Genomic DNA, 57,671 nt, shown 5'->3' with positions numbered 1-57,671 from the left:
CGTGGCGGAACACGGGGTCGGCGCCGCGCTCACGGCGCTCGTCCCCGACAGCCGATGGAACGAGGGCGTCTGGGAGATCGCGGCACCCGCCCCGCGGGAGATCGCCCTGCGCGGCCGCGGCCTGGTGTTGGCGCCCACCTTCCACTGGACGGCCCACCCCCTGCCGGCCGAGCCGCCCGACCGGCCGCCGCGTCTGACCTACCCGGCGGGCCCCGGGCTGCCGCCCACCCCCACCGGCCCGGCCGACACCGAGGAGGCGCTGGCCGCGGTGCTGGGCCGGACCCGCCTCGACATCCTGCTGCTCCTCGCCGACGGCCACACCACCAGCACCCTGGCCCGACGGCTGGGCGTCAGCAACGCCACCGCCTCCGCCCACGCCGCCGCGCTGCGCGGCGCCGGTCTCATCACCACGGTCCGCACCGGACGGTCGGTGCGGCACGAGCGGACGGCCCTCGGAAGCCTGCTGGTCCAGCGACCACCCGCCACTCCGTAGCGGCGTGACAGACCTCCGTCACCTCGGAGCCGAGCGCGGCGCCGCGCGTGCGCGTCGGAGGTGCATGACGGGGCGTCCACCCGTGACGTCGACGCGGGGCGTCCACCCGCGTGGCCGGAAACCGCGCTCCCGTGGCCTCGTTGAGCGGATGTGCGGCGACAGTTGGTGATCATCGAGGCTCCGTCGGTGCTGGGGCTGCGCCCCGGGGGCGTGGCGGAGCTGCCCGCCGCGTTGCTCGGCGCGGGCCTGCGGGAGCGGCTGGGCGCCGACATCGGGGCCCGGGTCGCGGCGCCCGCCTACGACCCCGTGCGCGACCCCGAGACCGGGGTGCTCAACCCGCACTCCATCGCCGCGTACTCCCTCGCGCTCGCCGACGCGGTCGGCGAGGTCCTCACCCTGGGCGGCTTCCCGGTCGTCCTCGGCGGGGACTGCTCCATCCTGCTCGGCAACCTGCTGGCGCTGCGCCGCACCGGCCGCTACGGGCTGCTCTTCCTCGACGGGCACACCGACTTCTACCAGCCCGAGGCCGAACCCGCGGGCGAGGCCGCGTCGATGGACCTGGCGCTGGCGACCGGCCACGGGCCGCTCGTGCTCACCGACCTGGAGGGCCGGCGGCCCCTGGTGCGCGAGGAGGACGTCGTCGCCCTCGGCTTCCGGGACGCCGAGGAGTCGGCCGCGGCCGGGATGCGGCCCCTGCCGCCCCGGCTGGGCGCGATGGACCTGGGGACGGTGCGGGCCGTGGGCGCGGCCGAAGCCGCGCGCCGGGCCGTGGACCGGTTGGGCGCCGCCGGCGCCGGGTTCTGGGTGCACCTGGACGCCGACGTCCTGGACGACGCCGTCATGCCGGCCGTCGACTACCGGCTGCCCGACGGGCTGAGCTGGCGCGAGCTGGAGACCGTGCTGCGCACGGCCCTGGTCGGCGACCGGGCCGTGGGGCTCGACGTCACCATCTTCAACCCGCGCCTGGACCCGGACGGCCGGATCGCGGCCCGCCTGGTCGACTGCCTGGCCCATGGGCTGGGTCACCCCTGACCACGAGGCGGGGCCTCGCGACCGGGGTCTCGGGCGGGGCCTCTCGACCGGGCTCTCGCGACCGGGGTCAGGGGGCCGGGGCCTCGCGACCGGGGTCACGGGGCCGGGGCCTCGGGACCGGGTCACGGCTCCTGGGCCGTGGGGCGCACCAGGATCTCGTTGACCGCGGCGCGCGCCGGCTGGGTGACCATGAAGGTGATCGAGCGTGCGATGTCTTCCGCGTGCAGCCAGAAGTCCCGCGCGAGGCCGCTGACCAGGCCGACCTCACGGTCGGCCGTCAGCTCGGTGGTGGTCAGCCCGGGCTCGATCACCCCCACGCGCACATGGCGTCCGGTCACCTCCTGGCGCAGACCCTCGCTGAAGGCGCCCACGGCGTGCTTGGTGGCCGCGTAGACGGTGTTGTTGCGCAGCACCCTGCGACCCGCGGCCGAGCTGACGTTCACGATGTCGGCGACCCGGCGGGGGCCGTCGGCCGCGGCCCGCAGCAGATAGGGCAACGCCGCCTGCGACGTGTGGAGCACGGCGGTGAAGTTGAGGCCGACCATGCGCGCCCAGTCCCGCGCGTCGGCCTCCTCGATCGCGCTCGGCGCGGCGTAGCCGGCGTTGTTCACCAGGATGTCCAGCCGTCCGAACCGCTCCGCCGCGTCCGCGACGGCCCGGCGCGCCCGTGCCGCGTCCTCCAGGTCGGCGGTGAGCACGAGGCAGCTGCCGCCGTCGTCGCGGATGGTGGCCGCCAGCTCCTCGAGCCGGCCGGTGCGGCGGGCGACCACCGCGACCGAGGCGCCCTCGGCGGCCAGGGAGAGGGCGGTGGCCGCCCCGATGCCGCTGGACGCGCCCGTCACCAGTGCGGCGCACCCCGACAGCGCTGACCCGTTCACCCTGCCCCCTCGTCAACGGCGGCACCGGCGGCCGCTCCCATCCCGTCGGATACCACGTCGGTCGCCGTCGCTCACCTGTCGTCCCTCCTTCGGCCCCATGCTGACGGAGCGTCACCTATAGCATCCCCGGCATGCGGAGAGACCTCATGACCCCGGCTGTCGCACGGCGCCGGTTCGCCGTCGTCACCTTCCTCTACTGGCTTCCGGTGGGCCTCTATCTACCGGCACAGGTCCTCCTGCTCACCGAGCGCGGAGTGGGCCTCACCTCCATAGCCGGGTTCTACGCCGTCTACTCCCTCACCGTCGCCTGTCTGGAGCTGCCCACCGGCGGACTGTCCGATGTCATCGGCCGCCGCGCCGTGCTGGTCGCCGCGGGCCTGCTCAGCCTGGTCGGCCTCACCCTCCTCGCGCTGGGCACGACCGCGGGGGTGCTGCTGTCGGCCATGGTGCTGCTGGGTGCCGGACGCGCCCTGTCCAGCGGGCCCGCCGAGGCGTGGTACGTCGACACCGTGCAGGCGCACTCCGGCCCCGACGCCGAACTGCGCACCGGCATCGCCCGCGGCTCCACCGCCACCGCGACCGCGCTGGCCGTCGGCACGCTGCTCGGCGGCGGCCTGCCCTGGCTGCTCGGCCTGGGCCCGGACCTCGGCGGCCGGTTGAGCGCGCACACCGACGGGCTGGTGCTGCCGCTGTCCGTGCCCGTGCTGCTCGGCGTGGCGGTCGTGCTGGGCCACGTGACGTACGTCCTGGCCGCCCTGACCGAGCCGCCCCGCGCCCCGGCCTCGCCGCGCGGGGTGCTGCGCGGGGTGCCGGCCACCATGCTGGACGGGGTACGGCTGGGCGCGCGGGACGCCCTGGTGCGGCGGGTGCTGCTGAGCGCCGGCGCGGTGGGAGCGGCGCTCTCCGTCGTCGAACTGCTCACCCCGCGCCGCGCCGCCGTGCTGACCGGAGGGGCCGAGTCGGGCGCCGTGCTCTTCGCGGCCCTCGCCTGCGCCGGATTCCTCTGCACCGCCCTCGGCGGCAACGGCGCGCCCCTCGCCGCCCGGCTGGCGCGCGGCGGCGAGCGCGCGGTGCTGCTGAGCCTGGGACTGGCCGGGGCCGGAGCGCTGCTGCTCGCCGCGACGGCCACCGCGCGCGGGCCGCTCGCCCTGACCCTCGCCGCCCTCGGCTACGGGCTGGTCTACCTCGGGCTCGGGGCGGCCGGCCCCAACCAGAACGAGGCGTTGCACCGCCGCGTCGGCACCACCGTCCGGGCCACCGCGCTGTCCGTGCAGTCCCTCGCCCTCCAACTTGCCGGCGCCCTCGCCACCCTGGCCGCCGGAGTGCTGCCGCCCGGCGCGGCCCCGTGGCTGCTCGCCGCCGTCGCCCTGCTGGCGGGCGCGGCGCTGTGGGCACGCCCCGCCGTGCCCGCCCCGCTCGACGTACCGGCGCCGCGTTCTGCGGCGGCGGAGCCCGCGGCACCCGTACGCGCCGCGGACGGAGCGGGGACCGGCCGCTGAGGCGGCAGGCGCTCAGCCCTCCTGCTCCCGGGCGTCCTTGGCGAACTCCTCGCCGAAGGCCGCACAGAACGGCTTCAGATCGCCGGGACGCCGGCTGGTGATCAGCGTGTTGGGTCCGTCCGTGCAGACCACGACCCGCTCGTCCACCCAGGTGCCGCCGGCGTTGCGGATGTCGGTGCGCACACTGGGCCAGGAGGTGAGCGTCCGGCCGCGCACCACATCGGCCTCGACCAGCAGCCAGGGGGCGTGGCAGATGGCGGCCACCGGCCTGCCCGCCGCGAAGAAGCCCTTGGCGAACTCCACCGCCCGGGTGTCGAGCCGCAGGAAGTCCGGGTTGGCCACGCCGCCGGGCAGGATCAGGGCGTCGAAGTCCTCGGCCCGCGCGTGGTCGAGGTCCTCGTCGACGACGAAGGTGTCGGCCTTGTCCAGGTGGTGGAACGCCTGGATGTGGCCCGGCTTGGTGGAGACCAGCTTCGGGGTGTGAGACGCGTCGAGCACCGCCTGCCAGGGGTCGGTCAACTCGATCTGCTCGACGCCCTGGGGCGCCACCAGGAACGCGATCCGCATGTCGCTCTCCGTCCTCGCACAGCGCGACTCCGGCGCGGGCCTCCAGTCTCACGCGGTGCGACCCACTCCGCAAACGGGCTGCTCGGCCCAGCGGCTGTGCCACTGCCCATGGCCGCCGGTCCCGGTGGCTGGGCCGCTGCCCGTGGCCGCCCGTCCCGGTGGCTGGGCCGCTGCCCATGGCCGCCCGTCGCGGCGCCTGTGCCGCTGCCCGTGGCCGCCCGGCAGGCGGCCGTCCCCGCCGCCGGCCGCGGGGCGACGGCGCCGCTCGTCCGGGCGCGGGACGCGAAGCGCCCCCGGGACCCGGGCGGCGCTCACAGCCCGGCGCCGCCGGTGGCGTCGACTGGCCATGCCGGACGCCATCGCTCCTCCCGCAGGGCCACGCCGGCGAGGCCGGGCGAGCGCGCCTGACGCGCTGACCCGTCTCGCCTTCGACCCCGTTCCGCTGTCGATCGCCTTCCGGGGCGTCCCGCCGTCCCGTCGTCCCGGCGGCGACGGGGGGGAAGGGGGCAACCCGCCACGGCGGGGCGGGCTACGGGCTCAGTCCTCGTCCCTGCCGCTGTCCACGAGGGTCCACTCTCCGTCCTCGACCCTGCTCACGGAGATGCGACGGTCGGTGGTGTCGCCGTAGGCGTCGAAGGCGACGTCCCCGGTGACCCCGAAGAAGGAGACGTCCTGGAGCGCCTTGACCACCTGCGGCCGGGGCTTGGCCGGCAGCCGGCCCCGGTGGTCCTCGGAGACCGCCTTGACGGCCTGGATGATCGCCCAGGTCGCGTCGTACGCGTACCCGCCGTAGGCGCCGTAGGGGACCTCGTAGTCGGCCGCCTGGTACATCCGGACGAACGAGCGGGCCGTGTCGAGCCGTTCAGCCGGGACGCCGACGATGGTGCCGAGGTCGCCGTCGGCGCCGGAGCCGGCGAGCCTGATGTAGCTGTCGTCGTAGATGCCGTCCCCGCCCACCAGCGGCTTGTCGAAGCCGGCCTTCTTGAGCTGCTGGGACAGCGGGCCCGCCTCGGGGTACTCGCCGCCGTAGTAGACGGCCTCGGCCCCGGACCCCTTCACCTTGGCCACCAGCTCGGCGAAGTCCCGGTCGCCCGGGGTGACCCGCCCCCGGCCCACGATGTCGCCGCCGAGCCGGGTGAACCGCTCTTCGAAGGTCTTCACCAGCCCGGCGCCGTACGTCATCCCGTTGTCGATCAGGAAGACCTTGGGTCGGTCGAGCTCCCGGTGCAGATACCGCGCCGCGTAGGAACCCTGGTGGTCGTCCGTGGTCACCGTGCGGAAGAACGAGGCGTACGGACGTTTCTTGGTGCCCTTGTCCCACCCCTCGCCCTGCGTCAGCACGGGGTTGGTGGTCGCCGGAGAGACCTGGGCCAGGTTCGCCTGGCCGAACACCGGCTGCGAGGACTGGGCCACGCTGGAGTTCAGGGGTCCGACGACCCCCACCACCCGCTCGTCGGCCACCAGCTCGGTGGCGTTCCGCTGTCCGGTCGACGGCTGCGCCTTGTCGTCGAGCGCCTTCACCGCGAAGGTGACGCCCGGGACCGACTTGGTCCTGTTGGCCTGCTTGACCGCCAGGTCCACGGAGTTCCTGATGCCCTGCCCCAGGGAGGCCAGATCCCCGGTCAGCGGCACGCTGACCCCGATGGTGACGGTCGTCGTCCGCTTCCCGGTGCCGGTGCCGGTACCGGTGCCGGCACCCTGGCTCGCCTCCTTGCCGGAGTCCCCGGTCTGCCGGGTCGGGGGAGTGGGCAGGCCCGAAGAGCCGGAACCCCCGCCGCGCCCGCTCCACACGATCGCCACCGAGATCGCCGCCACCGTGACGAGTGCGCCGAGCGGTGTCAGCACGCGCCTGGCGACCGTCCGGGGCCGCGCCGGCCCCGGACGGGACGGCTCGGGGAGGCTGATCACCGTGGGCCGCGGAGCCGACGACGGGATGCCCGGCGTGCCCGCCGGCAGCGGCACGGGCGGGCCGAACGCCGGGAACGGGGCGGCGTTCACGCCGGGCGGCGCAGCGGTGTCGGGTGGCGGAGGCGTGGCGTCCTCGGGTGGAGGTGTGGCGTCCTCGGGTGGAGGTGTGGCGTCCCCAGGCGGAAGCGTGGCGTCCCTGTGCGGAAGCGTGGCGTCCCTGCGCGGAGGCGGTGCGTCCCCGGGCGGAGGTGCGATGTCCTCGGCTGGAGGCGCGGCAGAAGGTGGAGGAGCGGCGTCCGGCTCCCGGGCCGGCGTCTCAAGCCGCTCGGCCGTCAGCGACGAGGGGGTCGGCGTACGGGTGAGAGTGTGCGCGACGGCCCGGGGGAGCCAGCCGCCGTCGGACAGCAGCTCCGCGACGTCGCGTCCGTCACCGACGCGCCGCGCGAACTCGTCCATCAGGGCGTCCACGCCGGGCCGGCCCGCCGGGTCCTTGGTCAGGCAGCGCCGTGTCACCTCGACCAACCCGGCCGGCAGCGCGGAGAGATCCGGCTCCTCGTAGACGGTGCGGAACAACACGCCGTGGGTCGAGCCGACCCCGAAGGGGCCCACGCCGGTGGCGGCGAACACCAGCACCGCGCCCAGCGAGAAGACGTCGCTGGGCGCGCCGACCGGTCGGCCCGTCAGCTGCTCCGGGGACATGAAGCCCGGGGTTCCCACCATCATTCCGGTTCGGGTCACCGAGGACACCTCGTTGACCACCGAGATTCCGAAGTCGATCACCCGGGGCCCGTCCGCGGCCAGCAGCACGTTGGAGGGCTTCAGATCCCGGTGGACCACTCCGACCGCGTGGATGGCCTCCAGCGCCTCGACGAGCCCCGCCCCCAGGGTGAGCACCGACGCCTCCGGGAAGGCCCCGTGCTCCGCGACCGCGGCGTCCAGCGACACGCCCCGTACATAGGCGGTGGCGAGCCAGGCGGGAGAGCCGTCGGGGTCGGCGTCGACGACGCCCGCGGTGAAGACGCCGTTGACCTGGCGCGCCGCCGCGACCTCCCGGGCGAACCGGCGCCGGAACTCCTCGTCCTCGGCCAGCTCCGGGCGCACGACCTTCACCGCCACCGGCCGTCCGCCGCGTGACCGCCCCAGGTAGACCCGGCCCATGCCACCCGAGCCGAGCCGCGCCACGATGCGGAACGGACCCACTCGCTGCGGGTCCTCCGGCGTCAGCTCTGCGAACCCCCCGGCCACGGCACCATCCCCTCGGCTGTCTCCGCCAACTGCCCCGTCGGACGCCCCACATGATCCCCCACCCCGGGCCGCCGCCGCAGCAATCCGGTGGGCATCGGGCCGCCGTCGCGCGGTCCCGGCGCCCGTCGCGGGAGTGCGCGGCGGATGCGCGCCGTGCCCACCTGACCGTATGCGCCGGGTGGCCGAGCGGCACCGTGTACGGGGGGAACGCGATCTGCCAGGGTGGGCGGGCGGATCCGGAACGGGACGAAAGGTGCGCTATGACGTGGAGCTCATGGACATCGCGGCGGTCGGGCCGGCGACGCGGGCCGTCGGAGCTGTCGACCGCGCAACGGACACCGCGCCTGCCCTACCCGGACGGCTGGTTCGCGCTGGCCGCCACCACCGAGGTGAGACCCGGCGGCGTGGTGACCCGGCGGCTGATGGGCGAGGACGTGGTGCTCTACCGCACGAGGAGCGGGCGGGTGCGCGCGGTCCGTCCCTTCTGCCCCCACCTGGGAGCGCATCTCGGCTACGGCGGGACGGTCCGCGGGGAGAATCTCGTCTGCCCCTTCCACCACTTCCAGTTCGACCCGGAAGGGAGCTGTGTCCGGACCGGCTACGGCACCGCCGCGCCCAAGGCCCGACTGTCGACGCTGGAGTGCCGGGAGGTCGACGGCCTGGTCTTCGTCTGGTGGCACGCCCTGGGCGCCGCGCCCACCTGGGAGATCGAGCCGGCGCCGCCCGCCGACTTTCCCCGGCCGTACCGCACCCGGCGCACGCTGGTGGAGCACCCGCAGGACGTGGTCGAGAACATCGTCGACTTCGGGCACTTCTCCCCCGTGCACGGCACGACCGCGGAGGTCGTGGAGGAGCCGCGGTTCGACGGCGCCCGCATGGAGACGACGTTCCGCATCCACGCGGGCGCCGGCCGCCGTTCGGCCCTGGTCTCCTCGACCGCGCCGCTGGTGCGGACGGTCGTCGAGGGGCTCGGTGCGATCTACTCGGAGGTCGAGAGCGAGCGGCCCGGCCTCCGGATGCGGGTCCGGCTGTGCCCCACCCCGATCGACCCGGTCCGCGTCGAGATGCGCATGAGCACCACCGCGCGGTTCACCACCGCCCGGGGCGGCCGGGCCGACCGTGCCCTGGCCGCGCTGGCCCTGCGCCCACTCGCCTGGGCGGCCTGGCACGACATGGGCGACGACTTCCCCATCTGGGAGCACAAGACCTATCTGGAGCGCCCGAGGCTCGCGGCGGGAGATGGGCCGATCATGAAGTACCGGCGCTGGGCGCGGCAGTTCTACAGCGTCCCCGGCGGTGGACCGGGCGGCGCCCCGATGGACGGCGTCGGCCCCGGCGCCGGCGCCGGGGCCGACGGTGCGCGCCTCGGCGTCACGGAGTGAGCGACCCGACCGCGGCCTCACGGCTCCCGGTCGTGGCCCGGTGGCCCGGTGGGACGGGCGCGGTGCGCGCGCCAGGCCGCCATGGCCTCGGCGCGGGAGCCGTCGGGGTGCCGCCCGTGCCAGTCGCGCAGGAAGCGGTTCAGCTCGAACTGCGGGCCGATCTCCTGCGGTCGGGCGGCCTCCTCGCGGGTGTCGTGCCAGTGCTGTACGGCCTCCGCGAGGGTGCGCCCGGGGTTCTCCGCGATGAACGCCCGCATATGGCGGTCGAAGTGGAAGCCGGGGCCGAGCTCGGCGCGGAAGTACGCGCGGAGCACCTGGCTGCACCGCTGCCCCTCCGGCAGTCGGGTGTCCCCGTCGACGGGCGCCGTGAGCTGGGCCGCGGACCGGCCGCCGCGGCGGCGCGCCGGGCGGGGCTCCGCGGGTGCGGGTGCCCCGTCTAGGGCGGCCGCCAGCCGCGCGGTCAGGGCCTGCTTTCCCCCGCTGGTGGGGACGCCCATGGTGCGGGCGAGCGTGGTGAGTTCGTGAAGGGTCCAGTACCAGCGCCGCAGCTCGGCGCCGCTGAGCCGCGCCGTGAGCGGCGGGCGCCGCTCGACCGGGGGCGGGGCGACGAGGTCGGGGTGTCCCGCCGGGTGGGCGGACGGTCCACCGGCCCGGGTCGGCACCGGTTCCGCCACGCTCGGATTCGCACTGGTGTTCACTCAGGCATCCTCCCTCACTTCGGCCCCCGCCGCCACGGTGGACCTCACGGGTTGTTGAACCTCACCTCCGGCTCCGTCGAGGTCGGCCCGTCCAGCAGCGGCTGGGGTCGGTGCCGCAGATGGAGGTCGAAGAAGGCCGCCACGTAGCGGCGGGTCAGCTCCATCGCCCGCCGGCCGGACAGCCGCGGTTGCGTCTCGGAACGGGCCGGCCGCGCGCCGGACAACGGCGGCTCCGCGCCGGACCGGCCGAGCTCCTCCTGGAGCACGGGGATGTCGGTGAAGCCGAAGTGGTCGGTCCCGGACACGGTCAGCCAGCGGCGCCAACCGTCCAGCCGGTCCCACGCCTCGTCCCAGCTCCGGTCCCGGCCGCCCGGACGGTGCGTCTCGTCGTCCGTGCCGAACATCATGAACGGCCTGCCGTCGAGGCCGTCGACGGGAACACCGTCGTGGAAGGCCCCGTCGGCGTTGACGCCCGCGCGGACCCGACGGTCGCCCGTCATCGTCGCCGCCGCGCTCGCCCCGCCGAGCGAGTGGCCGGCCATCCCGATCCGGTTGCGGTCGATCAGCCGGGCGTGCCGCCAGGTCGGGCGGGGGCCGGTGAGCCGGTCCAGGACGAAGGACACGTCCTCGCCCCGCCCGGCGGTGGCCGCCACCATGTCCTCCTCGGTCCGCGCCGCGTCGCAGGCGACGCAGGTCAGCGTCCGGCCGTCGGGGAAGGCGCTGCCCACGGACTCGTACGCGTGGTCCACCGCGGCGACCACATAGCCACGGCTGGCGAGGTCCTCGGCCAGGCCGGTGAGGGTGTAGGCGGAGGCTCCCCAACCGGGGGAGAGCACCACCAGCGGATGGCGGCCGCGGGCGGGTCGCGCGTCGAAGCGGCCGTGCGTGGCCGTGGCGCTGAGCGTCTCCGGTGGGAAGACGCCGTCCAGCCCGTACGCCTCGAGGAGCAGCCGGGCCTCGTCCACCGTGGCGTAACGCGCCGGTCGCCCGCCGCCGGGCAGCGCGGGGTAGAACATGCCGACCATCAGCTCGCGGGAGCCCGCCGTCGGCACCCACGGGTCCCGGCGGTCGCGGTCGACGAGGTGGAGGGTGTCGCGGCCGACGGCGTACGGCCCGGTCGGGCGCGGCAGTTGGAGGCGGACGTCGCGGTCCCCGCGGGTGTCCGCGCCGACCGAGGCCGTGGCTCCGACGGAAGGAGGGGACGCGTACGCCGGGGCCGCGGCGGGCAGCGCGAGGGCGAGGGAGAGCAGGGTGACGACTGGAGTCATGGAAGTCCTGGGCATGCCGACGACGCTAGGAGCCGACCGCTGCCCGGCACATCGGCCGTCGGTGGCGCGCGTGTCAGCTCTCGGCATGACCGCCCGTCCACCCCCGGTCGCACCCCCGCCGGCCCTCCTCCGGGCCGCCGCGTCGTCCTGGCCGACCCGGTCGCGTTGGCGGGTGGGTGGCGGCCGACGGTGCCCCGGGCGGCTGCGGTCGCCCGGTCGCGATGGACACCGGTTGCCGCGCGGGCCGGCCCGGTCGTGTTGTCGGGTGTGTGGCCGGGCGAGCTCCGGGCTGCGCCGCCGTCCCGTCGGGGGTGTAGCCGGGCGAGCTCCGGGCCGCGCCGCCGTCCTGTCGGGTGCGTCGCCAGCCGGATCCGCGCCGGCCTCGTGGCGTTGGCGGGTGATGGCCGGGCGTGCCCCGGGCTGGCCCGGCCGCGGGTGTCGCGTGGGGCGCCGGCCATACCGCGGGCCGATACCGCCGTCCCGGCGGGTACGGCTTCGGGTGGACGGCATCCACCTGGGGGTGCACTCCGGCCGCTCGGGAGTTCCGTCGAGCGGCGCATGTTCCGGGTCGATCAGGACCCCAGACTGGTCGTCATACGACAGTCCGCGGCGCCGGCAACGGGGTATCGGCCGACCCGCCGCCGGCCCGAGGAAGACACGTCATGACCGAAGCCCACGCGCCCGCCGTGCGGCGCCCGCCGTTCCGTCCGCCCTGGGCCCGCGCCCGGCTCCCGCCCATGGCGGTGGACGGGCTGCTGGTCGTCGCGCTCTACGTTCCCGCCGCCTTCCTCGCGCGCCATGACCCGGCCGACCAGGCGCGGCAACTCGCGCTCCAGGCGGCGCTGGTGCTGCCGCTGCTGATCCGGCGCCGTGCACCGCTGACGGCGTTCACCCTGATCGCCGCGGCGGCCTACGCGCAGTGGCTCGCCGATCTCCGACTGCCCGCCGACGTCGCGCTGCTCATCGCCCTGTACACGGTGGCCGCCCGCTGCGAACCCCGGCGCGCGCTGTTGGCCGGCGCCGTGCTCGAGACGGGGATCGTGTTGGCGTCCGTGCGCTGGTCCTCCGACGGGCGGTATCTCGGCTCGTTGGTCGGGCTGACCGCCCTGGCGCTGGCCGCCGGGCTGGCCGGGGCGCACACCCGCACCCGGCGCGCCTACCTCGCCACCCTGGAGGACCGGGCGGTCAGGCTGGAGCGGGAACGCGACCAGCGGGCCCGGCTCGCCGTGGCCGACGAACGTGCCCGCATCGCCCGCGAGCTGCACGACGTGGTGAGCCACAGTCTGTCGGTGATGGTCGCCCTCGCCGACGCCGTCGACGTCGCGCGGCCCCGCACCCCCGACCGGCCTACCCCCGACCGGGCCACCTCGGACCGGGCCACCCCCGATCCCGCCACCCCCGACCCCGCCACCCCCGACCGGGACACGGCCGTGGGCCTCGCGCGGTCGCACGCCCCCGACCGGGTCACCGTCGCCGTGCGGCAGATCGCCGACACCGGCCGGCGGGCGCTCACCGACATGCGTCGCTTCCTCGGTGTGCTGCGCGCCGACGAGCCGGAGGCGTCGCGCCACCCGGCACCCGGGCTCGCCCGACTCGACGACCTGCTGCGCCGGGTGCGGGCCGCCGGGCTGCCCACCCGGCTTCGGCTGACGGGCGACGCCGCCGCCGTCCCCGCCGCCGCGCAGCTCACCGTCTACCGCCTCGTCCAGGAGGCGCTCACCAACACCCTCGGCCACGCCCCCGCCGGCGCCCGCGCCGAGGTCCGGGTGTGCTGTTCCGCCGACGCCGTCACCGTGGAGGTCACCGACGACGGCAACGGTCGCCCCGTGCCCGCCGCCACCCCCACCCGCGCGGACGGGCACGGGCACGGGATCCCCGGGATGCGCGAGCGGGCGGCCGCGTACGGCGGCACCGTGGAGGCCGGGCCGCTGCCGACCGCCGGCTGGCGCGTCTTCGCCCGTCTGGACCTGCGCCCGGCCCCGCCCCCGGGTCCGGGCCGGGGCCCGCTACCGGCGCCGTCCGCCGTGCCGGGGCCGACCCCCTCCGTGCGGCCGGCCACCCCGCCGTACGAGACCCCGTCCTGGGAGGGGACGGCATGACGATCGGCGTCCTGCTCGTCGACGACGAGCCCCTGCTGCGCATGGCCTTCGGCATGGTCCTGGAGAACGAGCCGGACCTGCGCCCGGTCGGCGAGGCCGGGGACGGTGAGGAAGCCCTGCGGATGGCCCGGCTGCTCCAGCCCGACCTCGTCCTGATGGATGTGCGCATGCCCGGGACCGACGGCATCGAGGCGACCGGACGGATCGTCCGGGACTGCCCGCGCACCCGGGTGCTCATCCTCACCACCTTCGACCTCGACGCCTACGCCTTCGCCGCGCTCAGGGCCGGGGCCTCGGGCTTCCTTCTGAAGAACGCCCGGCCCGAGGAGCTGCTGGCCGCGATCCGGAGCGTCGCCGCGGGCGACGCGGTGGTCTCCCCGCGGATCACCCGCCGGCTGCTGGAGACCTTCGCCCACCACCTGCCCAGCGACTACGGGCCGGTCGAGGACGAACGGCTGCGGCGGCTGACGACGCGTGAGCGCCAGGTCCTCGTCGAGGTCGCCCGCGGACGGTCCAACTCCGAGATCGCCGCAGCGCTGCACCTCGCCGAGGCCACGGTGAAGACCCACCTCGGCCGGGTGCTGCTGAAACTGGAGCTCCGCGACCGCGTCCAGGCTGTGATCTTCGGCTATCAGACCCGGCTCGTCCGGCCGGAGTAGCGAACCGCGGCTCTTGACAGCCGCCGCGCCCGCTTGGTTTCTTGGCCGTGCCGCGCGTTGACCGAATGGTCGGTCGGCTTTCGGTGCGGTGGATGTCGTACGGAAGGAGCCGCGATGACCAGCGAACCCACCCTGCCGGCGGCCTCGGGGCCTCGGCTGGGCGAGCCGCTCCCGGAGGCGCTGCTGGACGAGGCCGAGCGGATGACGCGGGACGAGCTGAGGGAGCAGCAACTGGCTCGGCTGCGGACGACCCTGCGGCACGCGTACGACAACGTCGAGCTGTACCGGAAGAAGTTCGACGAGGCCGGGGTGGCGCCGGAGGACTGTCGCGCCCTGGAGGACCTGGCCCGCTTCCCCTTCACCACCAAGGCCGATCTGCGGGACACCTACCCCTACGGCATGTTCGCCGTCCCCATGGAGGACGTCCGCCGCGTGCACGCCTCCAGCGGCACCACCGGCCGGCCCACCGTCGTGGGCTACACCGACGGCGACCTGTCGAGATGGGCCGACGTCACCGCCCGCTCCATCCGCGCGGCCGGCGGCCGCCCCGGCCACAAGGTGCACATCGCCTACGGCTACGGCCTGTTCACCGGCGGCCTCGGCGCGCACTACGGGGCCGAGCGCGCGGGCTGCACGGTGATCCCCGCCTCGGGCGGCATGACGGAACGTCAGGTGCAGCTCATCCAGGACCTCAAGCCCGAGATCATCATGGTCACCCCGTCCTACATGCTCACGCTCCTCGACGAGTTCGAGCGGCAGGGGGTCGACCCGCGCTCCAGCTCGCTGCGCGTCGGCATCTTCGGCGCCGAGCCGTGGACCGAGGAGATGCGCCGCGAGATCGAGGAGCGCATGGACATCCACGCGGTCGACATCTACGGGCTGTCGGAGGTGATCGGCCCCGGGGTGGCGCAGGAGTGCGTGGAGACCAAGGACGGGCCGCACGTGTGGGAGGACCACTTCTACCCCGAGGTGGTCGACCCGATCGGCGGCGAGGTGCTGCCCGAGGGGGCGCGCGGGGAGCTGGTCTTCACCTCCCTCACCAAGGAGGCGCTGCCCGTGATCCGCTACCGCACCCGCGACCTCACCCGGCTGCTGCCCGGCACGGCCCGGCCCGCCTTCCGTCGTATCGACCGGATCACCGGCCGCAGCGACGACATGATCATCCTGCGCGGGGTGAACATCTTCCCCAGCCAGATAGAGGAGATCGTGCTCCGCACCCCGGGTGTGGCCCCGCACTTCCAGCTGCTGCTGACCCGCCGCGGCCGGATGGACCACATGACCGTCGTCGTGGAGGCCCGTCCGGACGCCGGGACGTCAGGGCGGGAGGCGGCCGCGGCGGAGATCGCCAAGGGGGTCAAGGACGGCGTGGGGGTGGCGGTCGAGGTGTCGGTCGTCGACCCCGAGACGCTGGAGCGCTCCGTCGGCAAGATCCGCCGGATCAAGGACCTGCGCCGCGGCTGAGCGCCATGGTGGGCGTCGCGTCGGTGAGCGCCCGCGTCGCGCCGGGTTTACGGTGCTTGCGTAAGGACCGTAGGGGCCGTAACAGCCGTGGGGACCGTAGCGGCCGACGGGCCCGGCGGACGCAGGAGGAGGACGTGCCCGAGCTGCCGGACGTCGAGGGCTTCCTGGCCGTCTTCCGCTCCTGCGGCCAAGGCCGGAGCGTCGAGCGGATCCAGGTGCGGGACGCCGGCGTGCTGCGCGGGGTGAGCGCGGCCCGGCTGCGCGACCGGCTGCGCGGCCGGCGCTTCGGCGAACCGTGGCGCCACGGCAAGCGCCTGGTCACCCCGACCGACGGCCCGGCCCTCGTCTGGCACTTCGGCATGACCGGCGAGCTGCTGTGCGCCTCGGCCGACGACCCGCCGGCCGCCCATGACCGCCTGCTGCTCACCCTCGATGACGGGCGTCAACTGCGCTACCGCGACCAGCGCAAACTCCAGGGGGTCCAGCTGGCCGCGGACGACGTGGCGGTCGAGCGGATCCTGGCGGGTCTCGGCCCCGACGCCCTCGACGTGGGGCGTGTGGAGTTCGCCGGTCTGCTGGCCGGGCGTCGTGGGGCGATCAAGACGACCCTCATGGACCAGTCCGTCATCGCGGGCCTGGGCAACCTGCTGTGCGACGAGATCCTGTGGCGGGCGCGGCTGGCCCCCACGCGGGCCGCGCGCGACCTGAGCGAGGAGGAGTGCCGCACGCTCCACGCCTCCCTGCGCCGTGTGCTGAAGTCCGCCGTGCCCACCGGCCGCGTACCGCCCCGGCGCACCTGGCTGACCGGCCGCCGTGACGACCCGGAACCCGAATGCCCGCGCTGCGACGCGCCGTTGCGGTCGCGTCGCCTCTCCGGCCGGCGCACCGTGTGGTGTGACCGGTGTCAGTCCTGAGAGGCCCTGGTTCGGGCGATCACCCATGGGTAGCGTGGTGATCCACGGCGGCGCCGGCCGCCGGGAGGTGGGGGAGACATGGGTGGGTCCGGGGCGTTCTTCGAGCGGATCGACGAGGGTCGGTACGCGCCGACCGAGTGCACCCGCGGTCCGTGGGACCCCGGGGCCCAGCACGCCGGGCCGCCCGCCGCCCTGCTCGGCAGGGCGGTGGAGGACCGGGCGGGGGCCCGCGCCGATATGCGCCTCGCCCGGATCACCTACGAGATCCTGCGCCCGGTGCCGATCCGTCCGCTGGCGGTCGCCGTCGACGTGCTGCGCGAGGGGCGGAACACGGAGTCGGTGGAGGCGTCGCTGACGCCGGAGGGTGCCTCCGCCCCGGTCATGGTCGCCCGGGCGCTGCGGATCAGGGAGGCCGGCGGGCCCGGGCCCGCGGTCCTGTCCGGTCCCCAGGTGCCGCCGCCGGGCGAGGGGGTGGACGGGTCGTTCTTCCCGGTCGCGTGGGAGGTCGGCTACCACACCGCCATGGAGGCCCGGTTCACCGAGGGCGCGTTCACCGAGCGGGGTCCGGGCACCTGTTGGATGCGGATGCGGGTGCCGCTCGTCGCGGGCGAGGAGCCTCGGCCGTTGGACCGGGTGCTGGCGGCCGCCGACTCGGGCAGCGGCATCGGCAATGTGCTGGACTTCACCCGACACGTCTTCCTCAACGCCGACCTGTCGGTCCATCTGCACCGCCATCCGGTGGGGGAGTGGGTGTGCGTGGAGGCCCGCACCAGCGTGGACCCGGCCGGTATCGGGCTGGCGGACACCCGGCTGCACGACGAGAAGGGGCCGATCGGGCGCGGCGTCCAGAGTCTGTTCGTCGACGAGCGCCACACCGAGGAGTAAACGAAACGTTTGCAATGAAGAGTTGACAATCAATCAGGCGCCAACGGATGCTGTCGGCATGGCATCGAATCCCGAGAGGTCCGCGCCCGAGGCGTCCGCCGACCCCTTCACGGCCCCGCACCCGGAGCAGGCGCGGGCCCACCGCGTCCACGCGTCGCTGTTCCGGATCGCCGAGCGCCATGCGGCCACCGACGAGCAGCGCCGTCGGCAGGTCCATCCGCATGTCCTCGGGCCGCACGAGGCGATCCGTCTGGTCTCGTTCCTGCTCAGCGGGGCGGCATTGGCGGAGGAGGGTGAGCCGGCGGTGGATCAGGCCGACATCACCGCCGCGCTGAGCCTGGTGCCGCTGGCGCGCGGTGAGATGGACGAGCTGGAGGCCGGGCTGATCCGGATGGCGCGGGGGCGGGGCATGACCTGGCCGGAGATCGCCTTCGGGCTCGGCCTCGGCACCCCGCAGGCCGCGCGGCAGCGCTATGAGCGGTTGGCCGGCCGGATCACCGCGGAGGAGCCGGCGCAGACCCCCGAATAGCGTGGTTCAGGCCCTGCCATGGGCCTTCTGGGAGCGCCGCGACAGCGAGTCGATCACCACGGCGGCCAGCAGCACCCCGCCGGTGATCATGAACTGCACGGCTGCCTGCACCCCGATGAGGGCCATGCCCGAGGCGATCGACTGGATGACCAGCACCCCCAGCAGCGCGGACCAGGTGGTGCCGTGCCCGCCGAAGAGGCTGGTGCCGCCGATCACCGCGGCGGCGATCGCGTTCATCAGCAGGATCCCGGATCCGGAGGTCTGACTCGCGGAGGTGATCCTCGAGGCCAGGATCAGCCCGCCGCAGGCGGCCATCGTCCCGGAGATCATGAACACCGAGATCCGCACCCCGACGACGCTGACGCCGGCGCGGCGGGCCGCCTCCACCCCGCCGCCCAGGGCGTAGACCGTGCGTCCGTAGAAGGTGCGGCGGAGCAGGAAGTCCAGGCCGGCGGTGGCGACCAGGAAGATCAGCAGGGCCAGGGGCAGCCCCTGGAAGCGGTTGAGGACATAGGCGGCGGCGAAGGCGACCACCGCCAGCACCCCCGTGCGCACCCAGATCTCGCCGAGCGGCGGATACGGCATCTCGTTGGCCTTGCGGCGCCGCCGGTCCTGGTAGGCGCTGAGGAAGTAGACCGCGGCGCCGAACGCGGCCAGCCCGTACGCCGCGGCCACGTCGCTGAAGTAGTAGCTGGTCAGATTGGCGACCAGGCCCTCGTCGTCCAGGTTGATGGTGCCGCTGGTGCCCAACACGTACAGCATCAGGCCGTTCCAGGCCAGCAGCCCGGCCAGGGTCACCACGAACGCGGGCACCCCGATCCTGGCGAAGAAGAACCCCTGGAAGGCGCCGGCGGCGGCGCCGCACAGCACCGCGACGATCAGGGCGAGCCACTCCGGCATGCCGTTCTCCACGTTCAGCACCGCGAACAGGGCCGCCGCGAGCCCGCTGACGGAGCCGATCGACAGGTCGATCTCCCCGATCAGCAGCACGAACACCACGCCCACGGCGATCAGACCGATGCCCACGATGTCCACGCTGAGGTTGGAGAGGTTGCGCGCCGAGAGGAAGTTGCCGTTCAGCGACTGGAAGGTGATCCAGATCAGTACGAGGCCGAAGACGACGGGGACCGAGCCGAGCTCTCCGCTGCCCAGCCGGAGCTGATAGGCGTCGACGGCGGCCTTCAGCCGTCGTCCGAGCGTGTGCCCGTGCCGCCCGCTCACCGTCCCGCCTCCCCGGACCCGGGGGAACGGCTGGTCACGGCGTCCCCGGTGGCTCCGGTGATGGAGGCGATGATCTGTTCCTGGGAGGCGGTGTTCACGTCGAACAGGCCGTTGTTGCGGCCCAGACGCAACACCGCCACCTCGTCCGCGACCGCCTTGACGTTGCCCATGTTGTGGGTGATGAGCAGCACCCCGATGCCGCGGTCGCGGAGCTGGTCGACGACGCCGAGCACCTGCGTGGTCTGCTGGACGCCCAGCGATGCGGTGGGCTCGTCCAGCAGCAGCACCTTGGGCCCGCTGAGGAGCGAGCGGGAGATCGCCACCGTCTGCCGCTGGCCGCCGGAGAGCGAGGCGACGGGGACGCGGAGGTCCTGGATGTGGATCGACAGCGAGTTCAGCAGCTCACGGGTGCGGCGTTCCATCTCGACCTCGTCCAGCACGCCGAAGCGGTGCAGCTCACGACCGAGGAAGAGGTTGCCGACCACATCGAGGTTGTCGCACAGCGCGAGGTCCTGGTACACGGTGGCGATGCCGAGCGCCTGGGCGTCGTGCGGGCGCTTGATCTGTACCGAGCGGCCCTCCCACTCCACGGCGCCGCGGTCCGCCGGGTCGACGCCCGCGATCACCTTGACCAGGGTGGACTTGCCGGCGCCGTTGTCGCCGACCAGCGCGACCACCGTGCCGGCGTGGATCTCCAGGTCGACGTCGCTGAGGGCCTGGACGGCGCCGAAGTGCTTGGAGACGCCACGCAACGCCAGCAAGGGCGGGGACGACATGTGACCCCACCTCCCTCCGCCTCTGATCAGGTGACGAGTCCGGCCTTCTCGCAGGCCGCCAGGAACTTCTCGGTGCAGATCTGATCGATCGTGTACATCCCGTCCTTCACGACGGTGTCCTTGATGTTGTCGACCGTGACGACCAGCGGCTTGAGCAGCACGGCCGGCACATCCTTGGCGGTGGGGGTGGAGATCCGGTCTCGGGTGATGTCGCCGGCCGACTCGCCGTGGCCCAGCGCGACGGCCATCGCGGCCGCGGCCTCGGCCTCCGGCTTGAACGGCTTGTAGACGGTCATCGGCTGCTCGCCCTCGACGATGCGCTGCACGGCGGTGAGTTCGGCGTCCTGGCCGGTGACCGGGGGCAGCCGCTTCACATTGCCGGCCTTGAGGGAGGAGATGATGCCGGAGGCGAGCGCGTCGTTGGCGGAGTACACGCCGTCGATGGCGTCGGGGCCCAGCGCGGCGATGGCGCCGTTCATGTTGAGATGCGCGTTCTCCGGGCTCCAGCGCGGCGTGTCGTACTCCTTTTCCACCTTCACCCTGTCCTTGAGGACGGAGAGCGCGCCGTCCCGGAACCAGGCGGCGTTCGGATCGCTCGGATCGCCGTTCATCATCACGATCCGTCCGCCGTCCGCCTTGTCCCCCATGGCCTTCAGCAGGGCCTCGCCCTGGAGCCGGCCGACGTCGTCGCCGTCGAAGGAGACGTAGGCGGAGATGGGGCCGTCGGCCAGTCGGTCGTAGGAGACGACCGGGATGCCCGCCTCGGCGGCATGCTTGACCGAGGAGCGGAGCGACTTGTGGTCGACGGGGTCGAGGATCATCACATCCACGCCCTTGGTGATCATGGTGTCCACCTGCTGCCGCTGGGTGGCCACATCCCCCTGGGCGTTGGCGTACTCCACCGAGCAGTCGTGGCAGAGCTCCGCGATCTTCTTCTCCATCAGCGGCCGGTCGAACGCCTCCCAGCGGGCGGTGTGGCTGTCGGGCAGCAGCAGACCGATCGTCACCCGATCGTCCTCCTCGGGCGGGGGCGCGTCGGCGGCGCCGCCGGACTGGGCGGCCTGCCCGCACCCCGCGAGGGCGAGCGCCAGGGCCGCGGCGGCCGCGAGGAGCCCGGGCCGCCGCACGGGGAACCGCACGCCGGTCGACCGCACGCCGATCACCTCCTCACTCCCGATCCGCCGACGTCCTCGGCCCGGTGTCGGCCCGCCGCGTCTCCCGCGGGGGCACCACGATCTCGCTCCACACCTGCTTGCCACCGCTGACCGGCACCGAGCCCCAGCCGGACGACATGGCCTCGACCAGCAGGATGCCCCGTCCGCCGGTGGACTCCCAGTCGACGATCACCGGTTTGGCGGGTGCTCGCGGCGAGGTGTCGCTGACCGCCACCCGCAGCCGGTCGGCCGACAGGGTGAGGTCCAGGCGCACCGATCCCTGGGTGTGCACCAGCGCGTTGGTGACCAGCTCCGAGACGACGAGCAGGGCCGCGTCCGCGGAGTCCTCGAGCGCCCACGAGCGCAGGGTGCGCGCGGCGAAGCGGCGCGCGTGCAGCACGGCGTCGGGCAGCCGCCATACGGTCCAGCCCGCCCGGATCGGCCGCACCTCCATCCCGTCGTAGCGCAGCACCAGCAGCGCCACGTCGTCCTCCCGGCGGCCCCCGTCGCCGACCACCCCGTCGGCCATCCGGCCGACGTCGCCGGGGTCGGCGGTGCCGAGCAGCTCGCGCATCCGCGCCACGCCGTCGTCGACGTCCAGCCGGGCGGACTCCACCAGGCCGTCCGTCAGCAGTGCCAGGACCGTGCCCGGGGCCAGCCCGACCGTGGTGATGGGGAACTCCGCCTCCGCGAGCACCCCCAGCGGCGGCCCGCCCTCGGTCGACACCTCCTCGCACTCGCCGTCCGGGTGCCGTATCAGGGGTTGCAGATGGCCCGCGCGGACGATCCAGGCGTTGCCCTCCTCCATGTCCAGCTCGACGTAGCAGCAGGTGGCGAAGAGATCCGTCTCCATGCCGACCAGGAGCCGGTTGGTGTGCGAGACCACCACGTCCGGCGGGTGGCCCTCCACCGCGTAGGCCCGGATGGCGGTCCGCATCTGGCCCATGATCGTGGCGGCCACGGCGCTGTGCCCCTGGACGTCCCCGATCACCAGCGCGACCCGGTTGTCCGACAGCGGGATGACGTCGTACCAGTCGCCGCCCACCTCCATCCCCACCGTGGCGGGGAGGTAGCGGGCGACGGCCACCCCGCCGGCGAGTTCGGGCAGCCGCCGCGGCAGCAGACTGCGCTGGAGCATCGTGGTGAGCTCGTGCTCGGCGTCCAGCACATGGGCGCGCTTGAGTGCCTGACCCACCAGGCCCGCGGTCGCGGTCAGCAGCGTCCGCTCCTCGGGGCTGAAGTCGTGCGGCTCGTCCCAGCCGACCAGACACGCGCCGACGACCCGCCCGTCCGCCGGGAGGGGCAGCACGGCGAGACCGCCTGGGCCCACCCCGGCCAGGCCCGGTTCGAGGGCGGCGCCCGCCGGCCACAGGCGTGTCCCGCCGTGGTGCAGCGCCTCCTCCAGTGTGGGCAGGGCACGGGTCGGCGCGTCGGGCCACTCGGAGTGCCACTCCGTCCGCCAGACGTCCGGCCAGTCGCCGGGCGTCGGCGGGTCCAGGACGGTGACCACCAGGCGATCGCCCACGAGTTCGGCCAGCGCCACCCGGTCCGCGCCCAGCGGAGCGCGCAGCGCCTCGACCACCACCCGGCTCACGTCCCGCACGGTCACCGTGTTGGCCAGCGCGGCGGAGAGCCGCTGCACCCGGGAGACCTTGTCCCCGCCAGGCCGCAGACACGAGGCGTCGGCGACCACGCCCAGCACCCGCTCCGGCCGCCCGGCGGCATCGGCCAGCACCCGGCAGTACAGCCGCAGCCAGCGCAGCTCCCCCTCGGGCAGGCGGACGCGGAACTCCAGCTCTCGGCTGCCGGACGCCAGTTGTCCCGGCTCGACCACGGACATCAGCGCGGGGAGGTCGTCGGGGACGGTGCGGGCGAGCAGCATCTCCGCCCGGTGATCGAACTCCCCCGTCGCGATCCCGACTAGGCGGAGCAGACCCGCGTCCGCGTCGATCCACCCGGTGCTCAGCGCCAGGGTGAAGGAGCCGATGGGGAGGCCGCCCGAGGCGGGGTCCGCGGAGGCGGGGGCGCACGGTCGCGTACGGGCCAGGGCCCGCACGGCGTCGGGGCCGCCGCTCGTCTCAAGCAGCATGGCGAACTGGTCGGCGAAGAGCTCGATCAGGTTGCGCCGTTCCGTGTCGACGCCCGCCGTGGCCTCGTCCACCACCACCAGGCAGCCGAGGCCGGGGTTGGTGGTGCCGAGCGGCAGCGCCCCCAGCGAGACGTCGGCCGGGAGGGTGTCCCGGGTCGGTTCCCGGTAGGCGGCGAGCTCCGCGGCGGTCAGCCACAGCGGCCGCCCCGCGCGGAAGGCGTCCGAGACGGGGGACCGTCCGGCGACGGCGTAGCGCGACGCGAGCCCGTACCGCTCCGCGGGGGCTCCGACGGTGCCCGCCAGCCGCAACTCACCGCCCTCCTCATCCGGGACGTAGACGGCGGCCAGGGCGGTGCCGGCGAAGACGGGACCCTGTTCGGTCACGGTCTCCTCCGGCGTCTCGGGGCGCGGGCCGGTCCGTGGGGGCGCCGCGTCGGCGGGGCCGACCGGGCCTACGGGATCCGCCGGGCCTACGGGATCCGCCCGTGACCTCGGGAGTCCAAGTCCGGCGGCGCCTTCGCTGGACATCTCATCACCCACCTGCCATCCATACTGTGCGCCCGGCCAGGACAAGGCCACCCAGCCTGGCCTTCGGCGCCTCTCCTCGGCGTCCCCACGCCCTTCCACCAGCCGACCGAACGAGCCGACCGACGCGCCAAGCTGCACGGCGTTTCGAATTCGATGTCCGTGTGTTTACTGCACGGCGTATAGACTTGCCACGCCGTGAAGGAAACGGGTCGAACGAACGGTGCGAGACCAGGTCACGGCGGGGGATCCGGCGCGCCGTCGCGCGGGGCACAGCAGGACACCGGGACACAGCGGGACAGGGGAGAGCCATGCACATCGGAGTCATCGGCGCCACGGGCACCATCGGCAGCCGCGTCGTCAGCGAGGCCCTCGGCCGGGGGCACCACGTCACGGCCTTCAGCCGCGACGCCTCGCGTGTCGAGGAGCACCGGGAGAACATCGTCTGGAAGAGCGTCGACGTCCTGGACGCCGCCTCGGTCGCCGCGGTCCTCCCCGGGCTGGACGTGCTGATCAGCGGCTTCCAGCCCGGCAATGGCGCCCGCGACCTCGCCGACACGGTGCGGCGTTCGATCGCCGACCCCACCGTCTACGCCACCGCCGCACGGGCGCTGCTCAAGGCGCTGGAGAGCCACCCCAGGACCCGGCTGATCGTGATCGGCGGCGCCGGCAGTCTGGAGCTCGAACCCGGACTGGTCGGCGCCGACTCCGGGGAACGCCTCCTGGAGAGCCTCGACGCGATCGGAGTGCCCAGGGAGTACGCGGCCGCGGTGCGCGGCCACCGCGACGCGCTCGACGTGTACCGCACGTCCAACCGGCTGTGGACCTACTTCAGCCCCGCCGGGGAGATCGCACCGGGCGAGCGCACCGGGCGGTTCCGCGTCGGCGGCGACCAACTGCTCCTCGACGCCGACGGTCGCAGCCGCATCTCCGCTGAGGACGCCGCCGTGGCCCTCATCGACGAGGCGGAGCTGCCCCGCTTCGTCCAGCGCCGCTTCACCGTCGGCTACTGAGGGAAACGCCGGGCGGGCCGACCGTACGAGGGCGCGGGGCCGAGCACGCCGATGGCGCCGGCTGCACGGGGGTGCCGGGCGGCGGGCGTGCTGAAGGTGCCGGACGTACTCGTCCGGGTCGGTTCCGGCGCGTACGTCCTCCGCGAGGAGGTCGTGGCGACGGCGAAGGCCCCTGCGGCGCTGCGCTCGGGCATGGCAATCGCTGTTGCCGTTTCCGAAAACGGTGCGCTGCAATGGACGGCGTGGAACACTCACCAGCCGTCGCCCGGGCCCTCACCGAGGTCGGTCCGCGCCTCAAGCGCCTGCGCGCCCAGCGCGGCGTGACCCTGGCGGAGCTCTCGGAGGCCACCGGCATCTCCAAGAGCACCCTGTCCCGCCTGGAGTCCGGCCAGCGCCGCCCCAGCCTGGAGCTGCTGCTCCCCATCTCCCAAGCGCACCAGGTGCCGCTGGACGAACTCGTCGGCGCCCCGGAGGTCGGCGACCCGCGCGTCCGCCTCACGCCCCGGCGGATGAACGGCAACACCGTGCTGCCGCTGACCCGGCAGCCCGGTCCGCTGCAGAGCTTCAAGATGGTCCTGCCGGCCACCCGCGACACGCCCGAGACCTGCACCCACGAGGGCTACGAGTGGCTGTACGTCCTCTCCGGGCGGCTGCGGCTGGTGCTGGCCGACCACGACCTGGTCCTCGGACCGGGCGAGGTCGCCGAGTTCGACACCCGCCTTCCGCACTGGTTCGGCAGCACCGGCGAGGGGCCCGTCGAGCTCCTCAGCCTCTTCGGCCGTCAGGGCGAGCGGATGCATGTGCGGGCCAGGCCACGCGGCCGGGACGAGCCCGGCCGCTGACCCGGCGCGCCACGGTCCCGACGGCGTCCCTCGACGCTCGCGGCCCCGGCGGCCGTGGACCGTCGCCGGCCCCTCAGGGCGCCTCGCCGGTCGCCACCGGAAGCCCGGAGGCGGGCCGTCCCCAGTCGCTCCACGAACCGTCGTAGACGGCGGTTTCGCGGTAGCCGGCCAGCTCGGCGCCGAGCGCCAGGACGCAGGCGGTGACCCCGGAGCCGCAGCTGACGACCAGCCGCTCCCGATCGCCGGCGCGGGCGGCGAAGGCGGCGCGCAGTTCCCGCGGCGGGAGCATCCGACCGTCCCGCAGGACCTCGCCGAAGGGCAGGTTCACCGCCCCGGGCATATGGCCGCCGCGCAGCCCCGGCCGCGGCTCGGCGGCCGCGCCGGAGAACCGCTCCCGCGAGCGGGCGTCGAGGACCACGCGGTCCGGGGCGGCCAGAGCCGCCGTCACCTCGGCGCTGTCGACGAGCAGATCGGCGCGCGGCCGCGCGGTGAAGTCGCCGCGGCGCCCCGCGTACGCCGCCGGCCGCGCCTCCACCGGCAGCCCGGCCGCCGCCCAGGCGGGCAGGCCGCCGTCGAGCACCGCGACCCGGTCGCAGCCCATCGCCCGCAGCATCCACCACGCCCGGGCGCTGGAGTAGATCCCGGCGCCGTCGTAGACGACCACCGTGTCGGCGGCGTCGACGCCCAGGCGGCGCAGCTCCTCGGTGAACCGCGCGGCGTCGGGCATCGTGTGGGGCAGCGGACCGGTGTGGTCGGACAGCGCGCCGTCGATGTCGAAGGGGCGCGCCCCCGGGATCCGCCGTCCCGCGCCGCGGTGCGCGCCCACCGAGGCGTCGAAGACCACCAACCCCGCGGCGCCCCACCGCGCCGCCAGCCAGTCGACATCGACCAGCGGACCCGGCGGCGTCGACTCCCGCCCCCGCGGTGACCGTTCCGTCGTCGTCATGCCGCACCCCCGTGCGTCCGTGCCCCCCGGCCGGGACCGGGCTGTGACCAGGCCGCGTGCGCGGGCACACGCACGGCGGGCCGTCCGGCCCACCCCGGGCCTCGCGATACATTCTGATCATGCACGGCGAGGATGTACAGGACGTACAGCACGACGAGATACTGCCCTTCATAGCCCTGCCCGAGGACGGTGGCACCTGGACGGCGCCCACCGAATTCGAGCAGCGGCTCTACGCGTTGTCCGAGCGGACCGAGGCGGACGACGACGCCGCCAGATACGCGTACCTGCGGCTCCTCGCCACCGAGGGGCTCTACCGGCCCGTGGACCTGAGCGTCGCCCGGAGCACCGACGGCCAGGCCCCGCTGCACGCCCCCGCCCTGGACGACGGGCGGAGGATCGTCCAGGTGTACACGGCGGGCGTGCTCCCCAGGCCGCACCCCGACGTGGTCTACGAGTTCATCACGCTGGGCAGCCTCGCCCTCATCTGGCCCGAGGACTGCGAGATCCTCGTCGTCAACGGCGGCACCCCGTGCGAGCACTGGTTCCTCGCCGACGAGGAGGAGCGGGAGGTCTGGGGCGACCTGCACGAGGACCTGTACGAGCCCGACGGCACCGGCGACCGGGTCGTCACCCGCCGCACCGGGGCCCCGGAGGATCCCGACATGCTGCTGGGCCTGGCCTGCGGGGCGCACCTCTGCTACGCCAACGGCGACGCCTGGAACACCCTGGACTGGCACGGCGCCGGCTACCACAACGAGGTGGAGCGGCTGGTCGACTCGTGGGGCGTCGAGGGGCGCGACGACTGGCTGGGCGTGCAGGAGCGACTGCTCACCCGCGAGGTCAGCCCCTGGTACTGGGACCTCGTGCTGCGGGCCCGCAACGATCTCATCCGCGAGCTGGGCCACCCGCGCGTCGACCCGGTGTTGTGGCGGGACTGGGTCGAAGCGGTCTGCCGCGACCGCGTCCAGGCGCGCAGCGAGGCCGATCTGGAGGAGTTCGTGGCCTTCGCCCGTGACCTGGTCGGCAAGGTCATGCGGTACGAGGCCCGGTTCCGCGCGGACGGGCTGCTGCCGCCGGACGGCCATGTGCGGACCGTCGCCGCCTGGGACCTCGGCCGCGCCTCGAAGATGGCACGCTGGGGGAGGGGCGCGCGCTACGCCACGGAGCCGGAGATGCACGCCGCCATCGCCCGGGTCGGCGTGAGCGTGCGGGGCTTCTACGAGTCCTGGGAGGACTTCTCCGCCGGATACATCCTCGGACGCTGTCTCCACTTCGACGAGGAGCATTTCGGGCCGTGGTACACCAGCGTCCTGCTCGCCCACCGGATCCTGCTGGTCGACCCGCACAGCCCCTGGGCGACCGTGCCGCTGCGCTGACGCCGTCACCCGGCGGCGCTCCAGCGCGTGCCGTCCGCGCCACCCCGTCCGCGCCGCGGTGAACACGCCGCGCGGCGGCCCGGAACGGCTCTCGCCGGCGCCGCGGTTGACACCACGAACACGCGCGCGACACCATCCCGCCGGTGGAGATCACCGACCTCTCGCCGGCCGAGCGCCGTGTCTGGCGCGCCTTCCCCCGCGGCGAGGCCGTCGACTTCCGCGACGGCGCCGACGACGATCCGATGGCCGGGGCCGGTTGGGGACCCGGGCGGACGGTGCGCGCCGAGGTGTTACGAGCGCTGCTGCTCGACGGGCCCCGGCAGGACGGTGAGATAGCGGGTCTGAAGCTGACCGGGGCCCGCGTCACCGGCCGGCTGGACCTCGGCTACGGGACGGTCGACCACCCCGTACGGCTGCGCGCCTGCCACTTCGAGCACGCCCCCTACCTCTACGGCGCGCACCTGCGCATCCTGGTGTTCAGCGACTCCGCGCTGCCGGGGTTGAACGCCGGGGCGGTGCGCGTGGACGGGGTGTTGCGGCTCAACTGCTGCCGGATCACCGGCCCGGTCCGGCTCGCGGGGGCCCAGGTCTCCGGGGCGCTCTTCCTCAACGGGGCGCGGCTCGGCGACCCGGAGGCGCCCGCCGACGCGGACGAGCCGGGCCCCACCGCCGGAGCCGCCGAGGGGCCGGTGCTGCGGCTCAACCACGCGCTGATCGGCGCGGACCTCTGGGCCGTCGACCTCGTGGCGCACGGCCAGATCCGGCTGAAGGCCACGACCGTCGAGGGGCAGGTCAACCTCGACCGCGCCCGCCTTCACGCGCCCGGCGGCACCGCCCTGCACGCCGAGAACCTGTCGGTCGGCACCGACCTGCGCGGGGCGGACCTGCGGGTCGACGGCCGCGTCGACCTCCGGGGCGCCACCATTCCCCGCCAGTTCGACCTCACCCGGGCCCGACTGTCGAACCCCGGCGGCCAGGCGCTCCGCGCCAGCAGCTGCACCATCGGCGAACTGTGGCTACGGGATGCCGAGCCGATCCAGGGGAAGGTGACCCTGCGCCGTTCCCAACTCGACGTGCTGCACCTGCCCCCGGAGGTCTGGCCCGGCCGGATCAGGACCGACGGCCTCAGCTACCGCACCCTCGTCCCCCACCTCCCCGCCGCACGGCGGCTGCCGCTGCTGGAGCGCGACGCGGACGGCTATGTCCCGTACGCCTACGAGCAACTGACCCTCGCCTACCGCACCGCCGGTGACGAGGCCGCCGCGCGCACCGTCCAACTGGCCAAACTCCGCCGCCACCGCCGCACCCTGCCGCCCTACGCCAGGATCTGGGGCTACCTCCAGGACGCCGCCGTCGGCTACGGCTTCCGCCCCATGCGCGCCGCCGGATGGCTGCTGGCCCTGCTGCTCACCGGGACCCTCGCCTTCGCGCGGCACCATCCGCGACCGCTGAAGCCGGACGAGGCCCCCGACTTCGACCCGCTCTTCTACACGCTCGACCTGCTGCTGCCGATCATCGGCTTCGGCCAGGAGTCCGCCTTCGCCCCACGGGGCTGGCACCAGTGGCTCTCCTACGGGCTGATCGTCACCGGCTGGATCCTGGCCACCACGATCGCCGCCGGCATCAGCCGCTCGCTGAGCCGCCAGTGAGGCGCGCCGCGGTCCGCGGACGACCACGGTCGTCCGCGGACCCGTTGAGTGACGGATTTGTCAGCCGAGGACCTCAGCCCGACGGTTCGGCCGTCTCGACGACCAGTGCGTCGTCCGCCCTCGCCTGTGCGTCTCCTCAGCCCGCCGCCGGCCGGTCGCGCTCCGGCATCGTGGCGGTCCGGAGCTCCACGAGGGCCTCGGCGGGGTCGCCGAGCCGTCCACGGCTCTCGCGGACCTGCGGGCTGTGGTCGCCGTCGCGGAACTCCGCGACGATCCCGGCCGCGCGCTCCAGGTCGCACTCCCGACGGCCGAGCAGCTCACGGGTGATGACGATCGCCTCCGCCGCGTGCAGGTGCTGCTCGACCAGCAGCTGCTGGAGCCCGTCCAGGCCCCCCGACGCCAGCGCCTCCCGGAAGGGCGGCAGCCCCGACGCGAACCACGCGGCGCGCAGCCGATACGCGGGGGAGTCGTCGCCGTCCTCGTCGAGCGCGTAGACGGGGGCCAGGGCGGCGACGAGCCGGTCCACGACCGCACGGGGCGGGCCGTCGAACCAGCGGTCGGGCGCGCCGGCGATCTCCGGGTGGTCCTTGGCGAACTCGAACCACTCGGCCTGGGAGGCGGACGAGGCGATGAGCTCGGGCAACACGGGGAACCGCGCGTAGGCACCGTAGTCCACGCCCGTGAACACCTCCCGGAGCAGTCCGAGCGGGAGTTCGGTGGCCGGGTCCTCGGCCAGCAGCAGGGCGTCGTAGAGGTCCTTGCCCTCCGGATAGCTGTCGGAGACCAGCCACATGATCTTCCACGCGAGGGAGAGTCCACGGCCGGCGGCCCACAGCCGGAGCGGCTCCCCCGAGCCGCCCCGGCGCGGCACCTCGGTGAGCTCGGCCGGGACGGGCAACGGCTCGTTGAACACGAAGTCCAACTGCACGCTGCCGCCCGGCAGGCCCTCGGCCGTCCACGGGATCACCAGACGACGGCCCGGCACCCGGTCGTAGGTCCAGATCGAGTCGCTGACCGCGCCGCCCGCGTCGAGCCGCACCCGGCCGTCGCGCAGCGACAGCTCCTCGGCGGCCCGCGCGATGCCGTCGAGCATGCGGTCGCTGCGGGGGTCCGGCAGCTCCCAGTCCCGGGGCTGGACGACGAAGTCCAGGTCCCCCGGCTCGCGCGCGGCCGCGCCGTACCAGGCCCGCAGCAGGACGCTGCCGCGCAGCACCAGGTGGTCGGCCCACTCGCCGCCCCCGACCGCGTCCAGCACATGGTCGAGGGCGAGCCGACGGGCCGCGTGCCAGCCGTCGCCGGTGCGCGCGTCGGCGAACCGCGGCTCGCTCGGCCGCAGGGCCCTCGCGTGGTGCTTCATGGCGGGGTCGAACACGGGGGACTGCGCCACCCCCTCACCCGCCACCGGCACCAGCGTGCGCGGCAGCTCCTTACGGGCGCGGACGGCCTCGTCCGGCCCCTGCTGCGGGACGGTGTCGTCGGCCTCCCACGGCCCCCAGTCGAGCCTCTCCCACGTCGTCATCGTGTCTCCTCCCCCGCTCGCGTCCCGGCGGCGGCGCGCCCCGCGCGCCCTCCGTCGGTCCCGTGCCCTTCCCGTATCCAGCCCGCGTCCAGCGTCTCGTCGCTGTCGTACACCACGAACTCCCGCTCCACCGAGACCATCTCATGGCCCAGGGCGCCGAGCTCCGCGGTCAGCGCCGCCAGCCGACGGCCGGCCGTGTCCCGGCCGACCAACCGGCAGCGCTGGGTGACGAAGCGTTCGGCGCGCCCGTCCTCGCGGATCCGGCGGGCGTTGCGCGACAGATGGGCCGCGTGCCGGTCGGCGACGGCCGCCGTCGCCGTGGTGTCGGTCCCCGGCTCCAGGAGCAGCTTGATGTGGTGCTCGAAGTAGTAGCCCGGGCCCAGCGCCACGCCCTCGGTGTCGCGGCCGGGCACCCCCCGCGCCCACGGCGCGGCCTCGACCTTCGTCCGCACCACCGCCCAGCCCGCCTCCCGAAGCCGCCGCGCCGCCCCGTCGGCGACCGCCCGCGCCGCGGCGAGGGTCCCGGCTGTCCGCAGGGTGACCATCGGCTGCGCCGGCACCCGACCCCGGTCCAACACGATGCGGGCGTACTTCCACCCGCACTCCGCGGCCAGCAGCGCCAGGCGGTCGTCGCCCGGTCCGTCGTCGGCCGGGCCGTTGTCGTCCGGTCCGTCGTCGGCCGGTCCGGGGGGCGAGGTGGCGCGGTCGTCGGCGGTCCGACCGTCCGCGTCGGCACGAACCGTCAGATGGATCTCGAAATCGCCCGCGAACTGCGGCGGGCTCGGGTGGAGCGTCAGCACCGGGCCATGATCTCAAGTGCGGATCTGTAGTACAGTAGGTCTCACGACGCCGCCCCACGGGGCGGGGTTCGATGCGTCGGTCGTCTAAGGAAAGATGCTCGTCTCCAAACGAGAGATGTAGGTGCAAGGCCTGCTCGGCGCTCCATGAAAGGCCCCTCCCCGGTGCGGGAGGGGCCTTTGTCGTCCTGTCCCGTCCGCTCCTGGGCCGTGCCCTCCGCCGAAGCGGACCGGCCGCACCGGGGACCGTGGGTGCGTCACCCGCATACTGACGCGACGTGACCTGCTGGCCGTCCTGGAGCCCGCGTCCTGCCTCGCCGCGCCAGCCTCGGCGCGAACGATGGTCAGCCCCGCCTGGCCGTGACGTAGTAGAAGGGGAGCCTCGTCTCCATGAACGAGGTGGGGGCGCTGGACACCGTGAACCCGCGGTCGCGCAGCAGGGTCTCCACCGCGTGCAGCCTGCCGTCCGTGTCACCGACCTCGACGACGAGGTTGCCGATCCGGGGCCAGTCGTGGTCGTCGATCCCGTGCAGCACGTCGAGCTCCGCCCCCTCGACGTCCACCTTGATGAGATCGATGTCCGCCCCGGCGAGCCGGCTGTCGGCCAGGATGTCCGACAGCCGTTCCACCCGGACGTTCAGCTCTCGAGGGGTGAACAGCGAGGCGGCCAGGGTCTTCCCGAGGATCTCGGACAGCCTGGCCTTGAAGGGCACCTGATCGTCCGGGCGGAGGGTGGAGTTGCCCGGCAGCCGCGGGTAGTAGGCGAAGCGTGCCGCGTCGTTCCGCTCGGAGCCGAGGCAGAGCGGGTGCACCGTGACATCGTCGATCTGGTGGAGCTCCAGGTTGAGCCGCAGGGCGCGCAGGCTCTCCGGAGCGGGTTCGAACGCGATGACGCGCGCCTCGGGGTAGGCGCGCTTGACGTAGATGCAGAAGAGCCCGATGTTGGCCCCCACGTCCACGATGAGTGGTGCCTCGGGGAGCTCCGGGAGCACATAGCTGTGGTCCTCGAAGATCTCCTGGTAGATGAAGCGCGCCTCCATGCCGCTGTGGGCGTAGGCCCGGAATCCGTCGGCCAGTTCGAGCAGAGAGAAGCTCATGCGTGTGCGCCTCCTTGTCCGGCGGTGAGCCGTGGTGGTGAAGTCCCCGGTGGCCGGCTCCCCTCCACCGACGCGGCGACGACCAACTCCTCCAGGTGCGTCGCCGCGGCGGCCGGGCCGCCGGCGGCGCGCAGGGAACGCGCCATGCGCCGGGCGGCGGCCCGGTAACCCGGCTCGTGGAGGACGGCGTCGAGGACCGCGCCGAGCTGCTCGGCGGTCACCCGGCCGAACCGCACCCGCACCCCCACCCCGGCCCGGGCCACCTGGGCGGCGATGGCCGGCTGGTCGTCCCGGATCGGCGCGACCACCAGGGGCAGCCCGTGCCACAGCGCCTCGCAGGTCGTGTTGTGCCCGCCGTGGCAGACCACCGCGGCGCACCGCTCCAGCAGCGGCAGTTGGGGGACGCTGGGGCGCACCAGCAACGCGTCGTCGCCGGGCACCGAGCCCGAGGGGTCGACCAGGACCGCCTGGAGGCGGTCCGAGCGGTCCCGGACCATCGCGGCGCACTCGGTGAGGAAGCGCGTCCCGGAGCCGGTGTTGGCGGTCCCGAGGGTGATCAGCACGGTGGGGCGCCCACGGTCCAGCCACTCCCAGGGGAAGTGCCCGTCGTACGGGCGGGGCACGATCGACGGGCCGACGCACCGCACCTGCTCGCCGAGGGGCTCGGCCGCGCCGATCAGCTCCTCGGCGCTGAACACCAGCACCAGTCGGTCGGACCGGCGCGGGTCGCCGGTCCCGTGCGGGTCGCCGATCCGCTTCCGCAGGTCGTCGACGAAGTCGGCGATCCACGCCTCGACCTTCGGCAGCCCCACCAGCGAGGTGAACTCGCCGGAGGTGCTCGCCGAGGTGGCCCAGGGGAGACCGAGCCGTTCGGCCACCAGCGCGCCCGCCACGGCCTGCTGGTCCACGACGAGCACGTCGGGCCGGAACTCCTCCACCGCCCGCAGGACGCCTGGCGCCATCTCCTCCGCCAGCGGCCCCAGATAGCGCTCCCAGAGGTACTTCAGCGCCGCGGCGCCGCGGAGGGTCGGCGGCCGCGCCATCCCGGGGTCGTCCGGCGCCCTGCCGGCGCACGGGAACACCCGCGCCTCGCGGCCGACCAGCGGGCCGACGATCCGCGGCGGCCCCGCCCACGCGACCCGGTGGCCGCGCCGGACCAGCTCGGCCGCGACACCCAGCGTGGGGTTGACATGGCCCACCAGCGGCGGCACCACGAACAGGAAGCCGCTCACCGCCCGCCGACCTCCCTCGACCGGGCCGGGTGGTGCTCGCGGACCCAGCCTATGATCAGGTCGCACACCATCCTCGGATGGGCCAGCAGCACCCAGTGCTCCTGGTCCGGCACCACGACGGTACGGCAGGTGCTGATGAGCGACTTCAGCCACGGCTCCTGGTCCACCAGCTCCGACTCGCTGCCGTAGATGGCCAGGACCGGGCAGCGCAGGGCCCGCAGGTGCTCCTGGTCCAGCACCCGGCTGGCGGGGATGTCCTGGGCCACGGTGCTGGAGTTCAGCAGCTGCGACGCGGCCTTCACCCGCTGGGCCATGTAGGCGCTGTGCTCCTCCTTCACCCACTGCTGGAAGTCGCCGCGGGCGAACTCCACCGCCGCGGTCGGCAGGGCGAGCGCCATCTTGCGGGACCAGCCGTCGGTCGCCGGCTCCGACTCGATCACCGAGACGGTGGCCACCCGGTCCGGTCGGCGCGCGGCGTAGTGGAAGGCGATGGTGCCGCCGAAGGAGTGGCCGACCAGGTGCACCGGCCCCGACACCGCCAGCCGGTCGAGCACGACGTCGAGGTCGCCGACGAAGTCGTCCAGCGTGTACCCGCTGGGCAGCCGCTCACTGCGGCCGTGTCCCCGCTGGTCGTACATGACCACGTCGAACCCCGCGGCGGCGAGGGTCGGCCCCAGGGTGAGATAGCCGCTGACGAGCGTGTCGATGAGCATGCCGTGGATGAAGACCACGGTCGGCGGGTCCGTGGTCCCCCTGCGGGCCGCCAGCCGCTCCACGTTCAGCTCGACGCCCTCGGCGCTGATGACCGCCATGACTCAGCACTCCTCGGGGTCCGACAGCCGGGATGTGACGCGGCCGACGACGTCGCCGACCGTGAGCCGGATGACGCGCTCGAGGTCGATCTCGGCGAGGAACTCGGCGAAGTTCACCCGCTCGCCGAAGCGCGCGGACAACAGGCCGCCGAGGGTGACCAGGTCGAAGCTCTCCAGGTCCAGATCGTTGGAGAGCTCGGTGTCCATGGTGATCTCCGCCCGGTCGAACGCGTAGCCGCCGAGGAGCCCCTCGAGCATGTCGAGGACCTCCTCGAACACGCCGGCCTCGGTATCGAGGCCCGGCGCCTGCACCTGATTGCTGTTCACAGCGTCCTCTCCTTCCGACTTCTCCATGCGTCTGGTGTGCCTGGTACGGCCTCCGCGCGGACGCCCTCGCTACTCCTCCTCCGGTGCCGTCGTCCACGCCACGACGTACTCCCGCTCCGGGAGCCCCGCCGGGTTGCCGAGGACTCGGCAGCTCACGCGGTGCGAGCGGCCGTCGACCTCCACCCGCAGCTCGTCCGGGCCGGCGGCGACGACGGCGAAGTCCCGGGGGCGCCCCCGCAGCCCGGTCCCCTCCGCCTTGGACGCGGCCTCCTTCGCCGCCCAGAACCGGGTGAACCACACATCCTCCGGCTCGCCCCGCTCGGCGCACGTCGCGGCGAGCAGCTCGCGCTCGGCCGGGCCCAGCGCGACGGTCCGGGCCTGCGCCGGACGCTCGACGACCTGCTCGACGTCGATCCCGACACCACCGCCCCCCGGCCGGGCACCGGGCCGCACCAGGGCCACCCCGGTCTCGGCGCGGTGCGACAACGTGACGCCCAGCGCCGGCAGCCGCCGGCCGTGCACCCCGGTGACGTACGGCCGCCCGGACGGGTCGTTCTCGACGCCGATCTCGGCGGGGAAGACCGGTCCCTCCCCGCGGTCCCACAGCCACTGCCGCACGGCGTCCTTGACGGCGATCCGCCCCAACAGCCACTGCCGGCGCCCCCGCGGCGGCTGCCGCTCGAACGCCAGCCGCTCCGCCCGGCCCAGGTGGTTGCGCATCACCAGGTCGCGGGAGGCGGCGTCCCGCCACCACTCGTGCAGCAGCACCCATCCGCTCGGCTGCGGGCGGGAGAGCGTGTGACGCTCGGGGAACCGCTCCACCAGCTTGGTCTCCGGCAGGCTGTCGAAGCGCCGGTCCTGCCAGCCGGCGAGCTCCACCCAGACCCGGCCGTCGACGACGAGTTGGGCGTCGGCCTCCAGCACGGTCTCGGTCAGCGAGGAGATCCGGACCAGGCACCGCACGGTGGTGCCGGGGCGCGGCGGCGGACCGAAGACACGGACGTGCCGCAGGCCGACGGGGAGCACCGAGGTCCGCTCGGTGTGCGCCGCGACGATCCAGTAGCCGAGCAGATGGCCGACGTTGTCGAGCAGCGCACCGGGCGCGGCCGGGGCGATGATCACCCCGCGGATGTGCCGGTCGCCGACCGCCGTGATCTCCGAGACCCCTTGGAAGGCGGGGCCGTGGAACATCCAGCGCTCGCTGTACAGCTCCTTCGCCGTGTGGACGGGGACCCGCTCGGTGGCCGGGTCCGCGCACCACGGGGCCGGGGCCGGCGGATACCCCGCGGCGAGCTCCACCGTGCCCTGCGCGTGGGTCCCGAAGGTCAGGTCGTAACCGCCGGGCACGCCCGGCGACGGCCGCACGGTGATGGGCACGTCGACGGGGGTGGCGGCGGTCACCCACTGGTTGAAGCGCGCGTGGCGCACCGCCACCGCCCGCGCCCCCGGGACGGCCCGCTCCGCCGCGTCCATGAGGTGCTGGACGATGGTGGTGGCCGGCACCACCGGACGGCGGTCCTCCAGATCGGGCCAGCCGGGGCGCTGGTGGAAGAAGCAGTGGTCCAACAGGTACGGCATCGTCTCCGTGGAGACCCGCAGGGTGGTCCCGGGAGAGCGGCGCGCCGCCCCCGCCGTGAGCAGCTCCGCGGCGGTGTCCGCGGTCTCCCGCAGCAGCGCCCCGAGCTCGGCGGCCAGCGGGAAGCGCCCGGCCATCGCGTCCAGTCGGGCGGCCGGTTCGAAGGGGGCGTCCCGCCCGGTCGGGGCCGCCGGTCCGGGCGGCGCGCCGGCCTCGGCGGCGGCCGTACGGGCCGGGGCCAGCTCGCGGCGCAGCGCGGCCAGCTCGCGCTCCTCCAGGGACACCAGCGCGCTGTCCAGGGAGAGTCGGGCCGGCGGTCGCGCCGCCGCGGCGGTCCGCCTCGGAGCGCGCCCCGGGGCGGCGACGGGCGGCAGTGTCGGGTCGACGGAGGCGCCGTGCGTCCACAGGGCCGTGGCCACCCGCCGCAGCTGGGCGACGCCGTCGCGGCGCGGCGAGGTGGCGGCCACCGCGAGGTGGTCCCTGCCGTCGAGCGTGTCGCCGATGAGCGCGGCCAGCTGACCGGCGCCGAGCTGCACGAACACCCGGAAGCCCGCCTCGTACATGGCCTCCACCAACGGCCGGAAGCGCACCGGCTCCAGCAGGTGCCGCACGAACAGCGCGCGCACCCCCTCCGGGGACTCGGGGAAGGGCGAGGCGGTCGTGCCCGACCAGACGGGCACCTCGGGGGGCAGCAGCTCGAACCGCTCGGCCTGGGCGGCGATCGGGGCCAGATAGGGGGCCAGCATGGGCGTGTGGAAGCCCGACTGGAACGGCAGCACCTGGGCGATCACCCCCTCGGCACGCAGCGAGCCGACGAACTCCCGCACCGGCTCCCGCGGACCGCACACGATCGCCTGGGTGGGCGCGTTGTCGTGGGAGAGCACCACCCGCTCCTCGGACCGCTCCCGCAGCGCGGCCCGCACCCGCCGGGCGGAGGTGCCCAGCACCGCGAAGTCCACGCCCGGCACGCGGAGCTCGTCCGGCCGGTGGGTCTCCAGGAACCGGTCGACGGCCTCGCGCGCGTACATGCCGGCCATCGCCATCGCGTTCCACTCCCCGACGCTGTGCCCGGCCACCGCGTCCGGCGTCACCCCCATCCGCCGCAGCGCACCGTCCAGCAGCCGGCCGACGGCGAACACCTCGATCGCGTGCCGTCCCACGTCGCCGACCCGCACCCGCCCGTCACGGCCGCCGCCCGCTTCGGGCGGCAGCCGGAAGTGCTCGGCGACACCGTCCACGCGGGGCTCGAACTCGCCCTCCAGGCCCGGGAAGACGAACGCCAGCCTGCCGGGGGCGGCCCCGCCCAGCAGCGGAGCGGGGGCGAACCAGATGTCGTTGCGGCCGCGCCACGGACGTCCGGCGGCCACCATGCGCCGGGCCAGCGCCAACCGCCGGCCGGTCGGGGCCACGACGCCGAGCCGGACCGGGCCGTCACCCCGCGGGGCGGCCAGCACCGTGGAGTCGTCCGCCGCCAGCACCTCGGCGAGCTCGTCGGCGGTCTCGGCGGCCAGCGCCAGCACCCGCTCCGGCTCGGACACGGCGAGCGGGCGCGACCGCGCCCGGCGCGCCGGCTGGGGCGCCTGCTCCAGCACCACATGCGCGTTGATCCCCCCGAAGCCGAAGGCGTTCACCGCCGCACGACGTACGGACCGGCCCTCGTCGCACTCCCACGGCCGCGCCGTGTCGAGCGTGCGGAAGCGCGTGGCGGCCAGCGCGGGGTGCGGGTCCTCGCAGTGGAGCGTCGGCAGCAGCATCCCGTGGTGCACGGCCAGGGCCGCCTTGACCAGGCTGGCCACACCGGCGGCCGGCATCGCGTGGCCGATCATCGACTTCACCGAACCGAGCACGGCCGCCGCGCCGTCGTCCCGCCCGCTGCCGGGGCCGAACACCTCGGCCAGCGTGGCGAGTTCGGCCGCGTCCCCGGCGGGGGTCGCCGTGCCGTGCGCCTCCACCAGCCCCACGGAGTGCGGCTCGCGCGGGTCCAGCCCGGCCGCACGCCACGCCTGCCGCACCGCCAGCACCTGGCCCCCCGGGTCCGGGTTGGCCAGGCTCGACGTGCGGCCGTCGCTGGAGACCCCGGTGCCGCGGATGACCGCGTAGATCCCGTCCCCGTCCCGCTCCGCGTCGGCCAGCCGCTTGAGGACCACCACGCCCGTGCCCTCGCCGATCAGGATGCCGTCGGCATCCCGATGGAACGGGCGGATGCGCTGACTCGGGGAGAGCGCCCGCAACTGCGTGAAGACGCTCCACAGGGTGATGTCGTGGCAGTGGTGCACGCCCCCGGCCAGCATGACGTCGCAGCGGCCGGCGGCGAGCTCCACCACCGCCTGGTCGATCGCCACCAGCGAGGAGGCGCATGCGGCGTCCACCGTGTAGGCGGGGCCGCGCAGATCCAGCCGGTTGGCGATCCGGGACGCGGCGAGGTTGGGCACCAGCCCGATGGCGGACTCGGGGCTGTCCGGGCCCAGCCGGTCGGTGAAGGCGGCCCGCACCCGCTCCAACTGGTCCGACCGTAGATCGGGCATCAGCTCCCCGAGGGTGCGGACGAGCTGGCGGGCGGTGCGCACCCGCTGGTCCAGCCGCACCAGGCCGGCCCCGGCGTAGCCGCCCCGGCCCAGCACCACGCCGACCCGGTGCCGCTCGGGCAGCCGCTCCTCGCCGCCCGCGTCGGCGATGGCGGCGGCCGCCACGTCCAGCGCGATCAGCTGGTCGGGTTCGGTGCCGGGCACCGACGCCGGCATGATGCCGAACCGGGTCACGTCCACCGCGGCGAACTCGTCCACGAACCCGCCCCGCCGGCAGTACACGCGGTCCGGCCCCCGGTCGCCGTCCGGATGGTAGAAGTCCGTGTCCCACCGCCCGGCCGGCACCTCGCTGATCGCGTCCGTGCCGGCCACCAGGTTCCGCCAGTACGTCGCCAGGTCGGGGGCGCCCGGCAGCAGCACCGCCATCCCGACGATGGCGATCGGCGGAAACCGCTCGTCCGTCATGGCTCACCAGCCCGACGCGGTGTAGACGACGGAGCGGGAGCGCTCGTCACCCCAGGCGAGCTCGCGCAGCAGGGCGAGCGTCCCCTCCTCCGGGTCGACGAGCCGGACGCCGCGCCGGGCATAGGCGCGCCCCAGCTCCGGGCTGACCATCCCCGCGTGTTCCGCGGCGGGCGCCCACGGGCCCCAGTGGACGGTCAGCGCCCGGCCGCCGGTGCGGATCGACCAGCGCGCGCCGAGCGCCTCCAACGTGTCGTTGGCGGCCGCGTAGTCCGCCTGCCCGCGGTTGCCCAGCACGGCGGCGACGCTCCCGAAGAGCACCACGAAGGCCGGGTGGACGGCCCGCTCCTCCAGGGCGTCCAGCAGCGCGGCGGCACCGTCCACCTTGGTGCCGTACACCCGCCGGAAGGACTCGGCGGACTTCTCCAGGAGCAGCCGGTCCTCGATCACCCCCGCTCCGTAGACGACGCCGTCGAGCCGCCCGTGCTCGGCGTGGATCTCCGCCACCGCCCGACGCACCGCGTCGCCGTCCCGTACGTCCACCGCGCGGTACCGCGCCCAGCCGGTCCGCTCCCGCAACTCGGCGAGGGTGGCGGCGACCTCGCGTCGCGCCAGCACGCGTGCGCTCTCCCGCTGGACCTCCGCCGGCGACAGGCCGCCCCGCGCGGCCAGGACCGCGCGCAGCGACGCCTGGTCGGCGGCCCCGGCGGTGGTCGGATCCTCGGGGCCGACGGGCTCGGGGGTGCGACCGAGCAGCTCGACGCGGCAGCGCGCGGCGGACGCCAGGGCGAGGGCGAACTGGGCGGTGATGCCCCGCGCCCCGCCGACCAGCACGACCACCGCGTCGCGGTCCAGCCCGACGGCCGCGGCCTCCGCCGCCCCGTCGCCGGCCGGGCCCGCGCCGGAGACGGCCAGGCCCGCCAGCGGCTCCTCCCGCAGCTCCAGTCCCTCCCGGCCCGCCCCGGTCCGCAGCACCACCGGCGCGTCCTCGTCCTCGGTCGAGAGCTCGGCCAGCAGCATCTCCGCGACGGTGTCCGCCGACGCGCGGCCGGGCAGGTCCACCACTCTCGCGAGGGTCTCCGGGTACTCCCTGGCCACGGAGCGGAACAGCCCGTGCAGACCGGCCGCGCGGACGTCGAGCGGGTCGGCGGTCCGGGCGGCCAGCAGACGGCCCGGCCGGTGCCGCAGGGCGGCCTGGAGCACGGGGAACGCCTCGGGGAGCACCGGTGGGCGGGTGTCGAAGCCGGCGTCGGCGTCGGCACCGGTTTCGGCGTCGGTACCGGATTCGGTGTCGGCCAGCGCGCCGAGGAGCACCACCCCGTCCACCGCGCCGTCCCGCTCGGTGAGCAGGTGCCCCGCCTCCAGGGTCACGGCCTCCGCCCCGAACTCCGTCAGCCGCGCGACCAGCGCGCGGGCGACGTCCCCGCCCCCCAGCAGCGCGAAGCGCCTGCCCGCCAAGCGGGCGGGGTCCGCGGCGCGGTCACCGAGCGGCACCGGACACAGCCGCATCCGGCGAGGTGTGTCACCCGGCGGCGTCGGGGGTGGGGCCGCCGCGGTCGACGCGTGTGCCAGAGCCGAGGCGGCCGGCGCGGCCGGCGCGGCCGACGTGGCGGACACGGCCGATGCGACCGACGTGACTGTCGCGACCGATGTGACCGATGCGACCGTCGCGACCGACGCGTTCGAGGCGAGGGGCGCGACTCGCGACCCCGGGGGATCGGCGGCCGGCGGCACGGGGTGGTCGGCGGCCGGCGGCGCCCACTGGTCGGTGGTCGGCGGCATCGGCGTCCCGTGATCGGTGGCCGGCGGCCCCTCGTGATCGGCGGCCGGTGACGCGCCGTCATGGGTGCCCGGTGTCGCGCCGGCCGCGAGTCGCCCGGACAGCCACGCCGCGGCGGCGGCCGCGGTACGGGCCCGGGCCAGCTCCTCCAGCTCCTCGTCGTCCGGAACGTCCGCGCCGCCCTCACCGCCCACGCCCAGCCGGCGCGCGAACTCACCCGCGATCTCGGCCCGTTTGATGGAGTCGACGCTCAGGTCCGCCTCCAGGTCCAGATCCGGTTCGATCATGTCCACCGGGTAGCCCGTGCGGTCGCTGATGACCTCCGACACCACCCGCAGCACGTCCGCCTCGGTGAGGGCCGCCGGAGCGGCGGCGACCTTCGGGGGTGGCGCGGCCCCGGGACGCGGGACGGGATCCGCGCCTTCCGGTGCCGCCGTGGGCGCGAAGGGCGCGAACGGGGCGGCGGTCGCCGGTGCCGTCGCCGCCACGGCGGCCGTGAGCGGGGTGGTGCCCGGGAGCGGCCCGGGGGCGAAGGCCACCGCTCCCGCTCCCGGTGCCGACGCCGGCACGGGCGGGAGGGGTGCCGGGATCCGTCCGCCCGCCGCGGCGCCCAGGTAGCTCAGCAGGACGTCGCGCTGGGTGGCGACCAGGTCCCTGCTGGTCCTCAGGAACTCGAGGAGCAGCTCGTCCGTGCTCCGCCGCGGCTCGCCCGCCGGTGGCGCGGCCACCACCGGTTCGGCGACGCGCCGCGGCGGCGCCAGCGCGCCCGGGATCACGGCGCCGTCCGCGGTGCGGACCAGCTGCCCGTCGACCGACCAGCCCGGCCGTCGCGGCGGCGCGGCGGCGTCGGCCTCGATCGCGTCACGGCCCCGGAACATCCAGTCGGTGCGCACGGGCAAGCCGGCGACCGCGAGCCGGGCCAGGGCGTCGAGCAGCCCGGCCAGGCCGCTGCCCGCCGCCCGCCGCTCGACGGCGACGGCCCGATGCGGCCGGCCGTCGAGGATCTCCCCGACCAGCCGGGTGAGCACGGCACCCGGGCCCACCTCGACGAAGACCCGGGCCCCGGCGTCGTACATGTCCTCGATCTGCTCGGCGAAGCGGACCGGCGCCCCGATCTGCGCGGCCAGCTCGGCGCGCAGCGCCTCCGGATCCGCGCCGTGCTCGGCGGCCGTACGGTTGGCCCACACCGGGAACTCCGGCGCGCGCGGCGACCATCCCGCCAGCGCCGCCGCGAAGCGATCGCCGGCCGCGGCCACCAACGGGCTGTGGAAGGCGCAGGCCACCGCGATCCGCCGGGCCGAGTGCCCGGCGGCGCGCAGCGCGCCCACGGCCGCGTCCACCGCGGCCACCGGCCCGGAGATCACGGTCTGCCCGGGGGCGTTGTGGTTCGCCACGACGACCCGGTCGGCCCACTCGGTCTCCTTCAGCGCCCGCTCCACCTCCTCGTGCCCGGCCGTCACCGCGGCCATGGTGCCGGGCCCCTCCGGGGCGGCCGCGGCGGCGTCGTGGATAGCCGCCGCCCGCTCGGCGCTGAGCCGAAGCAGGGTGCGCGCGTCCATGGCGCCCGCAGCGCACAGCGCCACCAGCTCCCCGTAGCTGTGTCCGGCCCCCATGTCCGGGTCGAGACCGGCGGCGCGCAGCAGGGAGTACGCGGCGAGGCCCACGACGCCCAGCGCCGGCTGCGCCGCCCGGGTGTCGGTCAGGCGCTCCCGCTGGCGTGCCCGCTCGGCCTTGTCGAAGGCGGCCGGGGGATAGAGCACCGCGGCGAGGGCGGGGTCGAGTTCGAGATAGCGGTGGAGCTCGGGGAAGGCGACGAAGAGGTCGGCGAACATCCCGGTGCGCTGGCTCCCCTGGCCGGGGAAGAGGAAGACGAGCCGGCCCGGCTCCGGTCGCCCGCCGGCGGCCACCTCCGGGTCGGCCAGGTGGACTCCCGCCCCCGGTTCGGACTCACCCGCCAGCGCCCGGCGCAGCCGCCGGTCCAGGCCGTCGAGGTCCTCGGCGACCAGGGCCACCTGCACCGGCCCGTGGCCGGCCGCGGCCCGGCGCGAAGCCGTCAGCGCGAGGTCGCGCAGCCGCCACGGCCGGCCGGCGGCGTCGTTCGCCGCGGTCAGCCGGAGCATCTCGTCGACCCCGCGGAGGGCCGTGGCGCGGTCGGCGCCCCGGAAGACGAAGAGCTCGACGGGCCAGGCGTCCAGGCCGTGCGCCGGGGGCGCGCCCCGCCCGTGCGCGCTGAGGACCACGTGGAAGTTGGTGCCGCCGAAGCCGAACGCGCTGATCCCGGCGACCCGTTCGGCGGGCGGCGCCGCCCAGGGCCGGGGCTCGGTGTGGAAGACGAAGGGGCTCCTCTCCCGCTCCCACGCGGAGTTCGGCCGCTCGAGGTGGACCGTGGGCGGCTTGACGCCGGTGTGCAGCGCCAACGCCGTCTTCACCAGGCCGGCCAGGCCCGCCGCGCACTTGGTGTGTCCGATCTGCGATTTGACCGACCCCAGCGCACAACCGGCGGGCTTGGCCCCGGCCGCGGTGAACACCGCCTCCAGGACGGACAGTTCGGTGCGGTCGCCCACGGCGGTGCCCGTGCCGTGCGCTTCGATCAGGCCGACGTCGGCGGGCGAGACCCCGGCGTTGCGGTAGGCCCGCTCCAGGGCGGACCGCTGGCCCTCCGGCCGGGGCGCGGTCAGCCCGAGCGACCGGCCGTCGCTGGAGCTGCCCACGCCCCTGATCACGGCGTAGACGCGGTCGCCGTCCCGTTCCGCGTCGGCCAGCCGCTTGAGCACCGCGCAGGCCACCCCCTCGCCGAGCGCGATCCCGTCCGCCGCCTGGTCGAAGGAGCGGCACCGGCCGGTCGCGGAGAGCGCGTGCACCGAGGAGAAGTACACGTAGTCGTTGATGCCGTTGTGCAGGTCGGCGCCGCCGCACAGCACCAGGTCGCTGGTGCCGGTGGCCAGCTCCTTGCAGGCGACGTCGACGGCGGCCAGCGAGGAGGCGCAGGCCGCGTCCACGGTGTAGTTGGCGCCGCCGAGGTCGAGCCGGTTGGCGATCCGGCCGGAGATGACGTTGGCCAGCATGCCGGGGAAGGAGTCCTCGGTGATCGGAGGCAGTTGCTCCGCCAGGCCCGGGGGGACCGTGTCGAGATAGGACGGCAGCACCGCGTGGAGCGTGCGGGCGTTGGAGAGGTCGCTGCCCGCCTCGGCGCCGAAGACCACGGAGGTGCGGGCCCGGTCGAAGGACCGACCCTCGCGGTCGCCGTACCCGGCGTCATCGAGGGCGCGCCGGGCCGCCTCCAGCGCGAGCAGCTGCACCGGTTCGATGCTGCCCAGGGAGGTCGGGGGGATGCCGAAGCGCAGCGGGTCGAAGGGGATCCGGGGCAGGAAGCCGCCCCAGCGGGAGACCGTGGTGGCGCCGTCGCCGCCGCGGGCACCGGTCCCGTCGGGCGCGCGGTAGTGGACCGCGGGGTCCCATCGGTCGGCCGGCACCTCGGTGACCGCGTCGACGCCGTCGAGCACATTGGCCCAGAAGGTGGCGAGGTCGGGGGACTGGGGGAACATGCAGGCCAGGCCGATGACCGCCACGTCCAGTGGCCGCGGGGGCGTCGGTTCGGCGCTGTCGAGGGACGCGTCAGGGCCCAGGAGTCCGCGCAACTCCGCGGCGCGCCGGTCGAGGAAGTCCGCGGCGCCCGCGGTGACCGAGCGGTGCAGGGCGTCGACGGTGGTGACGGTCGATCGCAGCGCGACCACGTCACCGGCCATGAACACGCCCTCGTCGAGCTGGCGGTCCTCGCCGACCGGGAGCAGCGCGCCGTCGGGGCCGCGCTCGACGCCCTTGCTGGCGATCCGCAGCCGACCCACGTTCAGCCGCTCCAGGTCCTCCCAGCGCTGCCGGGCCGGCACGCCCCGGGCGTGCAGCCGTTCCTTGAGGGCGTGGAAGCCCTCGGTGAAGGGGTTGGGCACGCACCGGGTGGCATGGCCGGGCGCGGTCTCCAGCAGCGTGGTGCACCGTGCCCCCACCACCTGGCGCTGGAACAGCGGCTGGATGGCACCGTGCTCGACGGCCTCCTCGGTGAACAGGTACGCGGTTCCCATCAGCAGACCGACGGCGACGCCACGCCGGGTCAACGGCGCCGCGAGCGCCGCGATCATGGCGGCCGACCGCTCGTCGTGCACGCCGCCGGCGAAGAAGACCTCGACGCGGCCCGGCGCCCCGGCGCCCACACCCGCGCCCGTGCCCGCGTCGCCGTCGGCGTCCGCGGACGGGCCGGTGCCCACGCCCGGCCCGGTGCCCGTGCTCGCTACCGTGCCGGCGTCCCGCTCGTCCAGGAAGTCCTCGATCACCGCCATCTGGGCCTCCCACAGCGGGAAGCTGTTGCGCGGACCCACGTGTCCGCCGCACTCGGCGCCCTCGAAGACGAACCGACGGGCGCCGGCCCGCAGGAACTGGCGCAACAGCCCGGGCGAGGGGACGTGCAGGAACGTGGTGATGCCGTCCCGCTCCAGGGCCTTGGCCTGCGAGGGCCGTCCGCCCGCGATGACGGCGTGGCTCGGTCGCACCTCGCGGATGGCTTCGAGCTGCGCGCTTCGGACCTCCTCCGGGGCGAACCCGAGGACCCCGACCCCCCAGGGCCGCCCGGCCAGCGCCGCCTCGGCCTCACGCAGCAGTGAACGCGACTGCTCGGGGCCGGCCAGGGCCAGGGCGATGAACGGCAGCGCGCCCTCCGCCGCCACGGCGGAGGCGAAGCCCGCCTGGTCGCTCACCCGGGTCATGGGGCCCTGGGCGAGCGGCAGCCGGGTGCCGAGCGCGTCGCAGATCGCCGCACCGGGGCGCAGCGCCGCCTGGGCCGGCGCGGTGTGACGGCAGTCGCGGACGGCCTCCGTGAGGGCCTGGACCGTCCGGCCGACGGTGTGCCAGCGGGCGGCGAAACGAGCGGCCAGGAAGCCGTCCTGGCCCACGGGCAGCAGCCGGTCCTCCATGTCCTCCCGGGCGGAGGGCCGATCGGCCGTCGCGGCGTCGTCCCGCGGGTGGACGTCGTGCGCGGCGGCGTCGTTCGGGTCGATGACTTGCGCGGCGGCGCCCTCTGGGGCGTCGTCCGCGCTGGGCTTCGCAGTGGGGTCCTTCGCGTCAGGGTCGGTCCGGACGCCGTCGGCGCTCGTCGCGGCCCGTGTCGGCGGGGCGCCGCGCCGACGCAGCCCGCGGCGACCGTCGACGACGACGGTCTCCGAGCCGTCCAGGGAACGGAGCACGGCGGCCGTCTCCGCGGCGACGCCGGACTCGGCGAGCAGCGCCAACTGGCTGTCCACCACGACCCCGGCCGCGCCGCCGGCGACGGCGGCCGCGGCGGTCCGCGGGCCGATGCCGCCGCAGGCCCAGACCGGGACGGACACCTCGGCCGCGCCGAGTAACTGTTGGAGGAGCACGAACGTCCCCAGCCGACCGACGCGACCGCCGCTCTCACCACCTCGGGCGATCAGGCCGTCCACCCCGGCCCGTACCGCCGCCACCGCCTCCTCCAGACCGGTCACCTCCGCCAGCACCCGGTACCGGCCGACCAGGGCGGGCACCGACCAGCGCGCGTCCACGCCGAGCACCACCGTGTCCGGGGCGTTCTCGTCCGCGGCGAGACCCGCGGTGAGGTCCTCGGGTGTCAGCCGGCAGCCCGCGCCCACCCGGACCCCGTACCGACGCCCCGCCGTCCAGCGGCGGACCTGCTCCAACGCCCCCCGGGCCCGCCGGTCCCCGGTTCCGAGGTCGAGCACGCCGAGCCCCCCGGCACCGCTGAACGCCGCGACGAGCCTGGCGTCCGGTTCGCCGAAGGGACTGATGCCGATGAGAAAGTCGGGGAAATCCAAAGCGGTGTCCATGGGTGCTCCCGCAAAACAGTGGCCAGGGTAGGCAAAGAATTAATCGGCGTGAGGTGCCGAAGTCCTACTTCCATTCCGAGCTGTGAGGGAGAGTTTTCACAAGGGTGCTGAAGCCCGAGAATCCTAGCTGTACCCTCCAGGAAAGGTGTCGAGCACCACTAGAAGGCGCCTCGAATCTTCGAGCCCCATTTCCGGGCCCGGCAGGCGTGAAAGAGGGGCGGTCCTCGGATATTCCGGCCGTGGTCGCAGGGCGGGGAAGGATTCGAGTTCATGGCTGTGGCTTTGATGCGCCAGGGCATGTTGTGCGTCGAGTTTCAGGGAAGTCGGAAGGGTCCCGGAATAACGCGAGAACACCCGAATGCCGCCGTGTGCTCGCCCTTGTCGATTTCGGTGGGCGGGGTACGGGGCCGCTCCCGGGCGTCGGGAAATTCCGCCAGCCGCTCGGAGGCCGGTGCGGAGCCGGACCCAGGGCCGCCGGCTGGGCGCGGGACAATGGTCCTCGCATCGGCGACGGGGAACGGCAGGAGAGAGGGCGACGTGGGCGAGCGCGGGGAAGGTCAGCGCCGGCGGGGGCGCGGAGGAGAGCGTCCGGCGGAGGCCGCGCAGACGGTGGAGGCCGTCCTGCACGCCGTCACCGCCGCGCCGGACGCCGGCCTCGACGACGCGCTCGACGCCGGCGCCTCCACCCTCACCGCCGCCCCCGCGGGCTGGGAGGCGGTGAGCCGCGCCCTGGTCGGCGCCGCCGAGCGCCGCGTGCGACGCTGCTGGGACGGCGGCTGGCAACCGGCCGACCTGGCGCGGATCGTACGGCGCGAGGGCGTCGCCGACCGGACCCGCTTCGTCGTCGACATGATCGCCGCGGAGGCGCGGAGGGCCCCCGCCCGTACGGACACCCGCTGGACCGCACAGCTCCGCGAGCTCGACGCGCGGGTGTGGTGGGACGGCGACGACGGGTACCTGGAGGCGTTCGGCCGCCGTGAGCGCCGCGCGAGCCGGTTCGAGACGGCGGGCTGCGCCCTGGCCGCGCTGCGGTCGATCGGGCGGCTGCCGCGGATCGCGCCCCTGGCGCGGCGGGCCGCACCGCGGGCGGGAGCCGAACCCCGCATGCTCGGTCGGGTCCGCGCCCTGCTCGCCAAGGCCGAGTCCACCTCCTACCCGGAGGAGGCCGAGGCCCTGTCCGCCAAGGCGCAGGAGCTCATGGCCCGCTACAGCATCGACGCGGCGCTCCTCGGCGCGGACGCCGGGGAGGGGCCCGGCGCCTGCCGGATCGGCGTCGAGGCCCCGTACGAACCGGCCAAGGCGCTGCTGCTCGACGCCGTGGCCGAGGCCAACCGGTGCCAGGCGGTCTGGGCGAGCGAGCTGGGCTTCTCCACGGTGGTCGGCTTCGACGCCGACCTGGAGCTCGTCGAACTCCTCTACACCTCGCTGCTCCTGCAGGCGACGACCGCGATGAACCGGGACGCCGACCGGCACCACGCCCGCGGCCGCTCCCGCCGCACCCGGCACTTCCGCGAGTCCTTCCTCATCGCCTACGCGGGCCGCGTCCGCGAGCGTCTCGTCGCCGCCACCCGGCAGGCCACCGAGGAGGTTGTGCACGAGTCCGGCGCCACGCCGCGCGGCGTGCTCCCCGTACTCGCCGCCCGCGAGGTGGCGGTGGCCGACGCCGCCGCGCGGATGTTCCCCGACACCACCGCCCACCGCCTCAGGTGCCGCGACGCCGACGGCTGGGCCCACGGCACGGCGGCGGCCGACCAGGCCGAACTGGCCTGAGCGTCCGGCACCTCGGACATGGGGTAGAGTAGATCTTGCAACGCCGCCCCTGCGGGGCGGTGGTTGATGCGTCGGTCGTCTAAGGAAAGATGCTCGTCTCCAAACGAGAGATGTAGGTGCAAGGCCTGCTCGGCGCTCCATCGAGGATCCCTCCCCCTGACCAGGGGGAGGGATCCTTTTTGCCTGGGCGGCGGATGCCGGTCCGGAATGTGAGGGGCGGTCAACCCTCGCCGTCTCGGCGGGACGCACGGTGATCTACGATCCCCCGATGATCGGTGCGAGCGGCTCTGGGAAGTCGGCGAAGTTCGTCGCCGGAGCCCTTCCGCTCGCGGGCCGCTCCTGAACCCCGACGCGTGCGCGCCCCGGCCGGGCACCCGGGCGCCGTGCCGGATCCGAGCGCCGTACCGCACGGCCCCGTGCCCGAGGGACCCGGGCCTCGACCCCCGTGCCCGAGGGCACGCGGCCGCTGGCAGGCTACCCGCATGAACGACACGATCGCGGCCGCCGCACTGGAGCGGGCCGCCGGGCACCGAAGCCGGTTCGACGCCCGCTTCGCGGCGTACTTCGACGCGCTGGCCGACCGCCTCGACACCCCGCCGCTCAGCCGCTTCACCCCCCGCTGTCTGGAGCTGCTGCGGGACCTCTCGCTCCGCGGGGGCAAGCGGATGCGCGTCGCCCTGCTGTACGAGGCGGCACGCCTGGTGACCGAGGACCGGGTGCCCGGGTTGGAGGAGGCGGCGCTGAGCCTCGAACTGCTCCAGACCCACGGCCTCATCCACGACGACATCATCGATGACGCGCCCACCCGCCGCGCCGGTCCCTCCACGTACTACGCCTACCGTCGGGAGTTCCCGGACGACGAGCGGACGGCGCTGGCCCTCGCGCTGCTGGCCGGGGACCTCGCCGCCTTCCTGTCGCTGCGCGTACTGGCGGAGGCCGCGGTGCCGGCCGAGGTGAGGCAGGCCATGCTGGACGTCCAGCTGAGCGCGGGCGCCGAGGCGGTGACGGGACAGATCGTCGACCTGGAGCGCGACGCCCACCCGCTGCCCGACGAGGAACTCCTGCACACCGTCACCGAGTACAAGTCGACCCGGTACTCGGTTCTCGCCCCGCTGCGACTGGGCCTGCTGGCCGCCGGTGAGGACCCGGTCCGCCACGATCGACGGCTGCGCCGCTACGCGACCCTGGTGGGGATCTGCGGGCAGATGCGCGACGACTACCTCGACCTCTTCGGCGACGCGGCGGCCACCGGGAAGCCCGTGGGCGCCGATCTGCGCGCGGGGCGCCGAAGCTATGCCGTCCGCGCGATCCTGGCCGCCACCACCGGTGCGGAGCGGGCCGTGGTGGAGACCGCCCTGGGCGACCCGCGGTGCGTGCCCGACACCGTCGACCGCGTCCGCGATCTCGCCCGGCGGCACGGCGTCGACGCCGCACTCCGCGCCGACATGCGCCGCACCGCCGAGGCCGCCCGCGCCGAAGCCCTCACCTGGCGGCCGCACTGGCGCGAGGAGGCCGTGGCCTTCTTCGCCCGGCTGCCCCTGTGGAGCGTGGAACGCACCCGCTGAAGCCGAAAGGTCGGCCGCGGCCTCAGCGCGCCTTCCGGTCGGGGCGGGCGGCCGACCGGTTCGCCCCCGAGTCGGGCGCCGCCCCCTGACGTCTCAGGCGAGGTCGAGCAACTGCTCGTAGAAGCCGCCGAAGCCGCGCCGCCGGTCCACGAGGTGGAGCTCCAGAATCCAGTGGCAGATCCGGCCCGCACGGTCGGTACGGCGGAGCGGGGTGTCGTTGTCGGGGGTGATGTAGGACTCCGCCTTCGCGCCGTCGTTGCTCTCGTGGGGGAACTCGCCCACGAGGTGCCCGGCGTGCCAGATGCCGAGGCTCCAGCCCGCCTCGGCGGCCAGGCGCTCGACCTCGGCGTGCAGTTGCCCGCCGGTGATGTCCGGGTCGGCGGCGAACGCGGCGCGGCCGGCGTCGAAGATGCGCGGGAGGTCCCGCAGGAGCCGGTGCTTGTCGGGGTCGGCGCCGAGGACATAGGTGCGGCCGAAGTCCGCCTCGTACTCCTCGAAGATGGGGCCGAAGTCGGCGAAGGCGATGTCGTCCTCGGTGATGACCCGGTCCGGTGGGTTCTCCCGGTACGGCAGGAGGGTGTTGGGGCCGGAGCGGATGATCCGCTTGTGCCAGTGCCTGGTCGTGCCGAACATCTCGTTGGCCAGGTCCCGGATGTCATCGCTCACCTCCCGCTCGCCTCTCCCGGGCGCCACCAGCCCGCGCGCCTCCACCTCGGCGAAGAGCGCGATCGCCTTCTCCTGCGCCGCCACCAGTCCGGCGACGCGCCGGGCCTCCTCTGATCCGGTCGCCGCGACGGGCATGCCAGATCCCCCACTTCCCTGAGCCACGGACGGGTACCTACCCGAGCCGTTACCCCTGCAACGGCCTTCGCCCGTCCCGCATCTGCCAGCGTAGCAAGAAGATCATTTGGCATCTGCGTGTGGAGCGGTGCCCAGGGCTTGTATCTGCGATGACCGCCCGACGGCGGGTTTCGGCTGTTCGGGTCGGCCCGCGGGCCCGGCCGCTCGACTCGACTCTCGCTCTAACGTTCCGCCGGTGCCGGCGCCGGGGCGAGGCCGTCGGCGACCAGGCCGGCGAGGACGGCCTCGCCCAGGGCCCGCACGGCGGACTGTGGACGCACCATCACCGCGATCTCCTTGATCTTCGCGTCCTCGTCGAAGTGCAGCAGGTCCACCCCGTGAACCTGCTTCCCGTCGACGACGGTTCGGAAGACGAGGGCCGCCGACGCGGACGGCGTGCCGTCGGCGCCGGTCTCGCAGGTGCCGGAGTGCTGTCCGACGTAGCGGAAGTCCTCGAAGGTGCGCAGCAGGACGCCGAAGAGGCCCAGCACCGCGGGCCTGCCCTCGAAGGGGGTGAACCTCACCGGGCTGTAGAGGCGGATGTCCTCGGTGAACAGGGCCTGGAGAGCGACGAGGTCGCGGTCGTGGACTGCGGTGCGAAAGCGGTCTGCCGTGGTCACGGGATCCTCCTTCGGGCGCCCTGTCGGGCCCCCTCATAGTCATGAATGTGACTAGTCACTTTCTTGAGTATCATGCGGGAGGTGTCCATGGACAGAGGCGCTGGACACAAGGCGCTGGACATAGGCGCTGGACACAAGGCGAGTGAGGAGGCGGTCCGATGGCCTTGCGGCATGCCGTGTTGGCGGCCCTGCTGGACGAGGAGTTGAGCGGGTACCAACTGGCCAAGGCGTTCGATCTCGGCGTGGCGAACTTCTGGCACGCGCTGCCGCAGCAGCTCTACGCGGAGCTCACCCGACTGGAGCGGGACGGGCTGATCGCGGGCCGGGAGGTCGTCCAGGACACCCGGCCCAACAAGCGCCTCTTCACGGTGACGAGCGCCGGCCTGGAGGAGCTGGAGCGCTTCACGGCGAGCGCCGCCAAGCCCTCCTTCATCCGCGACGACCTGATGGTCAAGGTCCAGGCCGTCGACCACGTCGCCGCCGAGACGGTGATCGCGCAGCTCACCGAGCGGGCCGCGTTCGCCCAGGCCAAGATCGAGCTCCTCGGCCGGCTGCTGCACACCCTGCGGGGCGACCGTACCGAGGAGGAGTTCCTGCGCCACGGCGAGCGCGTCGGCCCCTACCTGACCTGTCTGCGCGGCCTCGCCTTCGAGCGGGGAAACCACGACTGGTGCGTGCGCACGGCCGCGCTCCTGAAGGAGAGGCAGGCGGCCCATGCCCGACACTGACACCCCGCGGTACCTGCGCTATGTCGCGCTCGGCGACAGCCAGACGGAGGGCCTCGGCGACGGCGACGACACGACCGGGCCGCGGGGATGGGCCGACCGCCTCGCCGACGAGCTGGCGATCCACCACCCCGAGCTGCGGTACGCCAACCTCGCCGTCCGCGGTCGCACGGCCGGTCAGGTGCACGTCGAGCAACTGGCGCCCGCCCTCGCCCTCCGCCCCGACCTGGCCACCGTGGTCGCCGGCGTCAACGACCTGCTGCGACCGCGCTTCGACGCCGATGCCGTCGCCGGCCACCTGGAGGCGATGTTCGCCGCGCTCACCGCCCAGGGGGCCCACGTCGCCACGGTGACCTTCCCCGACCTCGGGAAGGTGATCCCGCTCGCCCGCCCCCTCGGCTCCCGCGTCACCGCCCTCAACGAACGCATCCGCCGGGCCGCGCGGCGCCATGGCGTCATCGTCGCCGCGACCGACCGCCACCCCGTCGTCGGCGACCCCCGCCTGTGGAGCCCGGACCGGCTGCACGCCAGCCCGCTCGGCCACCAGCGGATCGCCGCCGCCGTCGCGCACGCCCTGGCCCTGCCCGGCAGCGACGACTCCTGGACGCACCCGCTGCCTCCGCCGGAGTCACCGGCCCCCACCGGCCGCCACGCGGCCGTCGCCGAACTCCGCTGGGCCGCCGCCTTCCTGGGCCCCTGGCTGGTCAGACGGGTGCGCGGCCGCTCCTCCGGCGACGACCGCACCGCCAAGCGCCCCGCCCTGCTCCCCGTGCGGGTGGCATCCGTCGACCGCGACGACCCGGACCGGCCGCGCCAGGCCCCGGCCCCCGGGTAGGGCGACCACCGGCCGCGCGCGGGACGCGGGCGGCCGGGCGGGCGGGGGAGCGGCGGATAGGGATCGAACCGAGCCGACCCGGCCCGCCCCGGACCCCGGCCGAGGCCGCCATGGCGCGATCCGGCGCCGCGCGGCCGGCGCGCCGGGTCACACCAGATCGAGCACCGTCGTCAACGCGTCCGGGCGCCGGTCCACCTGGACGCCGTCGACCAGGTGCACCGCGCAGCCCAGGGCGGCGGCTCCGCCGTCCGCCGGCGCGCTGTCGCCGACCATCAACACCTCGTGCGGCGGCAGCCCGAGCCGGTCACAGGCCGCCTGGAAGAGCGCGGGGTCGGGCTTGCTCACCCCGTGCTCGTACGAGAGCACATACGACTCGACGAGGTGGTACACGTTGTGGGCCCGGAAGACCGGGCGCGGATCCCAGCCGATGTTGCTGACGACGGCGACCGGGACGCCGCGCCCGCGCAGGGCCGTCAGGGTGCTCGCGGTGTCCGGATACGGCCGCCAGGCGGCCGGCCGGCGATGCCGTTCGTACAGCGCTTCGGTCAGATCCGGAACGCGGGCCGACGCCGCCGGTGCGGGAGGCACGGCGCTCCGGGCGAGGGCGGTGTACACGGCGCGGTGTCGGCCGGGGCTCATGTCGCGCTCCCGCCACAGCTCGGCCAGTTCGGCGGGCAGTCGTCGAGGCGGGACCCCGCCGGGCTGGGCACCGACCGCCTCCAACCGCTCGGCGTAGGCCGTGAGCTCCTCCTCCGTGAGGACGCGACCGGCCTCCTCCGCCGCCGCGCGCAGCCACTCCCGTGTCGGCTCGATGTGGAACAGGGTCCCGGAGAAGTCGAACAACACGCCCTTCGTCATGGCTCCATCGTCCCCCGGCGCCGCGCCGCGCGGCCAGAGGGCGACGCCCCGGGTGACGGGCGGAGCCCGGGCCGCCGCCGAGTGCCCGCTCCGTCCGCGCGTCGATCGACTCGCGGATGGAGCGGCGGAGTTCAGCGGCGGAGCCGGAACCAGTCCGGCGAGTCCGGATCGCCGTAGACGTGGTTGAGCCCGGGACGCCGATCCGTGCCGCCGACGTTCCACTCCGTGGCGCAGCCGTCGATGGAGAGCCGCACCGACTGCTCCCACGGGTCGGTGGCCGACTGGAACGTCCAGGTGCCGGTTCCCGTGCACCGACGCGCATCGGAGGCGCCCTCCACGGCGTCGTCCTCCTCGGTCCGGAGGCGGTCGGCGACGGCCGTGCCGTCGGAGGCGAGGCGCAACCGGCCGCCCTCGCCGTCGGTCCACGCGCCGACCAGCTCGTGCTGTGCCACGGTGGGCGGACGGTACTCCTCGATCAGTCCCAGGGAGCGGGCCCCGAGCCCCAGCCCGCAGGCCGCCAGGACGGCCAGGCTCCCGTACGCGTAGCCCCGCCGGAGGAGGGAGGCGGTGCGGCCCGTACGGAGGTGACGGTGGGACAGCGCGACCGCGCCGGCCGCCGCGGCGACGCACACGGCGAGCAGCGACCAGCACTCCAGGGCCCGCGTCATGGACAGGGCCCACCAGAGCTTCACCAGCACGGCGAGCGGCAGGGTCGCCGCCGCGGCGACCGCCGGCACGACCCACCGACGCCCGCCCAGCCGCCGGGCCAGACCCAGCGAGGGCAGGACCACCGTCACCGTCATCAGTAGCCCGGCGGGGAGGGCGACGCAGGCCAGGAGGGGGAGCGTGAGGAGCAGCAGACCGGGGTCGTCCTGCGGTATCGGGGTCTCGTCGTCCAGGCCGAGGAAGGTCACGCCGACCACCAGCAGCGCCGCTTCGAAGAAGAGGACACCCGCGGAGAGCAGGGCCGTCCGCACCGTCCACAGCCTCGGTCGGCCGTGGGCCTCCCGCCGAGTCGTTCCGGTCGCCACCGGCCCGCGGTTGTCCGTGCGCATGCTCACCTTCGATCACCTTCCACCCCGATCATCCCCGAGCGCGCCTGGCGCGCGAGGGCCGGGGTGGGGTGTGCGCCGTCCAGCGGTTCACTCCCGGCTGGACCGGTCGGGCGCGTCGCCCGCCGCCAGGGCGGTCCATGATCTGAGGAGGAGTTCGACGGCGTCGACGACCACCTCGTCACCGATCTCGTCGGGACACAGCTGCCGCTGGATCAGCAGACCGTCCTCCAGGGCGTGCACGATGAGCGCGAGGAAGGCGGGGTCGGCGGGGGGCGCGGCGCCGTGGCGGCCCAGCTCCTGCTCGATGCCGCCCGCGATGGCGCCGCGGGCGAGGAGTTCACGCTCCGCCAGCCGCTGCCGGAGCTCCGGGTTGCGACGCGCGTGCAGGAACAGCTCCAGACGCAGGGCGAGCCAGTCCGCGGCGTGCCGGCCGCGGGCCCGGTGCCAGGCCCGGAGCCCCTCCAACACGTCCGCGAACGACTCCGCCTCGCGGCCCAGCTCCCGCACCTCGCGCAGCTCGCTCCGGGTGCGCCGGTCGAGCAGCTCCAGCACCACCTCGTCCTTGTCCTCGAAGTTGCCGTAGAACGCCCCGCGGCTGTAGCCGGCGCGCTCGGCGATCTGCTCGACGGACGTTCCGTTGACGCCGCGTTCGGCGAACAGCTCGGCCGCGGCCTCCAGCAGGCGGTCCCGCGTCAGCCGCCGGCTCTCCTCCCGTGTCATGCGCTTCCGTGTCATCCGAACTCCACCCCATCCGATATTCGATTGCGTATCCAGATACAGGTCTGTATCCATAGTCGACTGTGGATACAGAATTGTGGCAGCTGAGCGCGGCGGAACTGGCCCGGGCCGTCGCCGCCGGCGACGTCAGCGCGCTGGACGTCGTCAACGCGCACCTCGCACGCGTCGCCGTGGTCAACCCACGGGTGAACGCGATCACCAACCTCCTCGCCGACAGCGCCCGCGAGGCCGCCCGGGAGACCGACCGGCGCCGCGCCGCCGGCGAGCGCCTCGGCCCGTTGGCCGGGGTGCCGTTCACGGTGAAGGAGAACATTCATGTCGCCGGATCGGCGACCACCTTCGGCGTGCCCCGGTTCCGCGGGCTCGTCCCCTCCGCCGACGCCCCTCCGGTACGGCGGCTGCGCGCCGCCGGGGCGATCCCCCTCGGGCGGACCAACCTGCCCGACATGACGATCGCCGGCATGCACACCACCAGCACCCTGTACGGCGCGACCCGCAACCCCTGGGACCCGGCCCGGACCCCCGGCGGGACCAGCGGCGGCGACGGGGTGGCGGTCGCCACCGGCATGGCCCCGCTCGGGCTCGGGAACGACTCGGGCGGGTCGCTGCGCGTGCCGGCCGCGTTCAACGGCGTGACCGCGCTCAAGCCCAGCTACGGCAGGTTCCCGCAGGACCACCGGCTCGGGCCGCAGGACCCGACGCTCTCCTCCCAACTGTTCCCGGTGGACGGGCCGCTCGCGCGCACCGTCGCCGACCTGCGCGCCGTCTACGAGGCGCTCTCCGGAGTCGACCCGCAGGACCCGCGCGCGGTCCCGGTGCCGCTGGACGGACCGCGCCCCGCGGGGCCGATCCGCGTCGGCGTCGTCATGGACCCGGGCGGACACGGCGTCGATCCGGCCGTGCGCGCGGGCGTCGAGACGGCCGCCGCGACGCTGGAGGACGCCGGCTACGAGGTCCACGAGGTGGAGGTCCCCCGGCTGGACGATGCCGTCGACGGCTACCTGGGGCTGATCTTCACCGAGTTCAGCCTCGCCTGGCCGCAACTGAAGGAGCTGCTCACCGAGGACAGCCGACGCCACGTCGAACACACCCTGCGGGAGCGGCCGGCGCTCGGCCTCGACGGCTATCTCCAGCTCACCGCGGCCCGACAGGGCGTCCAGCGGGACTGGGCCCGACACTTCGAGCAATACCCGCTGCTCCTCGGCCCCGTGTCGACCGAACCGATCCCCTTCCCCGACGCCATGCACGGCAGCGTCGAGGACAACGCCCGCACCATGGGGGCCGTACGGCTGTGCCGGGCGAGCACCTTCGTCGGCGCCCCGTCCGTGGCGCTGCCCGTCGGTGTCGTCGACGGGCTGCCCCAGGGGGTTCAGATCATCGGCGGGATGTACCGGGAGGACCTCTGCCTCCAGGCGGCCGCCGCCGTCGAACAGCGGTTGGGCACGTTCACCCCCGTCGACCCCACCGCCCCGCCTCCGGCCGACTAGGTGTTCTGTCCGGGGAGGTTGTGGACGGGTGACCCAGGTCTCGGTTGAGGGATCTTGAATGGGTGAGGGCCTTCCGGGTTCGGTGTGGATT

Annotated in this window: 42 protein-coding genes (1 of these 42 running past the window's edge); 19 read left to right on the top strand and 23 right to left on the bottom strand. The window is 74.7% G+C overall.

Going from position 1 to position 57,671, the window contains the following annotated elements; translation table 11 throughout:
* Together CD790_RS30195 and CD790_RS30190 are read left to right on the top strand one after the other, a co-directional pair.
* A protein-coding gene (locus tag CD790_RS30195; protein ID WP_144386568.1) for a winged helix-turn-helix domain-containing protein crosses the window boundary here: on the top strand, positions 1-493 show its 3' portion. It extends 482 nt beyond the left edge of the window; 493 of the gene's 975 nt are visible here — the last part of the coding sequence; the start codon falls outside the window, past its left edge; the stop codon is at positions 491-493.
* A gap of 150 nt (positions 494-643) precedes the next feature.
* On the top strand, positions 644-1,525 hold the full coding sequence (locus tag CD790_RS30190) for an arginase family protein (protein WP_144386567.1): 882 nt from the start codon (positions 644-646) through the stop codon (positions 1,523-1,525).
* A 122-nt stretch (positions 1,526-1,647) separates the two neighbouring features.
* Here CD790_RS30190 and CD790_RS30185 read toward each other — a convergent pair whose 3' ends face one another.
* Complete coding sequence (locus CD790_RS30185; protein ID WP_144386566.1) at positions 1,648-2,403, bottom strand: SDR family NAD(P)-dependent oxidoreductase; 756 nt, start codon at positions 2,401-2,403, stop codon at positions 1,648-1,650.
* A 131-nt stretch (positions 2,404-2,534) separates the two neighbouring features.
* Here CD790_RS30185 and CD790_RS30180 point away from each other — a divergent pair, with 131 nt between their 5' ends.
* Positions 2,535-3,902 carry an MFS transporter gene (locus CD790_RS30180; RefSeq protein WP_260868007.1) on the top strand — a complete coding sequence of 456 codons (1,368 nt, stop codon included), beginning with the start codon at positions 2,535-2,537 and terminating at the stop codon, positions 3,900-3,902.
* A 12-nt stretch (positions 3,903-3,914) separates the two neighbouring features.
* On the opposite strand, the gene CD790_RS30175 is transcribed toward CD790_RS30180, so the two are convergent.
* Positions 3,915-4,469 (bottom strand): type 1 glutamine amidotransferase domain-containing protein, encoded by a 555-nt coding sequence (locus CD790_RS30175; RefSeq protein WP_144386565.1) that lies wholly within the window; start codon positions 4,467-4,469, stop codon positions 3,915-3,917.
* A 537-nt stretch (positions 4,470-5,006) separates the two neighbouring features.
* Positions 5,007-7,622 carry a bifunctional serine/threonine-protein kinase/ABC transporter substrate-binding protein gene (locus CD790_RS30170; RefSeq protein WP_144386564.1) on the bottom strand — a complete coding sequence of 872 codons (2,616 nt, stop codon included), beginning with the start codon at positions 7,620-7,622 and terminating at the stop codon, positions 5,007-5,009.
* Positions 7,623-7,882: 260 nt separating this feature from the next.
* Between CD790_RS30170 and CD790_RS30165 the strand changes: the two genes are divergently transcribed.
* Positions 7,883-9,004 carry a Rieske 2Fe-2S domain-containing protein gene (locus tag CD790_RS30165; protein WP_186319308.1) on the top strand — a complete coding sequence of 374 codons (1,122 nt, stop codon included), beginning with the start codon at positions 7,883-7,885 and terminating at the stop codon, positions 9,002-9,004.
* A gap of 17 nt (positions 9,005-9,021) precedes the next feature.
* Here CD790_RS30165 and CD790_RS30160 read toward each other — a convergent pair whose 3' ends face one another.
* Positions 9,022-9,702, bottom strand: coding sequence for an SAP domain-containing protein (locus CD790_RS30160; protein ID WP_260868006.1), 681 nt, complete (start codon positions 9,700-9,702; stop codon positions 9,022-9,024).
* A 44-nt stretch (positions 9,703-9,746) separates the two neighbouring features.
* Entirely contained in the window at positions 9,747-10,985 is a 1,239-nt protein-coding gene (locus CD790_RS30155) for an alpha/beta hydrolase (protein ID WP_144386562.1), read from the bottom strand.
* A gap of 647 nt (positions 10,986-11,632) precedes the next feature.
* Here CD790_RS30155 and CD790_RS30150 point away from each other — a divergent pair.
* The 6 genes from CD790_RS30150 to CD790_RS30125 all read left to right on the top strand — a co-directional run bounded on the left by CD790_RS30150 (position 11,633) and on the right by CD790_RS30125 (position 17,517).
* Positions 11,633-13,069: a sensor histidine kinase gene (locus CD790_RS30150; RefSeq protein ID WP_144386561.1), complete on the top strand. Its 1,437-nt coding sequence runs from the start codon at positions 11,633-11,635 to the stop codon at positions 13,067-13,069.
* Complete coding sequence (locus CD790_RS30145) at positions 13,066-13,728, top strand: response regulator transcription factor (protein ID WP_144386560.1); 663 nt, start codon at positions 13,066-13,068, stop codon at positions 13,726-13,728. Before CD790_RS30150 ends, CD790_RS30145 begins: the two co-directional genes overlap by 4 nt.
* 114 nt (positions 13,729-13,842) lie before the next feature.
* On the top strand, positions 13,843-15,189 hold the full coding sequence (paaK, locus tag CD790_RS30140; RefSeq protein WP_144386559.1) for a phenylacetate--CoA ligase PaaK: 1,347 nt from the start codon (positions 13,843-13,845) through the stop codon (positions 15,187-15,189).
* Between the two features lie 134 nt (positions 15,190-15,323).
* Positions 15,324-16,103 (top strand): Fpg/Nei family DNA glycosylase, encoded by a 780-nt coding sequence (locus tag CD790_RS30135; RefSeq protein ID WP_144386558.1) that lies wholly within the window; start codon positions 15,324-15,326, stop codon positions 16,101-16,103.
* 78 nt (positions 16,104-16,181) lie between these two features.
* Positions 16,182-16,988 carry a thioesterase family protein gene (locus tag CD790_RS30130; protein WP_144386557.1) on the top strand — a complete coding sequence of 269 codons (807 nt, stop codon included), beginning with the start codon at positions 16,182-16,184 and terminating at the stop codon, positions 16,986-16,988.
* A 58-nt stretch (positions 16,989-17,046) separates the two neighbouring features.
* Positions 17,047-17,517, top strand: a complete 471-nt coding sequence (locus CD790_RS30125) for a DNA-binding protein (RefSeq protein ID WP_144386556.1) — start codon at positions 17,047-17,049, stop codon at positions 17,515-17,517.
* Positions 17,518-17,523: 6 nt separating this feature from the next.
* Here the strand turns inward: CD790_RS30125 and CD790_RS30120 are convergent, their stop codons facing one another.
* From CD790_RS30120 to CD790_RS30105, 4 genes are read right to left on the bottom strand one after another with little or no spacing between them, the layout of a single operon-like run.
* Positions 17,524-18,738, bottom strand: coding sequence for a sugar ABC transporter permease (locus tag CD790_RS30120; RefSeq protein WP_144386555.1), 1,215 nt, complete (start codon positions 18,736-18,738; stop codon positions 17,524-17,526).
* The gene (locus CD790_RS30115) at positions 18,735-19,514 is read right to left on the bottom strand and encodes an ATP-binding cassette domain-containing protein (protein WP_144386554.1); all 780 of its coding nucleotides are present in this window, start codon (positions 19,512-19,514) and stop codon (positions 18,735-18,737) included. Before CD790_RS30115 ends, CD790_RS30120 begins: the two co-directional genes overlap by 4 nt.
* A gap of 26 nt (positions 19,515-19,540) precedes the next feature.
* Positions 19,541-20,668, bottom strand: a complete 1,128-nt coding sequence (locus tag CD790_RS30110) for a sugar ABC transporter substrate-binding protein (protein ID WP_260868005.1) — start codon at positions 20,666-20,668, stop codon at positions 19,541-19,543.
* Between the two features lie 13 nt (positions 20,669-20,681).
* Positions 20,682-23,141, bottom strand: coding sequence for a SpoIIE family protein phosphatase (locus CD790_RS30105; protein ID WP_399218473.1), 2,460 nt, complete (start codon positions 23,139-23,141; stop codon positions 20,682-20,684).
* Positions 23,142-23,593: 452 nt separating this feature from the next.
* Between CD790_RS30105 and CD790_RS30100 the strand changes: the two genes are divergently transcribed.
* Both CD790_RS30100 and CD790_RS30095 read left to right on the top strand, forming a co-directional pair.
* Positions 23,594-24,295: an NAD(P)-dependent oxidoreductase gene (locus CD790_RS30100; RefSeq protein WP_144386552.1), complete on the top strand. Its 702-nt coding sequence runs from the start codon at positions 23,594-23,596 to the stop codon at positions 24,293-24,295.
* 233 nt (positions 24,296-24,528) lie between these two features.
* Positions 24,529-25,137 (top strand): helix-turn-helix domain-containing protein, encoded by a 609-nt coding sequence (locus tag CD790_RS30095; RefSeq protein WP_186319307.1) that lies wholly within the window; start codon positions 24,529-24,531, stop codon positions 25,135-25,137.
* Positions 25,138-25,210: 73 nt separating this feature from the next.
* Here CD790_RS30095 and CD790_RS30090 read toward each other — a convergent pair whose 3' ends face one another.
* The gene (locus CD790_RS30090) at positions 25,211-26,083 is read right to left on the bottom strand and encodes a sulfurtransferase (RefSeq protein ID WP_144386550.1); all 873 of its coding nucleotides are present in this window, start codon (positions 26,081-26,083) and stop codon (positions 25,211-25,213) included.
* A gap of 119 nt (positions 26,084-26,202) precedes the next feature.
* Between CD790_RS30090 and CD790_RS30085 the strand changes: the two genes are divergently transcribed.
* Positions 26,203-27,459 carry a DUF1266 domain-containing protein gene (locus tag CD790_RS30085; protein ID WP_144386549.1) on the top strand — a complete coding sequence of 419 codons (1,257 nt, stop codon included), beginning with the start codon at positions 26,203-26,205 and terminating at the stop codon, positions 27,457-27,459.
* A 143-nt stretch (positions 27,460-27,602) separates the two neighbouring features.
* Positions 27,603-29,108, top strand: a complete 1,506-nt coding sequence (locus CD790_RS30080; RefSeq protein ID WP_144386547.1) for a membrane-associated oxidoreductase — start codon at positions 27,603-27,605, stop codon at positions 29,106-29,108.
* Between the two features lie 136 nt (positions 29,109-29,244).
* Here the strand turns inward: CD790_RS30080 and CD790_RS30075 are convergent, their stop codons facing one another.
* The 8 genes from CD790_RS30075 to CD790_RS30040 all read right to left on the bottom strand — a co-directional run bounded on the left by CD790_RS30075 (position 29,245) and on the right by CD790_RS30040 (position 47,087).
* Positions 29,245-30,627: a nucleotidyl transferase AbiEii/AbiGii toxin family protein gene (locus tag CD790_RS30075; RefSeq protein ID WP_144386546.1), complete on the bottom strand. Its 1,383-nt coding sequence runs from the start codon at positions 30,625-30,627 to the stop codon at positions 29,245-29,247.
* A complete protein-coding gene (locus CD790_RS30070; protein WP_186319306.1) occupies positions 30,624-31,427 on the bottom strand; it encodes a hypothetical protein in 804 nt (267 codons plus the stop codon). Before CD790_RS30070 ends, CD790_RS30075 begins: the two co-directional genes overlap by 4 nt.
* Positions 31,428-31,768: 341 nt before the next feature.
* A complete protein-coding gene (locus CD790_RS30065; RefSeq protein ID WP_144386545.1) occupies positions 31,769-32,521 on the bottom strand; it encodes an FkbM family methyltransferase in 753 nt (250 codons plus the stop codon).
* On the bottom strand, positions 32,518-33,753 hold the full coding sequence (locus tag CD790_RS30060; protein ID WP_144386544.1) for a glycosyltransferase: 1,236 nt from the start codon (positions 33,751-33,753) through the stop codon (positions 32,518-32,520). The genes CD790_RS30065 and CD790_RS30060 overlap by 4 nt, the downstream gene beginning before the upstream one ends.
* Positions 33,750-34,565 (bottom strand): alpha/beta fold hydrolase, encoded by an 816-nt coding sequence (locus CD790_RS30055; RefSeq protein WP_144386543.1) that lies wholly within the window; start codon positions 34,563-34,565, stop codon positions 33,750-33,752. Before CD790_RS30055 ends, CD790_RS30060 begins: the two co-directional genes overlap by 4 nt.
* Positions 34,566-34,568: 3 nt before the next feature.
* Positions 34,569-34,892, bottom strand: coding sequence for an acyl carrier protein (locus CD790_RS30050; RefSeq protein ID WP_144386542.1), 324 nt, complete (start codon positions 34,890-34,892; stop codon positions 34,569-34,571).
* A 69-nt stretch (positions 34,893-34,961) separates the two neighbouring features.
* Entirely contained in the window at positions 34,962-39,458 is a 4,497-nt protein-coding gene (locus CD790_RS30045; protein ID WP_144386541.1) for a beta-ketoacyl synthase N-terminal-like domain-containing protein, read from the bottom strand.
* A 3-nt stretch (positions 39,459-39,461) separates the two neighbouring features.
* A complete protein-coding gene (locus tag CD790_RS30040; protein ID WP_144386540.1) occupies positions 39,462-47,087 on the bottom strand; it encodes a type I polyketide synthase in 7,626 nt (2,541 codons plus the stop codon).
* Between the two features lie 537 nt (positions 47,088-47,624).
* On the opposite strand from CD790_RS30040, the gene CD790_RS30035 reads away from it, so the two are divergent.
* Both CD790_RS30035 and CD790_RS30030 read left to right on the top strand, forming a co-directional pair.
* Positions 47,625-48,857, top strand: a complete 1,233-nt coding sequence (locus tag CD790_RS30035) for a DUF2786 domain-containing protein (RefSeq protein WP_399218467.1) — start codon at positions 47,625-47,627, stop codon at positions 48,855-48,857.
* A 482-nt stretch (positions 48,858-49,339) separates the two neighbouring features.
* Positions 49,340-50,422, top strand: coding sequence for a polyprenyl synthetase family protein (locus CD790_RS30030; RefSeq protein WP_144386538.1), 1,083 nt, complete (start codon positions 49,340-49,342; stop codon positions 50,420-50,422).
* A 93-nt stretch (positions 50,423-50,515) separates the two neighbouring features.
* Here CD790_RS30030 and CD790_RS30025 read toward each other — a convergent pair whose 3' ends face one another.
* Both CD790_RS30025 and CD790_RS30020 read right to left on the bottom strand, forming a co-directional pair.
* The gene (locus CD790_RS30025; RefSeq protein WP_144386537.1) at positions 50,516-51,223 is read right to left on the bottom strand and encodes a M24 family metallopeptidase; all 708 of its coding nucleotides are present in this window, start codon (positions 51,221-51,223) and stop codon (positions 50,516-50,518) included.
* A gap of 221 nt (positions 51,224-51,444) precedes the next feature.
* Entirely contained in the window at positions 51,445-51,882 is a 438-nt protein-coding gene (locus tag CD790_RS30020) for a nuclear transport factor 2 family protein (protein ID WP_144386536.1), read from the bottom strand.
* Positions 51,883-52,040: 158 nt separating this feature from the next.
* On the opposite strand from CD790_RS30020, the gene CD790_RS30015 reads away from it, so the two are divergent.
* Together CD790_RS30015 and CD790_RS30010 are read left to right on the top strand one after the other, a co-directional pair.
* The gene (locus tag CD790_RS30015; RefSeq protein WP_144386535.1) at positions 52,041-52,610 is read left to right on the top strand and encodes a PadR family transcriptional regulator; all 570 of its coding nucleotides are present in this window, start codon (positions 52,041-52,043) and stop codon (positions 52,608-52,610) included.
* On the top strand, positions 52,597-53,442 hold the full coding sequence (locus CD790_RS30010) for an SGNH/GDSL hydrolase family protein (protein ID WP_144386534.1): 846 nt from the start codon (positions 52,597-52,599) through the stop codon (positions 53,440-53,442). Before CD790_RS30015 ends, CD790_RS30010 begins: the two co-directional genes overlap by 14 nt.
* A gap of 147 nt (positions 53,443-53,589) precedes the next feature.
* Here CD790_RS30010 and CD790_RS30005 read toward each other — a convergent pair whose 3' ends face one another.
* The 3 genes from CD790_RS30005 to CD790_RS29995 form a co-directional block, all read right to left on the bottom strand.
* The gene (locus CD790_RS30005; RefSeq protein WP_144386533.1) at positions 53,590-54,300 is read right to left on the bottom strand and encodes an HAD family hydrolase; all 711 of its coding nucleotides are present in this window, start codon (positions 54,298-54,300) and stop codon (positions 53,590-53,592) included.
* Positions 54,301-54,431: 131 nt separating this feature from the next.
* Positions 54,432-55,361 (bottom strand): hypothetical protein, encoded by a 930-nt coding sequence (locus CD790_RS34965; protein WP_186319305.1) that lies wholly within the window; start codon positions 55,359-55,361, stop codon positions 54,432-54,434.
* An 81-nt stretch (positions 55,362-55,442) separates the two neighbouring features.
* Positions 55,443-56,090, bottom strand: a complete 648-nt coding sequence (locus CD790_RS29995) for a TetR/AcrR family transcriptional regulator (RefSeq protein ID WP_144386532.1) — start codon at positions 56,088-56,090, stop codon at positions 55,443-55,445.
* Between the two features lie 65 nt (positions 56,091-56,155).
* Here CD790_RS29995 and CD790_RS29990 point away from each other — a divergent pair, with 65 nt between their 5' ends.
* Positions 56,156-57,580, top strand: coding sequence for an amidase (locus tag CD790_RS29990; protein WP_144386531.1), 1,425 nt, complete (start codon positions 56,156-56,158; stop codon positions 57,578-57,580).
* The last annotated feature ends 91 nt before the right edge of the window (positions 57,581-57,671 follow it).

Source organism: Streptomyces sp. SAJ15 (assembly GCF_007595705.1).
Taxonomy (GTDB): domain Bacteria; phylum Actinomycetota; class Actinomycetes; order Streptomycetales; family Streptomycetaceae; genus Streptomyces.
This window is presented reverse-complemented; position numbering and strand designations above follow the sequence as displayed.

Coding starts and splice junctions, on each gene's coding strand:
- CD790_RS30180 (WP_260868007.1), top strand. CDS start 2,535: ATGCGGAGAGACCTCATGACCCCGGCTGTCGCACGGCGCCGGTTCGCC.
- CD790_RS30175 (WP_144386565.1), bottom strand. CDS start 4,469: ATGCGGATCGCGTTCCTGGTGGCGCCCCAGGGCGTCGAGCAGATCGAG.
- CD790_RS30165 (WP_186319308.1), top strand. CDS start 7,883: ATGACGTGGAGCTCATGGACATCGCGGCGGTCGGGCCGGCGACGCGGG.
- CD790_RS30155 (WP_144386562.1), bottom strand. CDS start 10,985: ATGCCCAGGACTTCCATGACTCCAGTCGTCACCCTGCTCTCCCTCGCC.
- CD790_RS30150 (WP_144386561.1), top strand. CDS start 11,633: ATGACCGAAGCCCACGCGCCCGCCGTGCGGCGCCCGCCGTTCCGTCCG.
- CD790_RS30145 (WP_144386560.1), top strand. CDS start 13,066: ATGACGATCGGCGTCCTGCTCGTCGACGACGAGCCCCTGCTGCGCATG.
- paaK (WP_144386559.1), top strand. CDS start 13,843: ATGACCAGCGAACCCACCCTGCCGGCGGCCTCGGGGCCTCGGCTGGGC.
- CD790_RS30130 (WP_144386557.1), top strand. CDS start 16,182: ATGGGTGGGTCCGGGGCGTTCTTCGAGCGGATCGACGAGGGTCGGTAC.
- CD790_RS30125 (WP_144386556.1), top strand. CDS start 17,047: ATGGCATCGAATCCCGAGAGGTCCGCGCCCGAGGCGTCCGCCGACCCC.
- CD790_RS30115 (WP_144386554.1), bottom strand. CDS start 19,514: ATGTCGTCCCCGCCCTTGCTGGCGTTGCGTGGCGTCTCCAAGCACTTC.
- CD790_RS30100 (WP_144386552.1), top strand. CDS start 23,594: ATGCACATCGGAGTCATCGGCGCCACGGGCACCATCGGCAGCCGCGTC.
- CD790_RS30095 (WP_186319307.1), top strand. CDS start 24,529: ATGGACGGCGTGGAACACTCACCAGCCGTCGCCCGGGCCCTCACCGAG.
- CD790_RS30090 (WP_144386550.1), bottom strand. CDS start 26,083: ATGACGACGACGGAACGGTCACCGCGGGGGCGGGAGTCGACGCCGCCG.
- CD790_RS30085 (WP_144386549.1), top strand. CDS start 26,203: ATGCACGGCGAGGATGTACAGGACGTACAGCACGACGAGATACTGCCC.
- CD790_RS30075 (WP_144386546.1), bottom strand. CDS start 30,627: ATGACGACGTGGGAGAGGCTCGACTGGGGGCCGTGGGAGGCCGACGAC.
- CD790_RS30065 (WP_144386545.1), bottom strand. CDS start 32,521: ATGAGCTTCTCTCTGCTCGAACTGGCCGACGGATTCCGGGCCTACGCC.
- CD790_RS30055 (WP_144386543.1), bottom strand. CDS start 34,565: ATGGCGGTCATCAGCGCCGAGGGCGTCGAGCTGAACGTGGAGCGGCTG.
- CD790_RS30045 (WP_144386541.1), bottom strand. CDS start 39,458: ATGACGGACGAGCGGTTTCCGCCGATCGCCATCGTCGGGATGGCGGTG.
- CD790_RS30040 (WP_144386540.1), bottom strand. CDS start 47,087: ATGGACACCGCTTTGGATTTCCCCGACTTTCTCATCGGCATCAGTCCC.
- CD790_RS30030 (WP_144386538.1), top strand. CDS start 49,340: ATGAACGACACGATCGCGGCCGCCGCACTGGAGCGGGCCGCCGGGCAC.
- CD790_RS30025 (WP_144386537.1), bottom strand. CDS start 51,223: ATGCCCGTCGCGGCGACCGGATCAGAGGAGGCCCGGCGCGTCGCCGGA.
- CD790_RS30015 (WP_144386535.1), top strand. CDS start 52,041: ATGGCCTTGCGGCATGCCGTGTTGGCGGCCCTGCTGGACGAGGAGTTG.
- CD790_RS30010 (WP_144386534.1), top strand. CDS start 52,597: ATGCCCGACACTGACACCCCGCGGTACCTGCGCTATGTCGCGCTCGGC.
- CD790_RS30005 (WP_144386533.1), bottom strand. CDS start 54,300: ATGACGAAGGGCGTGTTGTTCGACTTCTCCGGGACCCTGTTCCACATC.
- CD790_RS29995 (WP_144386532.1), bottom strand. CDS start 56,090: ATGACACGGAAGCGCATGACACGGGAGGAGAGCCGGCGGCTGACGCGG.